Annotated in this window: 59 protein-coding genes (1 of these 59 only partly in view); 43 read left to right on the top strand and 16 right to left on the bottom strand. The window is 44.1% G+C overall.

Annotated elements, in window-relative coordinates; translation table 11 throughout:
• Positions 1 to 1173, top strand: partial view of an AAA family ATPase gene (locus ACESPQ_RS17340; RefSeq protein ID WP_002607177.1) — the 3' portion only. 759 nt of this gene lie to the left of the window's left edge; the window shows 1173 of its 1932 coding nt (coding positions 760-1932); its start codon lies beyond the left edge, outside the window; it ends in the stop codon at positions 1171 to 1173.
• A 361-nt stretch (positions 1174 to 1534) separates the two neighbouring features.
• Here the strand turns inward: ACESPQ_RS17340 and ACESPQ_RS17335 are convergent, their stop codons facing one another.
• Positions 1535 to 2623 (bottom strand): LacI family DNA-binding transcriptional regulator, encoded by a 1089-nt coding sequence (locus tag ACESPQ_RS17335; RefSeq protein ID WP_002607178.1) that lies wholly within the window; start codon positions 2621 to 2623, stop codon positions 1535 to 1537.
• A 310-nt stretch (positions 2624 to 2933) separates the two neighbouring features.
• On the opposite strand from ACESPQ_RS17335, the gene ACESPQ_RS17330 reads away from it, so the two are divergent.
• The 5 genes from ACESPQ_RS17330 (at position 2934) to ACESPQ_RS17310 (ending at position 8748) form a co-directional block, all read left to right on the top strand.
• The gene (locus ACESPQ_RS17330) at positions 2934 to 4379 is read left to right on the top strand and encodes an NAD(P)/FAD-dependent oxidoreductase (RefSeq protein WP_109771703.1); all 1446 of its coding nucleotides are present in this window, start codon (positions 2934 to 2936) and stop codon (positions 4377 to 4379) included.
• Positions 4376 to 5638: an NAD(P)/FAD-dependent oxidoreductase gene (locus ACESPQ_RS17325; protein WP_002607180.1), complete on the top strand. Its 1263-nt coding sequence runs from the start codon at positions 4376 to 4378 to the stop codon at positions 5636 to 5638. The genes ACESPQ_RS17330 and ACESPQ_RS17325 overlap by 4 nt, the downstream gene beginning before the upstream one ends.
• A gap of 3 nt (positions 5639 to 5641) precedes the next feature.
• Positions 5642 to 5992 (top strand): DUF1667 domain-containing protein, encoded by a 351-nt coding sequence (locus ACESPQ_RS17320; RefSeq protein WP_109771704.1) that lies wholly within the window; start codon positions 5642 to 5644, stop codon positions 5990 to 5992.
• A gap of 617 nt (positions 5993 to 6609) precedes the next feature.
• A complete protein-coding gene (mgtE, locus tag ACESPQ_RS17315; protein ID WP_044904718.1) occupies positions 6610 to 7950 on the top strand; it encodes a magnesium transporter in 1341 nt (446 codons plus the stop codon).
• 45 nt (positions 7951 to 7995) lie between these two features.
• Positions 7996 to 8748, top strand: coding sequence for an SDR family NAD(P)-dependent oxidoreductase (locus ACESPQ_RS17310; RefSeq protein ID WP_109771705.1), 753 nt, complete (start codon positions 7996 to 7998; stop codon positions 8746 to 8748).
• 78 nt (positions 8749 to 8826) lie between these two features.
• On the opposite strand, the gene mscL is transcribed toward ACESPQ_RS17310, so the two are convergent.
• The 4 genes from mscL to ACESPQ_RS17290 all read right to left on the bottom strand — a co-directional run bounded on the left by mscL (position 8827) and on the right by ACESPQ_RS17290 (position 11891).
• Positions 8827 to 9324, bottom strand: a complete 498-nt coding sequence (gene mscL, locus ACESPQ_RS17305; RefSeq protein ID WP_002607184.1) for a large conductance mechanosensitive channel protein MscL — start codon at positions 9322 to 9324, stop codon at positions 8827 to 8829.
• Positions 9325 to 9530: 206 nt separating this feature from the next.
• The gene (locus ACESPQ_RS17300; RefSeq protein ID WP_373144607.1) at positions 9531 to 10079 is read right to left on the bottom strand and encodes an RNA-guided endonuclease TnpB family protein; all 549 of its coding nucleotides are present in this window, start codon (positions 10077 to 10079) and stop codon (positions 9531 to 9533) included.
• The gene (gene tnpA / locus ACESPQ_RS17295; protein ID WP_373144606.1) at positions 10051 to 10470 is read right to left on the bottom strand and encodes an IS200/IS605 family transposase; all 420 of its coding nucleotides are present in this window, start codon (positions 10468 to 10470) and stop codon (positions 10051 to 10053) included. The genes ACESPQ_RS17300 and tnpA overlap by 29 nt, the downstream gene beginning before the upstream one ends.
• A gap of 131 nt (positions 10471 to 10601) precedes the next feature.
• The gene (locus tag ACESPQ_RS17290; protein WP_002607187.1) at positions 10602 to 11891 is read right to left on the bottom strand and encodes an aminopeptidase P family protein; all 1290 of its coding nucleotides are present in this window, start codon (positions 11889 to 11891) and stop codon (positions 10602 to 10604) included.
• A 460-nt stretch (positions 11892 to 12351) separates the two neighbouring features.
• On the opposite strand from ACESPQ_RS17290, the gene ACESPQ_RS17285 reads away from it, so the two are divergent.
• From ACESPQ_RS17285 to ACESPQ_RS17245, 9 genes are all read left to right on the top strand, one after another.
• A complete protein-coding gene (locus tag ACESPQ_RS17285) occupies positions 12352 to 13353 on the top strand; it encodes a sugar-binding transcriptional regulator (protein WP_002607189.1) in 1002 nt (333 codons plus the stop codon).
• Positions 13338 to 13796 carry a transcriptional regulator GutM gene (locus ACESPQ_RS17280; protein ID WP_008818415.1) on the top strand — a complete coding sequence of 153 codons (459 nt, stop codon included), beginning with the start codon at positions 13338 to 13340 and terminating at the stop codon, positions 13794 to 13796. Before ACESPQ_RS17285 ends, ACESPQ_RS17280 begins: the two co-directional genes overlap by 16 nt.
• A gap of 19 nt (positions 13797 to 13815) precedes the next feature.
• Positions 13816 to 14358 (top strand): PTS glucitol/sorbitol transporter subunit IIC, encoded by a 543-nt coding sequence (locus ACESPQ_RS17275; protein ID WP_002607191.1) that lies wholly within the window; start codon positions 13816 to 13818, stop codon positions 14356 to 14358.
• A gap of 3 nt (positions 14359 to 14361) precedes the next feature.
• Positions 14362 to 15360, top strand: a complete 999-nt coding sequence (locus ACESPQ_RS17270) for a PTS glucitol/sorbitol transporter subunit IIB (RefSeq protein WP_008818416.1) — start codon at positions 14362 to 14364, stop codon at positions 15358 to 15360.
• Positions 15361 to 15371: 11 nt separating this feature from the next.
• Positions 15372 to 15737, top strand: coding sequence for a PTS glucitol/sorbitol transporter subunit IIA (locus ACESPQ_RS17265; protein ID WP_008818417.1), 366 nt, complete (start codon positions 15372 to 15374; stop codon positions 15735 to 15737).
• Positions 15738 to 15867: 130 nt separating this feature from the next.
• Positions 15868 to 17160, top strand: coding sequence for an NAD(P)H-dependent oxidoreductase (locus ACESPQ_RS17260; RefSeq protein WP_002607194.1), 1293 nt, complete (start codon positions 15868 to 15870; stop codon positions 17158 to 17160).
• 411 nt (positions 17161 to 17571) lie between these two features.
• Positions 17572 to 18555 carry a sugar-binding transcriptional regulator gene (locus tag ACESPQ_RS17255; RefSeq protein ID WP_109770897.1) on the top strand — a complete coding sequence of 328 codons (984 nt, stop codon included), beginning with the start codon at positions 17572 to 17574 and terminating at the stop codon, positions 18553 to 18555.
• Between the two features lie 28 nt (positions 18556 to 18583).
• On the top strand, positions 18584 to 20116 hold the full coding sequence (locus ACESPQ_RS17250; RefSeq protein ID WP_109770898.1) for a PTS glucitol/sorbitol transporter subunit IIC: 1533 nt from the start codon (positions 18584 to 18586) through the stop codon (positions 20114 to 20116).
• A 15-nt stretch (positions 20117 to 20131) separates the two neighbouring features.
• The gene (locus ACESPQ_RS17245; RefSeq protein ID WP_009588700.1) at positions 20132 to 20500 is read left to right on the top strand and encodes a PTS glucitol/sorbitol transporter subunit IIA; all 369 of its coding nucleotides are present in this window, start codon (positions 20132 to 20134) and stop codon (positions 20498 to 20500) included.
• A gap of 264 nt (positions 20501 to 20764) precedes the next feature.
• Here ACESPQ_RS17245 and ACESPQ_RS17240 read toward each other — a convergent pair whose 3' ends face one another.
• The 8 genes from ACESPQ_RS17240 to ACESPQ_RS17205 form a co-directional block, all read right to left on the bottom strand.
• On the bottom strand, positions 20765 to 21481 hold the full coding sequence (locus tag ACESPQ_RS17240) for an MBL fold metallo-hydrolase (protein ID WP_002607198.1): 717 nt from the start codon (positions 21479 to 21481) through the stop codon (positions 20765 to 20767).
• 175 nt (positions 21482 to 21656) lie between these two features.
• Positions 21657 to 22331 carry a 2-C-methyl-D-erythritol 4-phosphate cytidylyltransferase gene (ispD, locus tag ACESPQ_RS17235; protein ID WP_002607199.1) on the bottom strand — a complete coding sequence of 225 codons (675 nt, stop codon included), beginning with the start codon at positions 22329 to 22331 and terminating at the stop codon, positions 21657 to 21659.
• 305 nt (positions 22332 to 22636) lie between these two features.
• Positions 22637 to 22891 carry a hypothetical protein gene (locus ACESPQ_RS17230; RefSeq protein WP_109770899.1) on the bottom strand — a complete coding sequence of 85 codons (255 nt, stop codon included), beginning with the start codon at positions 22889 to 22891 and terminating at the stop codon, positions 22637 to 22639.
• Positions 22892 to 23073: 182 nt separating this feature from the next.
• On the bottom strand, positions 23074 to 23430 hold the full coding sequence (locus ACESPQ_RS17225; RefSeq protein WP_109770900.1) for a hypothetical protein: 357 nt from the start codon (positions 23428 to 23430) through the stop codon (positions 23074 to 23076).
• An 8-nt stretch (positions 23431 to 23438) separates the two neighbouring features.
• A complete protein-coding gene (locus ACESPQ_RS17220) occupies positions 23439 to 24260 on the bottom strand; it encodes an ImmA/IrrE family metallo-endopeptidase (protein WP_373144605.1) in 822 nt (273 codons plus the stop codon).
• A complete protein-coding gene (locus ACESPQ_RS17215; RefSeq protein WP_109770902.1) occupies positions 24260 to 24637 on the bottom strand; it encodes a helix-turn-helix domain-containing protein in 378 nt (125 codons plus the stop codon). Before ACESPQ_RS17215 ends, ACESPQ_RS17220 begins: the two co-directional genes overlap by 1 nt.
• A gap of 599 nt (positions 24638 to 25236) precedes the next feature.
• Entirely contained in the window at positions 25237 to 26040 is an 804-nt protein-coding gene (locus ACESPQ_RS17210; RefSeq protein WP_002607202.1) for a DeoR/GlpR family DNA-binding transcription regulator, read from the bottom strand.
• A gap of 20 nt (positions 26041 to 26060) precedes the next feature.
• Positions 26061 to 26858, bottom strand: a complete 798-nt coding sequence (locus ACESPQ_RS17205) for a hypothetical protein (RefSeq protein ID WP_002607203.1) — start codon at positions 26856 to 26858, stop codon at positions 26061 to 26063.
• Positions 26859 to 27100: 242 nt separating this feature from the next.
• Between ACESPQ_RS17205 and ulaG the strand changes: the two genes are divergently transcribed.
• The 9 genes from ulaG (at position 27101) to ACESPQ_RS17160 (ending at position 35720) form a co-directional block, all read left to right on the top strand.
• A complete protein-coding gene (gene ulaG / locus ACESPQ_RS17200) occupies positions 27101 to 28159 on the top strand; it encodes an L-ascorbate 6-phosphate lactonase (protein ID WP_002607204.1) in 1059 nt (352 codons plus the stop codon).
• 12 nt (positions 28160 to 28171) lie between these two features.
• Positions 28172 to 28627, top strand: coding sequence for a PTS sugar transporter subunit IIA (locus tag ACESPQ_RS17195; protein WP_002607205.1), 456 nt, complete (start codon positions 28172 to 28174; stop codon positions 28625 to 28627).
• Between the two features lie 26 nt (positions 28628 to 28653).
• The gene (locus ACESPQ_RS17190; protein WP_002607206.1) at positions 28654 to 30126 is read left to right on the top strand and encodes a PTS ascorbate transporter subunit IIC; all 1473 of its coding nucleotides are present in this window, start codon (positions 28654 to 28656) and stop codon (positions 30124 to 30126) included.
• Positions 30127 to 30162: 36 nt separating this feature from the next.
• Positions 30163 to 30462, top strand: coding sequence for a PTS sugar transporter subunit IIB (locus tag ACESPQ_RS17185; RefSeq protein ID WP_002607207.1), 300 nt, complete (start codon positions 30163 to 30165; stop codon positions 30460 to 30462).
• 120 nt (positions 30463 to 30582) lie between these two features.
• On the top strand, positions 30583 to 31608 hold the full coding sequence (locus ACESPQ_RS17180; RefSeq protein WP_002607208.1) for a hypothetical protein: 1026 nt from the start codon (positions 30583 to 30585) through the stop codon (positions 31606 to 31608).
• 10 nt (positions 31609 to 31618) lie between these two features.
• Complete coding sequence (locus ACESPQ_RS17175) at positions 31619 to 32326, top strand: L-ribulose-5-phosphate 4-epimerase (RefSeq protein WP_373144604.1); 708 nt, start codon at positions 31619 to 31621, stop codon at positions 32324 to 32326.
• Positions 32323 to 33168: an L-ribulose-5-phosphate 3-epimerase gene (locus ACESPQ_RS17170; protein ID WP_373144603.1), complete on the top strand. Its 846-nt coding sequence runs from the start codon at positions 32323 to 32325 to the stop codon at positions 33166 to 33168. Before ACESPQ_RS17175 ends, ACESPQ_RS17170 begins: the two co-directional genes overlap by 4 nt.
• Positions 33165 to 33956, top strand: a complete 792-nt coding sequence (locus ACESPQ_RS17165) for an HAD family hydrolase (protein WP_373144602.1) — start codon at positions 33165 to 33167, stop codon at positions 33954 to 33956. The genes ACESPQ_RS17170 and ACESPQ_RS17165 overlap by 4 nt, the downstream gene beginning before the upstream one ends.
• 450 nt (positions 33957 to 34406) lie before the next feature.
• Complete coding sequence (locus ACESPQ_RS17160) at positions 34407 to 35720, top strand: DEAD/DEAH box helicase (RefSeq protein ID WP_373144601.1); 1314 nt, start codon at positions 34407 to 34409, stop codon at positions 35718 to 35720.
• A 53-nt stretch (positions 35721 to 35773) separates the two neighbouring features.
• Here ACESPQ_RS17160 and ACESPQ_RS17155 read toward each other — a convergent pair whose 3' ends face one another.
• Positions 35774 to 37096 carry an MATE family efflux transporter gene (locus ACESPQ_RS17155; protein WP_002607213.1) on the bottom strand — a complete coding sequence of 441 codons (1323 nt, stop codon included), beginning with the start codon at positions 37094 to 37096 and terminating at the stop codon, positions 35774 to 35776.
• A 313-nt stretch (positions 37097 to 37409) separates the two neighbouring features.
• On the opposite strand from ACESPQ_RS17155, the gene ACESPQ_RS17150 reads away from it, so the two are divergent.
• The gene (locus ACESPQ_RS17150) at positions 37410 to 38234 is read left to right on the top strand and encodes a hypothetical protein (protein ID WP_373144600.1); all 825 of its coding nucleotides are present in this window, start codon (positions 37410 to 37412) and stop codon (positions 38232 to 38234) included.
• 374 nt (positions 38235 to 38608) lie between these two features.
• On the opposite strand, the gene ACESPQ_RS17145 is transcribed toward ACESPQ_RS17150, so the two are convergent.
• Positions 38609 to 40522 carry a BglG family transcription antiterminator gene (locus ACESPQ_RS17145; protein WP_373144599.1) on the bottom strand — a complete coding sequence of 638 codons (1914 nt, stop codon included), beginning with the start codon at positions 40520 to 40522 and terminating at the stop codon, positions 38609 to 38611.
• 191 nt (positions 40523 to 40713) lie between these two features.
• Between ACESPQ_RS17145 and ACESPQ_RS17140 the strand changes: the two genes are divergently transcribed.
• The 18 genes from ACESPQ_RS17140 to ACESPQ_RS17055 all read left to right on the top strand — a co-directional run bounded on the left by ACESPQ_RS17140 (position 40714) and on the right by ACESPQ_RS17055 (position 56485).
• Positions 40714 to 41493: a threonine/serine ThrE exporter family protein gene (locus tag ACESPQ_RS17140; RefSeq protein WP_373144598.1), complete on the top strand. Its 780-nt coding sequence runs from the start codon at positions 40714 to 40716 to the stop codon at positions 41491 to 41493.
• Positions 41490 to 41936 (top strand): threonine/serine exporter family protein, encoded by a 447-nt coding sequence (locus tag ACESPQ_RS17135; RefSeq protein WP_257364268.1) that lies wholly within the window; start codon positions 41490 to 41492, stop codon positions 41934 to 41936. Before ACESPQ_RS17140 ends, ACESPQ_RS17135 begins: the two co-directional genes overlap by 4 nt.
• A 4-nt stretch (positions 41937 to 41940) precedes the next feature.
• Positions 41941 to 42372, top strand: a complete 432-nt coding sequence (locus ACESPQ_RS17130) for a PTS sugar transporter subunit IIA (RefSeq protein ID WP_373144597.1) — start codon at positions 41941 to 41943, stop codon at positions 42370 to 42372.
• A gap of 1 nt (position 42373) precedes the next feature.
• Complete coding sequence (locus ACESPQ_RS17125; RefSeq protein ID WP_373144596.1) at positions 42374 to 42862, top strand: PTS system mannose/fructose/N-acetylgalactosamine-transporter subunit IIB; 489 nt, start codon at positions 42374 to 42376, stop codon at positions 42860 to 42862.
• Between the two features lie 96 nt (positions 42863 to 42958).
• Positions 42959 to 43711, top strand: coding sequence for a PTS mannose/fructose/sorbose/N-acetylgalactosamine transporter subunit IIC (locus ACESPQ_RS17120; protein ID WP_257364265.1), 753 nt, complete (start codon positions 42959 to 42961; stop codon positions 43709 to 43711).
• A complete protein-coding gene (locus ACESPQ_RS17115; protein WP_373144595.1) occupies positions 43708 to 44535 on the top strand; it encodes a PTS system mannose/fructose/sorbose family transporter subunit IID in 828 nt (275 codons plus the stop codon). Before ACESPQ_RS17120 ends, ACESPQ_RS17115 begins: the two co-directional genes overlap by 4 nt.
• A 14-nt stretch (positions 44536 to 44549) precedes the next feature.
• A complete protein-coding gene (dat, locus tag ACESPQ_RS17110) occupies positions 44550 to 45410 on the top strand; it encodes a D-amino-acid transaminase (protein WP_373144594.1) in 861 nt (286 codons plus the stop codon).
• 64 nt (positions 45411 to 45474) lie between these two features.
• Positions 45475 to 46089 (top strand): bifunctional 4-hydroxy-2-oxoglutarate aldolase/2-dehydro-3-deoxy-phosphogluconate aldolase, encoded by a 615-nt coding sequence (locus ACESPQ_RS17105; RefSeq protein WP_373144593.1) that lies wholly within the window; start codon positions 45475 to 45477, stop codon positions 46087 to 46089.
• 14 nt (positions 46090 to 46103) lie between these two features.
• On the top strand, positions 46104 to 47222 hold the full coding sequence (locus ACESPQ_RS17100) for a DgaE family pyridoxal phosphate-dependent ammonia lyase (RefSeq protein WP_373144592.1): 1119 nt from the start codon (positions 46104 to 46106) through the stop codon (positions 47220 to 47222).
• Positions 47219 to 47959, top strand: a complete 741-nt coding sequence (locus ACESPQ_RS17095) for a 2-dehydro-3-deoxy-phosphogluconate aldolase (RefSeq protein WP_257364261.1) — start codon at positions 47219 to 47221, stop codon at positions 47957 to 47959. Before ACESPQ_RS17100 ends, ACESPQ_RS17095 begins: the two co-directional genes overlap by 4 nt.
• Positions 47960 to 48523: 564 nt before the next feature.
• Positions 48524 to 50422 (top strand): BglG family transcription antiterminator, encoded by a 1899-nt coding sequence (locus ACESPQ_RS17090; RefSeq protein WP_373144591.1) that lies wholly within the window; start codon positions 48524 to 48526, stop codon positions 50420 to 50422.
• Positions 50419 to 51462 carry an aminopeptidase gene (ypdE, locus tag ACESPQ_RS17085; protein ID WP_373144590.1) on the top strand — a complete coding sequence of 348 codons (1044 nt, stop codon included), beginning with the start codon at positions 50419 to 50421 and terminating at the stop codon, positions 51460 to 51462. Before ACESPQ_RS17090 ends, ypdE begins: the two co-directional genes overlap by 4 nt.
• A 15-nt stretch (positions 51463 to 51477) precedes the next feature.
• Positions 51478 to 51798: a PTS lactose/cellobiose transporter subunit IIA gene (locus ACESPQ_RS17080; RefSeq protein ID WP_118001759.1), complete on the top strand. Its 321-nt coding sequence runs from the start codon at positions 51478 to 51480 to the stop codon at positions 51796 to 51798.
• A 1-nt stretch (position 51799) separates the two neighbouring features.
• Positions 51800 to 52132 (top strand): PTS sugar transporter subunit IIB, encoded by a 333-nt coding sequence (locus tag ACESPQ_RS17075; protein WP_002607219.1) that lies wholly within the window; start codon positions 51800 to 51802, stop codon positions 52130 to 52132.
• A gap of 40 nt (positions 52133 to 52172) precedes the next feature.
• A complete protein-coding gene (locus ACESPQ_RS17070) occupies positions 52173 to 53498 on the top strand; it encodes a PTS sugar transporter subunit IIC (protein WP_009588697.1) in 1326 nt (441 codons plus the stop codon).
• 69 nt (positions 53499 to 53567) lie between these two features.
• Complete coding sequence (locus tag ACESPQ_RS17065; RefSeq protein WP_373144589.1) at positions 53568 to 54671, top strand: M24 family metallopeptidase; 1104 nt, start codon at positions 53568 to 53570, stop codon at positions 54669 to 54671.
• Positions 54661 to 55845, top strand: a complete 1185-nt coding sequence (locus tag ACESPQ_RS17060; RefSeq protein ID WP_373144588.1) for a MalY/PatB family protein — start codon at positions 54661 to 54663, stop codon at positions 55843 to 55845. The genes ACESPQ_RS17065 and ACESPQ_RS17060 overlap by 11 nt, the downstream gene beginning before the upstream one ends.
• A 4-nt stretch (positions 55846 to 55849) precedes the next feature.
• Complete coding sequence (locus tag ACESPQ_RS17055) at positions 55850 to 56485, top strand: RDD family protein (protein ID WP_008818446.1); 636 nt, start codon at positions 55850 to 55852, stop codon at positions 56483 to 56485.
• A gap of 154 nt (positions 56486 to 56639) precedes the next feature.
• Here the strand turns inward: ACESPQ_RS17055 and ACESPQ_RS17050 are convergent, their stop codons facing one another.
• Positions 56640 to 56858: a hypothetical protein gene (locus ACESPQ_RS17050; RefSeq protein WP_044905954.1), complete on the bottom strand. Its 219-nt coding sequence runs from the start codon at positions 56856 to 56858 to the stop codon at positions 56640 to 56642.
• Positions 56859 to 57671: the final 813 nt, after the last annotated feature.

Raw genomic sequence — 57671 nt, 5'->3', positions numbered from 1 at the left:
GTTATTTTATTTATTGATGAAATCCATCTGATGATCGGTGCCGGAAAATCCGAGGGTTCAATTGATGTTTCCAGTGTGCTGAAGCCGTATCTGGCAAGAGGTGTTATCAAATGTATCGGGGCAACCACCATCGAGGAATATGAAATGTATATTGAAAAGGATCGTGCGCTGGAGCGCCGCTTTCAGATCATTACCATACGGGAGCCGGATGTTGAGGACACCATTAAGATGCTAAAGGCAAAGAAGAAGGAATACGAGGATTTTCATAATGTAAAGATTCAGGAGAAGGTTCTGGAACAAATCGTGAAATACTGTGCATATTACATGCCGCAGAGGAAGTTTCCGGATAAGGCGATTGATGTGCTGGATCTGGCCTGTGTCGGTGCTAAACGGCAGAGTGAGCGCAGTGTCAGTGAGGACATGGTACGGGATGTCATAGAAAAGCTGACGGATATTCCGCTGGCTTCCCGTAACCGTCTGCAGGAGCTGAAAAAGCATCTGGAAACGACCATGGTTGCGCAAAAGGAGGTTATCCGCAAGCTGATGGGGCAGCTGGAGTGGATCGAACAGGGAATCATCAGTGAACGTCCCCTTGGTGTATGGCTCTTTCTGGGGAATCAGGGCGTTGGAAAAAAGACGCTGATTCATCAGTTTAACCGCCTGTATTTCAATCAGGAGGATATGGTGGAGCTGGATATGGCGGCATTGGAGCACAATCTGGATCATAACCTGTCCAAGCTGCGCAGAAATCCCTATACCATAGTGAATGTAACCAACCTGCATATGGCAAATGAAGCAATGCTGCAGTTTTTAAAGCAGGGCATTGAACGCGGTTATCTGGAGCGTGACATACAGAAAATTGATCTGCGCCACAGTATAATGATTATGAGCGGTGATTTTCCTTGTTCCAGTGTGAGTGCGCTGAAGTTTCAGGAAACTAGTGATCCGCTGCTGCAGGTGAAGCGCAGTCTTGGCGCTTCCTTTACGGCACTGTTTGACGAGGTATTTGTATTCCATGATCTGGAACAGAAGGATAAGGTTACTGTCATGAAAAATATACTGAAAAAATGGGAAAAGACGATGGAGGAAACTGCGATTCTGGAGGCAATCGAATCCAGCAGTACGCTGGATGAGGCCGCAAAAAAGCTAAAGAAAAAAATCGTAAAGGCCTGATGCCGTGCAAGGTTTCTAAACGGAAAAGCCTCTGTAGTCCTATAGAGGCACCCTTTGATACAGCAGCCTTTCCTATATAGCTTCTGCTTCTTTTCGGAAGCTGGAAGAGGAACAGAGGATTTTTATGTCTTTCATAGATGCCGTGCAGATTTTTGAAAGTAACAGGGCATAATAGAAATTGTTATGCTCTTTTTCATTTCTTTGTTCAATTAAAATCAACAAGCATCATGACTAAATAAAAAGGCGACAGACATCTGCTGTTATTAAGGCAGCTGTACAGTCGTCTTTTGCTGTATCTCATCTTATATTGTCTCCCTATTCATGATCATATCCAGTATTTCATATCACTTTTTTCACAGGTTCACCTGCTTCGGTTACGGCATTTGCCTGTCGATTTACGAATTATCAGCTCCGGTTCATATTCCAGCCGCAGGATATATTTATGTCCCCTGCTGCGGGTGTCCTTGTTATTTTTCTTATAGATCATGTCAACGGCTTCCTTCCCTTTGAGGATGGAGGCATGTTCAACGCTTGTTAGAGAAATATTTGGCATAGAGGAAAGATGGATGTTATCAAAGCCTGCGACAGAGTAATCCTGCGGTATCCGATATCCCTGCTGCGTGAGAGCGGCCATGACACCAAAGGCAGTCATATCATTGTTTCCTACAAAGGCAGTTGACGGTGTATGCTCCTTTAGTGCTTCCAGAGCCAGATCAAAGCCGGTCATATACTCGGAGGATTCCGATGGATATTGCCTGTAGGTGGCAATGGAAGGGGTTTTTACAAGAATATTATCCTGGCTCTGTCCATGCTCCTCAAATGCTGCTTTTAATCCTTCTAGACGATGCAGCCTGGATATTTCCTTTGCTTTGATGGGGGTGGATACAAAGGTGATGTGCGTATGCCCGAGTCCCACCAGATATTCTCCCATAAGATATCCGGTTTTTCTGCCATCCAGCTCAACGGAATCAAAGGTACAGCCTTCCGGTTTGTCACCGATGGATACAACGGGGATCTGCTTTGCCAGTGCATTGGCTTTGGTAATTCGCGTTGGAGGATACAGACAGATGGCTCCCGCCAGCTGCAGTCCTGCGAGCATATCAAAATAAAACTCTTCCTGTGCAGCATCCCGCATGGTCGTTACCGTGAAAACCGAATAGCCATACTCACCTGCCTGCTCCGTAATGGAATGCACCAGTGTGGCGTAATAGCCGTTTGATAACAGCGGAGTCAGAACAACGATGGTTTTATCCATCTTACTGGAGGCACTCAGCTGTTTTTTTACCGGCTTTTGATATCCCAGCTTTTTTGCGGCAGAAAGCACCAGCTCTCTGGTTTCATCAGAAAAGGATACATTCTGTTTGTTGCTGAGTATCATGGAAACACTGGATTGCGAAACACCTGTATATTCTGCAATATCGCGTGTTGTTACCTTATTTCTTTTTCCCATGGGACATCTCCTTTAAAAATTATGATTTATTTTGATTAACAGCAGATTAGTAATCAGATTATCAAATGATTACTAATATTATATATTTGATTAACAGGAAAAGCAAGCAGTCATGCACAGGAATTCAACCAGGGGGGACCAGTTACAGAGGGAGAAGAAAGAGGAGGGTGTTAATCAAAGCGCTGTGATTGATAAAAAAGCTGTAGAAAGCCTTTGTTTAAAGGGATACAGGGGTTTGACAGTCTGTGTTTTATGGAGTAAATTTAAGGTGGTTAAGGAAGTCTGAAAAGGCTTACAGGAGGTTGGTAGAATGTATGATGTAGCAATTATCGGAGCAGGAATTGCCGGCTGTTCTCTTGCATATGAGCTTGGGAAATATCAGATCAAGGCGGTACTGATCGAAAAGGAGAATGATGTATCGGTAGGGACGACAAAGGCGAACAGCGCCATCATTCACGGCGGCTATGATCCGCTGCCGGGTTCGAAGATGGCGAAATACAATGTCGCAGGAAATGCATATATCAAGGAGCTGTGCGGAAAGCTTGATATTCCATACAAACAGATTGGTGCACTGATTATGGCATTTTCCGAAGCGGATGAAAGCACGCTCGAAGAGCTGAAGAACCGTGGCATCCGGAACGGTGTAAAGGACATGGAAATCTGGGATAAGGAGCGTTTGCATAGGGAAGAACCTCATGTATCTCAGGAGGCGAGAGCTGCACTGTTTTCACCGAATGTCGGTATCGTCAGTCCATGGGAGCTGGCACTGGCACTGGCAGAAGTTGCGGTAGAAAACGGTGTTGAGGTAAAGCTGAACACGGAAGTAAAAAATATAGAGAAAACGGATACAGGGTATTCCATTGAAACCAATCAGGGTGTTATTGATGCGGTTTGCGTATGCAATGCGGCAGGTGTGTTTGCGGATGAGGTTAATGAAATGGTGAATGACGCCACCTTTAAGATAGAGCCGAATAAGGGAGAATACTATCTGCTGGACAAGAGTCAGGGAAATCTTGTCAGCCATGTCATCTTCCAGTGTCCAAATGAAAACGGAAAGGGTGTTCTGGTTGCCCCGACAGTGCATGGTAATCTGATTGTCGGACCGGATTCACAGCCAACCTCCAGGGAGGATGTATCCACAACCGCGGAGGGCTTAAGCTATGTGCGTAATACCGCATTGAAGTCCATTCCGGATATCAATTTCCGTGAATCCATTCGTAACTTTGCAGGTGTTCGTGCAAGAACGAAGGAGGACGATTTCTTTGTATATGAAGATCCCGAAAACCGTCTGTTCTACAATATCGCAGGGATGGCATCTCCGGGCTTATCATCTGCCCCTGCCATTGCGCTGGACGTTATTGAAATGATGAAGGAATCCGGTCTGCCTCTGACAAAAAAGGAAGCATGCATGGATACGAGAAGTGTTGTGCGGTTCCGTGAAATGAATCATGAGGAGCGCACGGCGCTGATCAAGGAGCATCCGGAGTATGGAAAAATCATCTGCCGCTGTGAAACAGTGACAGAGGGAGAAATCATTGATTCCGTGCATCGTCCGATTCCGGCTGTATCCATTGATGCTGTAAAACGCCGCTGCAATGCGGGGATGGGACGCTGTCAGGGTGGCTTCTGCGGCCCTCGTGTTCAGGAAATTATCGCAAGAGAGCTGAAAAAGAATTTGAAGGATGTACCGCTGGATCGGGAAGGTATGATTCTGATTACAGGGGAAACAAAAGCAACTGGAGGTGAACAGGAATGAAATATGATGTTATCGTTGTCGGCGGAGGGCCGGCAGGTCTGGCATCTGCGCTGGAAGCCTGGAAGCAGGGGGCAAAGCATATTCTGATACTGGAGCGTGATCAGGAGCTGGGCGGTATATTGAATCAGTGTATTCACAACGGGTTCGGTCTGCATCACTTCAAAGAAGAGCTGACCGGGCCGGAATATGCAGGAAAATTTATCGAAATGCTGAAGGATACCAATGTCGAGGTGCTGCTGGATACCATGGTGCTGGATATTGATGAGGAAAACCGCTGCATTCATGCAATGAATAAAAAGCAGGGCTATATGCAGCTGGAGGGAAAGGCAATCGTGCTGAATATGGGATGCCGCGAGCGTACCAGGGGAGCCATTGCGATTCCCGGAGATCGCCCAGCCGGTGTCTTTACTGCAGGAGCAGCACAGCGTTATGTAAATATTGAAGGGTATATGGTTGGAAAACGGGTATTGATTCTCGGTTCCGGTGATATCGGTTTGATCATGGCGCGCCGTATGAGTCTGGAGGGTGCGAAGGTGGTCGGCTGTGTGGAGCTGTGTCCGTATTCCAACGGTTTGAACAGAAATATTGTGCAGTGTCTGAACGATTATGATATCCCGCTGTATCTCTCTCATACCATTACAGATATTCAGGGAGATAAACGCGTGGAGCGTGTCATTGTTCAGGAGGTTGATGAAAAGCGGCAGCCAATTCCCGGAACAGAGATCACCTTCGATGTGGATACTGTCCTGTTATCAGTCGGTCTGATTCCGGAAAATGAGCTATCCAGAGCTGCCGGACTGCAGATGGATCCGAGAACAAACGGTCCTGTGGTCTATGAGAATATGGAAACCAGTGCAAAGGGTATTTTCGCAAGCGGAAATGTTGTGCATGTGCATGATCTTGTGGACTTTGTGACAGCGGAGAGTGAGCGTGCCGGAAGAAGTGCCGCAATCTATGCGATGCAGGGAAATCCGAAAGCCGGAAGATGTATTGAAGTGAAGAACGGGAACGCGGTGAATTACACAGTGCCGCAGAAAATCCGTATGAATAACGTGGATAAGTTTGTGGAAGTGATGTTCCGAGTGAATAATGTATATAAGGATATGGAAATCTGTGTCATGAGCGGGGATCAGAAGCTGGCAGGATTCAAACGCGAGCATATGGCTCCGGGTGAAATGGAAAAAATCGTTATACCGAAAATGCTGCTGGAGAAGGCAGGCGATGAAGTGATCATCCGTGTGGAAAAGGCAGGTGCATAGGATATGAAAAATTTAATATGTATCGTATGTCCGAAGGGATGTCATCTGTGTGTTGATGATGAAAACGGATATACCGTTACCGGCAACAGCTGTCCAAGAGGGGCGGAGTATGGGAAAACAGAACTGATTGATCCAAGACGCATTATCACATCAACAGTGCGCATTACTGCAAAAACGGCAAGACGAGTTCCGGTGAAAACCGAGAAGAGCATCCCGAAGGGCAGGATTATGGATGTCATGAAGGCACTGGAACGCATCGATGTCAAGGCACCGGTATCTGCGGGAGATGTTGTCTTAAAGGATGTCGCAGGTCTCGGTGTAAACATTGTTGCGACAAAATCGGTGGAGCAATAAATAAAGCAAAGTATAGGATACAAAACAGACATATAGCTGTTTCAGCGGATGTGGAAAGACGGTCGGCGGTTACCCGTATTGGAATAGCTTGAACCGTTATAAATGAGAAGATCAGAGTCTATTGCAGCGAACAATAGAAGCAGATCTTCTTTTTTTCATATTTATAGATTAGAAACAGGCGGGATTTACAAGGAGCTGCATGGCTTTGGTCCCCTTACAGGAAAGGAAGTGCAGGTTTTCTATACCCGATATTCTTTGTATAATGAAACCCAGTGGAAGCGTATAATTCAAACATAAAATAATGCCAGTGCCCCAAGGATATGGAAGCGCAATACGATGCATAATGTGGAGTAGGCATCATAATTTATATCTTGTATTTACTTTCCCTCCTATGATGGAAACACTGAACAAAGGATAGTTTAAAATCTATTCGCTGCCTTCTGCAGCATATACAGAGACCCTTGTTTTCTGGTATAATGAAGCTGCAAAGAAAAAGAAAGCGTGGTGGTTATGAATGAGTCCCAAGCCCGAGGGTATACAGATACTAGATACAGGGGATGATCACTTGCCGCCATCGTGCAGATGATAATTCTCCCATTTTAGAAAAGGAGAACAGAATGAAACGAACGATAACAGAAGAAAACCTGCTGGATCTGCTGCTGCATGGAACAGCACAGGATCTGCAGGATACGATTGATACCATACACCCGGCGGATATTCTCGATCTGCTGCACAAGCATAAGGAGCATGCACAAAGTATATTAAACCGTCTGCCGGATGATATTCTTGCGGATATCGTCGAGGAAGAGGACGATGAAGACAAGTATGAGCTGTTAAAGCGCTTCTCTGACAGCAAGCAGCGTCATATACTGGATGAAATGAGCAGTGATGAAATCACCGATTTGATGGGAGAGCTGGAGGAAGACGAGCAGGCTGACATTCTGAAGAAGATGGATTCTGAGGATCAGGAGGATGTCCGTAAGCTGATGAGCTTTGATGCTGAAAGTGCCGGTGGTATCATGACAACCGAATTTATTCGTATATTCGCAAAGAATACTGTAAAGGATACCCTGCAGTTTTTACAGAAGAATACCGATGAAGAAACGACCTATTATTTATATGTCGTCGATAGGGAGGATGTGTTAAAAGGAGTTGTGTCACTGCGCGATATTGTAACATCATCGTTTGATACACCAATCATGGATATCGTGAATCCCAATGTAAAGACGGTGTTGTACAGTGATGACCAGGAGGAGGTTGCCCATCGATTTGAAAAATACGGCTTTATTCTGATGCCGGTTGTAGATGAGCAGCAGCATATGCTGGGAGTCATTGAGTTTGACGATATCATTGATGTTATTCAGGAAGAAAATACCGAGGATATCCATCATCTGGGTGGTGTCAATAAGGAGGAACGGGTGGACTCCAGTGTAAGGGAATCCTTTTCCAGCCGCATTCCATGGCTGATTGTAAATCTTTTTACTGCAGTTCTTGCGGCAGCCGTTGTCAATATGTTTGAGGCGACGATTGCACAGGCGGTTGCACTTGCGACGGTCATGCCGATTGTAACTGGAATGGGTGGCAATGCGGGAACACAGACATTAACCATTGTTGTACGCGGTCTTTCCCTCGGTGAGCTGACAAAGGAAAATGCCGTCGTGATTCTGCTGAAGGAGATCGGTGTCGGTATATTAAGCGGTATCGTCATAGGTATTGTCGTGGCATTCGGGGCAATGCTGATGGAAAGCAATCCAATCTTCGGACTTGTCACCGGGGCAGCTATGTTTCTGAATATGATTCTGGCAAATCTGGCAGGATACTTTATACCGGTCATACTGGAAAAGCTGCATGTGGATCCGGCTCTTGCCAGTGGTGTGTTTGTTACTACAGTTACGGATGTCATGGGGTTTTTCATGTTTCTGGGACTGGCCACATTAGTGCTTCCGTATATAATATAGCGAATGATGCACAATATGAGTAGATAATTGGAAAGGAGTTTTAGAATGAAGGCGTTGATTACAGGTGCCAGCAGCGGAATCGGGCGTGATATGGCAAGGGTTCTGGCTGCTATGGATATTGATTTGATTCTGGTCGCAAGGAGAGGGGATCGGCTTCGTGAATTAAAGAGGGAGCTTGCCGTTTCCGTTGATATCGTCATACTGGATGTTTCTGTGAAAGAAAACTGTCTTGCACTGTATCAGCGCTTCCGTAATGATTCTGTCGATATACTGATCAATAATGCAGGCTTCGGTGATTTTGGTGAATTTACACAGACGGATTTGGATAAGGAGCTGAATATGATCTCTACCAATATTCAGGCAGTGCATATACTTAGTAAACTGTTTCTGCGGGATTTTGTTAAAAAGGACCGTGGTTATATCCTGAATGTCGCATCCAGCGCGGCGTTTCTGCCGGGACCTTTGATGGCTACCTATTATGCGACAAAAGCATATGTTGAGCGTCTGACACTGGCTATGCATAAGGAGCTTCAGAAAAGAAACAGCCATGCTTCTGTCGGTGTTCTCTGTCCGGGACCTGTACAGACTGAGTTTGACCGTGTCGCAAATGTCAGGTTTATGATGAAGGGAAAGACAAGCATGGATGTCGCCAGCTATGCAATCCGCGGCATGTTTAAGGAGAAGGCAGTCATGATACCGGGAATTCTGATGAAGGGAAGCTATCTGCTGTGCAAATGTCTTCCGCTGTCTGTGCAGATGGAGGCATCCTATCATATACAGCATCGGAAAAACAGGTAGACGAATGCTTGCATTTCCAAGTAAATCTTATAATTTAGAAAAACAGGAATCATTGAGGATTCCTGTTTTTAGTAAGGGTTATCGCTTTTTAATGGATGTTGTTTTATTATCCTTGTTTGTATCCAGCGAAGATGTACAATGCGGACAGCGAACTGCCTCAGCAGAAATCTCGCTTTTGCAATACGGACACACCTTTGTAGCTGCTGCAGCATCTTCCATATCCTGCGGCTTCTTGACCTTTCTTGAGAGTGAATTCATCATCTTCACCATCATGAAGATAATAAACGCCATGATGATGAAGTTGATCACCTCGGTGAGAAAGGTTCCGTAATTCAGTGTCGCAGCCTTGGCAGCTACTGCATCCTGCAATGTATTATAATGATTCCCGTCCAGTGCAATAAACCAGTTGGTAAAATCGATACCGCCGGTACATAATGTAATAACCGGCATAATAACATCATTGACCAGAGATGCTATGATTTTTTGAAATGCACCGCCGATAATAACACCGACTGCCAGATCAAGCACATTTCCCCGCATAATAAATTCTTTAAACTCATTGATAATATGTTTCATATACACTCCTGCACAGTTTCCATAGCAACTGTCTTTTTCTATTTTCTAAGCTTGTGACGTACTCTCACCACATATGCTATGACTAGCATAGAAGTGGGAGCTTCTTGTTCGATAGAACCAATGTCCTAAGCATAAGCAAGCTATCCCCGCTCGTCCAGCGGTTCTTTGTAATCCTTATTTTCTAACCTCTATGTAATCGTATACCTTCATAACACATGTACTACTTCTTTACTTTCTACTTTATTTTCATATTCAAACAGACATGTCGCAATATAACGGTCCTGCTGTTTGCTTATCGTCACTGCTTTTAATATCCCCTGTGGTATGCGATGCATATGGATCCTTACATCACCTGCCTTTGGTAAACGTAGATAGGTCGTTTGGTTTTGTATCGTACTAAACAATCGGATATTTCCGTTGACCATATTTGTCGTGTAACTTTGTTTCGCCTGATGCTTTGATTTCCATTTGGGAAAACCGATATCTGTTTCTTTGAAGAACTTTTTGAAAGCAGCTTCTAAATGTAGTTGAGCGTTTGCTAAGGCCAAAGAATCTACTTCCTTGAGAAATGGATGATCCTTCTTATAGGATGCAGGTGTCGTTTGCTTCATTTTCTTAGTTTCTTCATAATATTTGATTTTGTCATCTAACATATGATTATACAGAAAACGGACACAACCAAATGTTTTGGTAAAGAAAATCTCTTGCTTCTTGTTTGGATAGATTCTAAACTGATACCCTTTTCTTGACACCATTCTTCTCACCTTGACTTTCGATATAAGCTTTGATGATGTCGGTGGTGACACCTCCTGTACTGATCAAACAGAAGCTCTGACTCCAAAATGCTTCTTTCCAAAGCTTTTCACGAATTTCAGGAAACTCCTTCTTCAATAAACGTGAACTGGCACTCTTATACGCATTGATGAATTTCGTAAGACAAGAGTTAAGGTGAGCAGAGAACAGGATATGAATATGATCGACATCATGATTCCATTCTTGAAGAGAGATGTTATAGGATCTGGCAATATGAAGAAAGATATCTTTTGCACGATCACTGATGACATCATCGAACACACGACGCCGATATTTGGTTGTCATGATCAAATGATAACGGAGAGCAAATACTGAATGAGCATTACTTTTCACTCAACAGTCATAAAAAGTATGAGCAAAATCCTTTCTCAAATGTTTTTGCTTTTTTTGAATCTAAGAATTTTAATCGTGTTTATCCTGTGTGAGGGATAAAGGAAAATGGCTGCATTCATCACACCATCTGCTTATCGTCGCAAGATGGGGGACTTCTGCCTGTTATTTGTTAAATGGATGTTGTTTTCCTGCATATATGCTTCGATTTCATCCGGATCCTTGATAATGGAGGAAGAAAGATTTATACAGCCATCCTCAGTAACCAGTACATTGTCCTCGATGCGGATGCCGATTCCTTCATCCTCCAGATATAAGCCTGGTTCAATCGTAAACACATTGCCGGGACGCAGCTTATAGCCGCTCAAAGACACATCATGTGTTTCCAGCCCCAGCATATGAGATACTCCGTGCCAGTAATAATCCTCCACCCGCTTACCGCGTTTCAACAAGCCAAGCGGCTTCAGTCTTTCTTCATAAAAGTGAATCAGCTCCTGATTCAGCTCCTTCAGTGTAATGCCCGGATGTACGAGTGACATAATGGTCTGATTGGCTTCAAGAACAATATTGTAGATTTCTTTCTGTCGCTTTGTAAAGGAACCGCTTGCCGGAAAGGTTCTTGTGATATCGGCATTCATATAATGACAGCTCGCACCCAGATCACACAGCAGCAGGCTGTTCTTTTTTATTTTCTGATTGTTTTCATCATAATGCAGCACAGTGGCATTTCTTCCACTGGCAATAATGGATGGAAAGGAATGTGAGCAGCCGTTTGTTTTCAATACAAAATCAAACCATGCCTCCACCTGGTTTTCCATCATACCGCTGCATACATGATCCATCATGGCTAGAATTCCCTGCCGTGTTACTTCAATCGCCTGCTTCAATTCATCAATTTCTGTATCTTCCTTAATTAAACGCAGACTGCTTATTCTGGAGGCTGCATTATGCAGGGTTACATAGGGATATTGCCGCAGCAGCTCTCTTGTGAAACGATGCGCTTCACTGTCCGCCTGATAGGCTTCCTGCCGTGTGAAATCCGCATAGATATCAACACGGGATTCATGGTCGAAGAACCGTGATATCTGTAGACCGAGCATATCCATTGCTTCCTCAAGCCAGAAGATTTCTTCAATCTCACTGATATCGGCGGCTTCCTCCGGCAAAAGCTTTCCACCGACCCATTTTGCCTGTTCCTCGTCATAATGCTCCAGAAACAGCTGTTCCTTTATTTTGCCCTGTGTGCGGATAATTGCCAGAATCATGTTCTCCTTATCCAGACCGCTCAGGTAATAGAAGCTTCTGTCCACACTGAACGGATACTTTTCATCGCCTACCTTATATGGGGCTTTGCCGCTGAAGAACAATGCAATGGAGTTTTCCGGTAACAGAGTAGCCAGTGCATGCCGTCGTTGCTTATACATGTTATCAATCCTCTTTTCTACTATGTATTGTACCACGAAAATACAGTTCCAGTAAAACGTATGGTTACATGCTGTTTATGGCAGCAGAAAGCTTATACATTTGTACAGACGAGCTGAGTGCTATCCTTTACAGCGAATAAAAAGATGTGAAAAAAAAGCTTATTTATCAGCGTTTTATAGGTTTAATGAAAAATAATAATGAATTTATGTACACAAATGAACAGTAAAAAGTCATGCTAAGGAGTCTCAGTTTTGTGAAAACCCAGTATTTATCATTGTTTTTTAACATTGTGAAATTTCTGTCATTACATCAATATTTCAATACAGAACAATTGCTTAAGATAAATTGTTACAAAATTGAACTTATACATATGTTCAGTATTTATGCATTGACCTCAATAAAACGCTGTGGTAATCTTAAGACAGACAAAGGAACCGCTTACAGAAAGGAGGCGCAGGAATGAAAAAAATAGTTGATGATAACAGGCTGATATATAAATGCTGTTATCTCTATTACATGGATGGACTCGGACAAAAGGAGATTTGTGATCAGCTTGGGATTTCACGGGCAACAGTATCCAGACTGCTCAAGGCGGGTAAGGAAAACGGTGTGGTAAGAATCGAATTGGATAATCCCGACAGTATTCTATATGGAGAACTGGAACGGAAAATTGAACAGCAGCTGGGCTTGAAGGAAGTCCTCATTGTGGATGAAATGGAGCTGGAGAGTAAAGCGGATCATATGCAGCGGGTATATGAGGAAGCACTTGCCTATCTGGCACGCATTTTCCACAACAAGGATTACATCGGGGTTTCGATGGGAAAGACGCTGTATCATCTAGCCAATGGAAAAATCAATGTGGAGGAGGTTGATTGTACCTTTGTTCCCGTTGTCGGTGGTGTCGGTACGCAGCTGCAATCGGATGAGGGATATCATTCCAACGAAATAGCAAATGCGTTCGCAAAGAAATTTCATGGCAGTGCTGTTCAGTTCTTCGCTCCGGCAATGTTCAATGATACACAGATCATGGAGGGGTTTTTGAAGGAACGTCCTGTGCAGGAGGTAACGGCTTTGTTTAAAAAACTGAAAACCGTTATCATGGGTATCGGCTCCTGCAGCTTAAAAGATTCCACTCTGGTCAAATGCGGGTATATCAGTAAAGCTGACTATGAGCAATTTAAACAGCACGGAGCTGTCGGAGATGTTCTCCTGAAATTTCTGGATAAAAACGGAAACAGTGAACCCTTCCATGAATTCAATGACCGGGTCATGGGGTTATCCGATGAGGGACTTATGAATATTGAAAACCGTATCGGAATTGCGGTTGGAGAAGAAAAAAGTAAAGCGATTCTCGGCGTGATCCGCGCGAAGAAAATCAATATTCTAATTACCGATATCAGCTGTGTAAAAGAGCTGCTTTCCCTTATGGAAGAGGAGGAATCGTCATGTCAAACGATCTGATGCTGATCTTTCTGATTGCCATATCCCTGTTTGTTATGCAGGCAGTGGGCGGCGTATTTCAGATCAAAAACTACAAAGCTGCCATACGGCGGGTTCATAAAAAAGGAAATGTGGGAATCGGACAGAAAAAAGGACGGTTCTTCAACGGCAACATCGTGATGATCGCCTGTGATAATAATCATATCATCACAGCATGTGAGGTCATGGATGGCAAAACCTTTCTGGCAAAGTTTCACCCGGTGAATACCTTGCTTGGAAAAACAATCAACGGGGTATCAATCGATAAGTTTCTGGAACAGTTTCGCTCCATGGATCCGAAAAAACAGAAACAGTATCGAGGATATATACAGGCATTGGAAGCGCTGGAGCTACGCTTTCAAAATGCAGCAGGCGCACAGGAGATGGACACGGCCGAACATCTGTCATGTGCTGTCATGGATTGATACAAGGAGGAAGTGACGTATGGACTTTATATCTGATTTTGCACAAGGATTCATGGCGCTGTTTCAGGCAGGAGGAGAAACCTTCGTAGGTTGGGTTACCGGAATTATTCCCATGGTAATCTGTCTGATGACAGCCATAAACTCCATCATTAAGCTGATAGGAGAAAAACGAGTTGAAAATTTCACAAAAAAACTGACGAGATTCACAATTGCGCGTTACACACTGGTACCGGTGCTGGCAGTACTGTTTCTGGGAAATCCGATGTGTTATACCTTCGGACGTTTCGTGGAAGAAAAGTACAAGCCTGCGTATTATGATTCCTGTGTAAGCTTTCTACATCCTGTAACCGGCTTGTTCCCGCATGCGAACCCGGGTGAACTGTTTGTATATATGGGAATCGCAGCAGGTATTACCAAACTGAATCTGCCATTAGGGGATTTGGCAGTTCGCTACTTTATCGTCGGTGTGATTGTCATTCTGATCAGAGGGGTACTGACAGAAAAAATCTATTTCAGACTTACTTCTAAATTTACAAAAGAGAAAGAGAATGCGGAGGAATAGGCTATGTACAGAAAGGTAAAAATCACAAAAGGAAGCAGCGGCTGGGGCGGACCACTGGTGCTGGAACCAAATGAAACCTGTAATAAGGTCTTATGTGTGACCGGTGGCGGTATTCATCCTGTGGCAGCCAAGATAGCGGAAATGACAGGAGCCGAAACAGTCGACGGCTTTAAGACAACCGTTCCGGATGAGCAGGTACTGGTTGCTGTAGTGGATTGCGGGGGAACAGCACGCTGTGGCGTATATCCGAAAAAACGGATCAACACTGTCAACCTTGTACCGGTTGGGGCAGTGGGACCTCTGGCACAGTATATTACAGAGGATATTTATGTCTCGGACGTAAAGGAAGATACTATTGCATTTACGGATGAAGAAGTAAAGGTTGAAAAAGCAGTGGAAGAAACGAAGGAACCGGGAGCACCGAAAACGAAGGCACAGGCGAGAAAAGAGCTGGCTGAAGCAAATCAGGGGAAAAAGCCGGGGATCATTACCCGCATCGGTATCGGTGTGGGACAGGTGGTAAACAAATTCTTTGCCGCCGGACGTGAATCCATCGAAATGGTTATCAAAAACGTATTGCCGTTTATGGCATTTACATCCACGATACTTGGTATCATTCAGGTAAGCGGCCTGGGGAATATCATCGCAAATACGATTTCTCCATTATGCTCCACCATGCCGGGAATGATTGTGATCTCCCTGATCTGCGGTCTGCCATTCCTGTCACCGATTTTAGGACCGGGAGCGGTTATCGCTCAGGTGGTCGGAACCCTGCTTGGTGCGGAAATCGGTTTGGGAAATATACCTGCGCAGTATGCATTGCCGGCATTATTTGCTATCAATGCACAGGTTGGCGGCGATTTTGTACCGGTAGGCTTGTCCCTTGGTGAAGCGGAACCGGAAACGATTGAATTCGGTGTGCCGGCAGTCTTATATTCCCGTGTTATCACCGGACCTCTGGCTGTTATTATCGCATTCGTATTCAGCATTGGCATGTATTAAAAGGAGGCGTTATGAAATATAAGGCAACGATTACCGGACTAGGGGAATGTGCACTGGATTTTCTGGATGAATGCTGTAATTTCATTATCATCTTTAATGAGGATGCACCGCCGGAGCTGGCAGATATCTCAGTTTTGCATACGAAAAGTGAAGTTAAGGAGGATCCGAAAAAAGGGGATACCGTTCGGATCTGCGGTGTGGAATATACAATCGCCGATGTTGGCTGGGAGGCTTTAAATACCTTAAAGGAGCTTGGTCACTGTACGCTGTCCTTCAAGGGTCTGGATACAGTGGAACGCCCGGGTATTATTGAACTGATTGGAGAGCCGATCAAGGCAGAACAGCTGCTTGTCGGTGGAACAATAGAGATTGAATGATGAAATTGTAAAGGATTCGATGGATTGAATAAAGCAGAAGAACAGGAATTACGCAATCAATTATTTAAGGATAGAAGTAAGAAAATAACAGGATCTAATAGATAGATGAGAAAAAAGGAGGAAAACTGTTATGTTAAACATGAACAAAAAACTGGAACAAAGAGAAAAAGAAGGGAAAATTATCAAATGCGGTATCGTTGGTGCCGGTCAGATGGGCCGCGGTATGGTTACACAGATGGTGCTGATGAAGGGAATCACACCGGCTGTAGTATCTGATATCGACTTAAAGCTTGCTGTTCACGCATTCAAATATGCAGGGGTAAAGGATGAGGATATTGTTCGCACCAATGAGGTTGCGGAAGCTGATAAGGCAATGGATGAAGGGAAATATGTCGCAACTACAAATTCCAATCTGATTTCCCAGTGCCGCCCGGTAGAGGTCGCAATTGATGCGACAGGAGTTCCTGATGTAGGGGCTAAGGTCGCAACCAATGCAATTAACAATAAAAAGCATGTCGTCATGCTGAACGTGGAAACGGATGTAGTCATCGGACCTCTGCTTGATAAAATGGCAAAGGACAACGGCGTTATTTATACCGGAAGTGCAGGAGATGAACCTGGTGCTGTAATGGAACTGTATGATTTTGCGACGGCAATGGGCCTGGAAGTTAAGGTTATGGGAAAAGGAAAGAATAACCGCATTGATAAAAACTGCAATCCGGATACGGTTCTGGAAGAGGCTACAAGAAGAAAGATGTCACCAAAGATGCTGTGCGCCTTTAAGGATGGTACAAAAACAATGGTGGAAATGACAGCGATGTCAAATGCGACCGGTCTGGTTCCGGATGTAATTGGCGGGCATGGTATTGCAAGTGATGTAAAGAGCCTGAATGAAACCTATAAGCTGAAAGAGGATGGCGGTATTCTGAAGCAGCATGGTGTTGTGGAATATGTGAACGGAATTGCACCTGGTGTTTTTGTAACAGTTGCGACGGATAATGAAGAAATCGCATACCAGATGCAGTATCATTCCATGGGACCTGGACCATTATGGACACTGTATCGTCCATACCACCTGTGCAATCTGGAAACTCCGTTAACAGCTGCCAAGGTTGTTATTGACGGGGAGCCTACCATCGTTCCGAAAAACGGTCTGGTTTCCGAATGTATTACTGTTGCGAAAATTGATTTGAAGGCGGGACAGACAATTGATGGTATCGGCGGGTATACCACCTATGGTTCCATCTGCAAGCATGAAGAGGCAAAGGAAAAAGGCTATGTGCCCTATGGTCTGGTCAATCATAAGGCAGTCATGAAGCGTGATGTAAAGAAGGGTGAACTGATCACATATGACGATATCGAGCTTGACACAACAACACTGATCTATAAGCTGCGTCAGGAACAGGATAAAATCTTCGGATAATTGTAGTATCTCACTGCTGATTTCTGCCTGGCATACAAATATCTGATTTTGCAGGCGATTTATAACAACACATCCTCATGTACGGAATGTCCGTGAGAAATAAATATAAGATTGTAGCTAAGCGGTAGTTCTGCTGTTTCTACAATCTTTTTTTGTTTACTGGTAGGCTTCCTGCATAACAAGGGGAAAGAAACCGGTAGTTATTTTCAAGAAGGAAAAAGCTCTCAGACAGTTGTGGAAGCAGGTAAGATCAGGTCCTATCATACCGGTCATGGACATCTGTTTTTTCTTGGAAGCTGCTAGGAACAGCACTTATTATCGCACTTGTTCAGATAAGAACATTGACGTCAATACATGATTGTGATACTCTTTTATTACGAAAGAAAACGTTTACAGAAAAGAGGAGCCTATGTGAAGAAAATCGTTGATGATGCCCGTCTGATTTATAAGTGCTGTTATCTGTATTATGTAGATGGCATGGGGCAAAGGGAGATTTGTGATGCAGTAGGAATTTCCCGTGCGACTGTTTCCCGCCTGTTGCGTGCCGGGAAGGAAACAGGTGTTGTGAAAATCGAATTGGAAAATCCGGATAGTGTTTTATACGGAGAGCTGGAGCGTAAAGTGGAGCAGCTGCTGGGATTGAAGGAAGTGCTTATCGTAGATGAGTTGGAGCTGGAAAGCAAGGCGGATCATCTGCAGCATGTATATGAAGAGGCACTGATGTATTTGTCCCGTATTATCAATAAAGGGGATACCATTGGTGTATCCATGGGAAAAACGCTGAGCAGTATCGTAAATGTAAAGAAAAGCGTAGATGAGGTGGATTGTACCTTTGTCCCGGTTGTAGGAGGAGTCGGTTCCCCTTATCAGATAGAGGAGGGGTACCATTCCAATGATATCGCGAAGGGCTTCGCCATGAAGTTTCATGGTAAGGCAATGCAGTTTTTTGCCCCGGCAATGTTTGATGATCCTAAGGTTATGCAGGGATTTTTGAAGGAGAAACCGGTTAGAGAAGTGGTATCGGTATTCAAAAAACTGAAGACTGTAATCATGGGAATCGGGACTACAACGGCAAAGGAACCGACACTTGTGAAATGCGGATATCTGACAAAAGAGGATTATGAGGAATTCAAACAGCAGGGGGCTGTTGGTGATATTCTTTTAAAGTATGTGGATGCAAACGGAAACAGCGATGCGTTTCGCTCTTTTAATGAACGTGTGATGGGGATGTCGGATGAAAAGCTGTTGAACGTGAAAAACCGCGTCGGGATAGCGGTTGGTGCAGATAAGGGGGAGGCAGTGTTAGGCGTTATACGCGCCAAAAAGGTGAACATTCTGCTTACGGATATCAGTTGTATACGAAGCATGATGTCCCTGCTGGGCGAAGATATATGATTGCAATTGTGTTGAAAGGGGTATGGGAATGGATGCGTTTACCGATTTGACACAGGGGTTTTTGTCCATGTTTGAAACCGGGGGAGAAATTCTTTTGGGCTGGATGACAATGATTCTTCCAATGGTTGTCTGTTTAATGGCGGCGGTGAGTGCGGTTGTGAAGCTGATTGGAGAAAGCCGTGTAGAAAGGATTACCAAATTTTTGACCCGCTGGCGCATTGCACGTTATACGCTTTTACCGCTGATGGCAATCTTATTTCTTGGAAATCCGCTCTGCTTCACATTTGGAAAATTTCTGGATGAGAAGTATAAGACAGCATACTATGATGCCTGTGTAAGCTTTCTGCATCCGGTTACGGGATTGTTTCCTCATGCGAATGCTGCAGAGCTGTTTGTTTATATGGGAATCGCTTCGGGAATAACGCAACAGAAATTGTCGCTGTCCGCATTGGCAACCCGCTATTTTATGGCAGGACTTGTCATCATGGTACTGCGTGGTATCATAACGGAGCAGATATCCGTTTATTTGAATCAGAAAAAGGAAGGGCAGAAGCCAACGGAGGAAGCGGTTGCGGAGGAAAAAAAGGATGCCTTGAAACAGCAGCCGGCAGTGCGTGTTACAAAAGGAAGCGCAGGATGGGGTGGACCGCTTCTTTTACAGGCAGATAAAAGGAAGCATGTCATTTTATGTGTAAGTGGAGGAGGCATCCATCCGATTGCGCAAAGGCTGGCAGAGGCATGTCAGTGTGATGTAATTGACGGATTTGCCGCAAGCTGTCCGGATGAGGAGATTCTGGCGGCTGTGATTGATTGCGGTGGAACGGCACGCTGTGGTATATATCCCAAAAAGGGAATCCCTACCGTCAATGTGCTTCCTACGGGACAAAGCGGTCCGCTGGCACGTTTTATGAAGGAAGACAATTATGTTTCTGATGTAGGTGAGGCGAACATAGAAATCCTCAACAAAGATACAGCCCCCACTACCGATCCGATGCAGGAACCGGAGTCGAAGATTTCTGCACAGCCGGCTTCTCATAAAAATGCGCTTCTTCGTGTTGGCATGGGAATGAGCCGTGTTATCAGTACGTGCTATGCGGCAGGGAAAGAAACCATTGAAATGGTGCTGCGCAATATCCTTCCGTTTATGGCATTTACAGCAACCCTGCTGGGTATGATTCAGGTGAGTGGTCTTGGCAATTTTATCGCAAATTCCATTGCACCCCTTTGTGCAACCCTTCCGGGAATGCTTCTGATTTCTCTGATCTGCTCCCTGCCGGTGGTATCTCCCATCCTGGGACCCGGTGCTGTCATTGCTCAGGTTGTGGGAGCGCTGCTGGGAACGCAGATTGCCCTTGGAAATATACCGGCGCAATATGCATTACCTGCATTGTTTGCTATTAATGCACAGGTTGGCTGTGACTTCATACCGGTTGGATTATCGTTATGTCAGGCGAAAGCGGAAACGGTTGAGGCAGGTGTACCCGCCGTATTATACAGCCGTATGATCAGCGGACCTCTTGCTGTTTTTATAGCTTATTTCTTCAGTATCGGGATGTATTAGGAAAAGGAGCGAGTGATGATGAAATATGATACCAGAATTAGCGGATGGGGAGAATGTGCGCTTGAATTTTTAAATGAGGATTGCAATTTTCTGATCATTTTTAATGAAACGGCACCACAGGAGCTGGCGGATATCTCTGTATTGCATACCGTTGCCATGCTGCAGGAAGAACCCTGTGTCGGAGATACCGTGCAGATTTGTGATGTATCCTATACGATTACGGCAATTGGCTTTGAAGCACTGCATACATTAAAAGAGCTTGGACATTGCTGTTTATCCTTTTCCGGAAGTACACAGGCACTGCGTCCGGGGAATATAGAGCTGAAAGGACCTGTATTCACAGAGAATCACCTCTACAAAGGCGGACGGCTTCAAATCCTGTAAAAGATCATATTGAATTTCAAAGAGAGCGTGAACAACCGGCATATATTCAGGCTCTTTTTCCATATGGGTTCGGACAAGGATATCAAATAGTCTGACAGCATTTGAGAAAACTCCTCATAGTAAAGAATACTTCGTATATACGGATTCAATTATGCTATTAACTGTATGATATGTGAGACTTTCACTGAACAGCATATAAAGAATACGAATGAAAGGCTGCTTCTTTCTGTTAAGTAGGAAACCATGATGGGCAGGATGTTAAATTTACTGTTTTAGAGCATTCAGATTCATCGAGTGAATCCCCTGTGTTTCTTCTGAATCAAACTGCATGGCTTCATTGCCTAAAAGCGCATGAATATATGCCAGCGTATCCCGCACATCGGCTTTTGTCAGCTGTAAGGTATGTCCTGCATAAAAGTGTGTTACAGGTAAGGTTAAGAAATATTCCAGTGACTGCCTATACTCTGAAAGATAAGATCCTTCTATTTGAATCAACGGCTTTTCCAGTGTATCTCCAACAAACAAAGCATTCAGCGTTTGATCATAGACACTGATTCCATCCAGGGTGTGTCCGGGTGTATAAAGCAGCTGAAGACCGTCTGCTATCTGTAACTGTTTTCCATCAAAGCAGTAATTTGGTAAAATCAGCGTTTGTGTTCCTTGAAAACATTTCTTCTGTTCCTGCAGTTCTCTTATACCATGGCGCTGTATCATGGTTTTACAGAGCTGATGAGCATAGATCGGACAATGAGAAAAGCTGTAATTTCCCCATATATGATCAAAATGATAATGGGTGTTGATCACAACAAAATTCTTTCTCGGGTAATCTGCCTTTATGATTTCCATATATGTGGCACCGCAGAAGGTATCGATGATATAGACCCTATCATCTCTTTGAAGAGCATATACATAGGTTTTATAGGGGTTTAGTTCCATAAATTCATAGGCATACAGTGATGGATGTATCATATGTTTTCTCATATACGGTGCCTCCTGTTTCTTTCGTACCATCTTTTTTTCATGTGGCATTGTTTTCTTGTATTTAAACTGGTATGTGATCATTTCACAGTGCTGCGATCAGTAAGCAGGCAGAATACTAGCTGTTTGAAAAAAGAAGCCATTCTATGGTTTATAGAATAAGACTTCTCATGTTTCTTTATGTATTTTGTTCCTCATGAAGCAGATGAATCTGTTTCAAATCACGCTGTGTGGTCACCTTGATATTGTCATAGCTTCCTTCTACAACCTTTATTTTTGTATCTGAGAACAATTCTGCAAGCATAGCATCATCACTTGCGACAATCTCCGGATGCTTTTTTGCCTCTTCATGACAGTTTTTGATCAGCTCCGTGCGAAATGCTTGCGGTGTCTGCGCACTCATATAATTGGAACGCTCCGGAGTGTGAACGACATAACCGTCTCTCACTTCCTTAATGGTATCGATCAGCGGTACCATCAGTAATGCGGCATCCTCTGTTTTCAGTGCAGCCTTTAAAGCTTCCAGATGCTTCGCAGTTAGGAACGGACGTACGCCGTCGTGAATCATGACAAACTCTGTTTCTACTTCCTGCAGACCGAGATATCCGCTTTCCTGTCTGGTTGCCCCGCCAGGTACATAAACGATCTTCTCACTTTGAATAATCTTTTCAAATTCCTCCTGTTCATGTGGAGAGATCGACATGATGATTTTCGCACAGTCCGCATCTTCCAGAAACGGTTTCAGAGTCTGTGTGATGATGGGAGCATTTCCGATTTTGTAAAATACCTTGTTATAGGTCAGGCCGGTCCTCGTACCTTTTCCGGCCGCAACAATAATTACACTATAGTTCATGGCAACATCATATCATATATGGAGAAAAAGTAAATATAAGTCAATGGAGAAAACAGAGAAAACAGACCAGCAGAGAAAGCGCAGGGTACTTATGTGTACGAATGTTAGACTGTTCTCTATCCAATAAGGGTTTCTTATTTTTTTGAATACTGTTACAGAACATACCCATTTGGTAAATTCTCTTTAGCTTCCTACATCCAGCGATATGATCTAATATAGATAAATCGATGTATCGTATTTTTTTCCTTGTATAACAAATATAAAACACCATCTTGGCTAAATGACCAAAATGGTATTACGTTACGCTATTTTCTTTTGAAAAAACCATCTTTTTGTAAATCAAGCTCGTCCTCATACAACATATCGAAAATATCTTGACCAGGAACACGTTCTAACTGATATCCACTTTCGCTATATATTTGAAAACATTTTTGATTTCTATGCAAAGCCAACCACGAATCAAAAAATACTTGTGCATATTCCTTACTCATATGCAAATAGTTTTTTGCCAGATAAAATGAAGCTAATGCACTAACACAGTCAATGCTTTGGTTTGACATTACGGAACGTGCTTTGCGGTCGTCAGAACAGAAAATATACAACTCTTCTATACTTAATACTTCTAATATTTGTGCAGTAGAATAAAGTTTAATTTCGCCTAAATTATTATCTCGATCAACTTCTTCATCACATTTTTCTAAAATTGATAATAAATCATCTATAGTCCATTTTGACCAAAAATCTATTTGATATTCTTTAAGAGTGCCATAATGTTTATCATAGTACTTTGATGAAAATGTAGTACAGCTTTTTTGAGTATATTCAAAAAGTATATAAATGCCATTTGCCCGAAATTATCAATTAAAATACTGAGCAAATCACGATCTGTATAAACACGAATACTATCATTTGCATCTATCCAATTTGCAATTGATGGGTCATGGTTATTTATCTCTTTAATGGTTTGAACATGACATGCATAATGAAAGGAATCAATACAGATAATCCTTTGAATAAAACGGTCTGAATCATCTATCTTTGTGGCGTAAAGTTTTGAAATAAAATCAGTGTCCAGTAACACGCATCGATTCTTACTCATTGCCTGACTCACTTTCTTGAAAACCACTCTCTTATATCTTTGAGTGTACGTTCGTCTTCTACGATACGAGAATCTGACAATCGATCTGCTTCCTTATTTTGTTTTAAACGATTTTCAACAACTCCCAGATCAATTTCATCGAATGTTCTTTTTTTCCATCGCTCTCCAACATTTTGAGATTGCATGGAAAATTCTATTCTTTCAATGGTCCCTTCTTTTAAAAGTTGATTTGCATTTTTTTCACTAATAATATTTTCTTCAAAAAGCCGCAATACAATTGCTTTATATGAAACAGCAAAAATATCCATTAGTTTCACAACAGAATCAAGATCTAATTTACTTTTATCAATTCCATAAATCTCTATCTGTTCTAGTAATTGTAAATCAGGTACAAGAAGCAACCCTGCAAAAGCATTAGCTTCCTTATCTTCTCTTGTTGCTGTATCATCATCCATATTTTCTGATCTTAATAATGAACCATTATTGGATAGTGAATCATCTTGATCAGAAATATAGCGCCAAACATGATATAGCTCATGAGCAGTAGCAAAAATCTGTTTCGAAATTGGCAACCATGAATTTAATACTGTGAAAAGTTTCCCTTCTCGAATGCAGGTAAATGCACAAAAATCATCATCTTGTATTGGCAAACGAAAAAGTTCTAAATGTTTGTCATTTTTTGAAACATAATTTTTCAACACAATATAGATATCATCTTGAATGATATTACTGCCGTTGTAGAGTATATTTAATGTCTTTGCTTCTTCTTTCAATTTTTGAAATCGCTTTACATTTTGTTTGTAAAGGCTGTTTGCTAGAATTTGATTCATTATAGGCTGCTCTTCTCTTTCATACCAACCATTCCACTTTCATATATACGAGAATGGAACAGATACATATCAATAAGTTTGTCAGCCATTTCAATTCCTTTTTTTGCTTCTTTCGTCTTGACTTGTCCCATAAATGCACGAACAACATTTGTTTCAACAGGTTTCTCTGGCAATGCTACAAGCCTATCCATTGAAATATTGCAAAAACCAGCAATCATTTTAAGGTCCATTGCATTGACTGTACGAGATCCTGCAAGTATGTTGCTGACAGTCTGCTTTGAGTAACCAAGAGCATCTGCTAGCTCATATTGTTTCTTTTCTGCTTTTTTTAGTGCTTCTCTAATATTTTTTGCAATCATCATATTCGTATCTGCCATATGAAAACCTCCTCTATCTTTCATCTATATTATAGGCAATTCCGAGGTGTTTGGTCAACGAAATATGAATTTATTTAATAATATTTAATATAAAAATCAATATTTTGTATACTTTCATAAAGCTTTTGTAGGAAACAACTTACTCAATTCATGATGATACAAACCTCTGACACTTAGCTATTTTCTTTTACTTCCTTTAATTTCATGATACATCTTTTCATGAATAATATTTAAATTAAGAATAGATAATTCCTTATCAAAGTAGCGTGTATGTAATGTTAAATATATATCGGAAGTTGCATCAAAATCCTACGTAAAAATAATAGCCATGATTCTTTAGCCACCTGAAAAGAACAACATAAACGCCAATACATCACTCACTTTCGAATATTTTACTTCTTATATTATTAAACATTTACTTCCGGTATTGCTGCTGTTTTACTTCAGAGGATACTTTGAAGTAACATCCTACGAACAGGTTTGTTACCTAAGTGCTGCATAGAACCTCCACATCACGCATACATACTCATACAAACAACAATAAGCCCCATTTACGGGACTTATGTGAGTATATAAGTGTAAGTAAGCAAAGAAATATGTTATCGCTTTGTGAAACTGTCCGCAATATGGGTTAACGGATCCAGTGTGACCGTTTTTACGCCTGCCTCCTGAATTGCCAGAAGTTCTTCCTCAGGCGCAAGATGATCAGTGATCAGATAATCGAATGACTGAATCATTCCGCTGATGAAACTGTGGTTGGTTCCGATTTTTGTATGGTCAGCCAGAATAAAGGTCTCACCGATACAGCGGGTGATCATCACCTCATTGATAGCAACCTCCTGCAAAATAGCGGTAGTCATGCCGCTTGCCACACTGAATCCGCTGCAGCCGAGAAAGGCTTTTGTTGCCGATACCTTGTTCAGATTATTCAATGCAAAATCACCGACCATGCTTTCTTTCGGAATGCGCAGCTCACCACCGCTCAGACAGATGCTGACCATGGGATCATGGTCCATGAAAATTGCTTTGCCGTTGTTGGTAATAACGGTGACACGCTTGTTTTTAATATACTTCAGCACAAGCAGTGCAGTTGAGCTTGTATTGATAAATATCGTATCACCGTCCTGTACATACTGTGCGGCATATTTTGCGATGGCATGCTTGTACTGTTCGTTAGATAGCTGTGGGTCATCGTTTTCCACAAAATGCTGAATCAGCTTGGCACCGCCGTAATAGCGCTCCACTGCCCCCATTTCCTCCCAGAACTGCAGATCACGCCGTATGGTCAGCGGTGATACCTGCAGCTCCTCTGCCAGATCCTCGACCGCAGCCTTTCCCTGACTCTGAATCTTCTGCATGATTTTATTGCGTCGTGCATCCACGACTGCCTTATTCATTTTCATATTGTATCCCCTGTTTCATTTCATAAACGATGGAAGCAGGCACCTGCCTCCCTGCTGCTGGACAGCTGTTTCCCTGTTTCCATAGCCTTTGTAAACATTATAACTGCATTTTCCTTATCATTCAATTCTTTGTAAACTTTTCCAAATTCCGTATAATACTGCGCCATTTCCCGATTGTTCATATATCTGGTATCAATCTGCTTGAACTTTGCCAGACTTTTCTTATAATCCTTCATACAGGAGAGATACACGGCCTCGATAAACTCCCAGTTATACAGAGGAGAGACCTTGCTGCCCTTGATTTTGGTATCCTTCAGCTTCATAACCTCCGGATACCAGTGCTTTACCTTTGTTCGGTTTCCCAGCTTATAATAGGAATAAAAATAGGTATAATTGCGAATCAGCAGATAATCAAGGGAGGAGCGAAAGGTTTTCTCATTGCTTTCCAACAGCTCGATGCAGGTCTGTGGTTTTCCAATATCCTGATAATACAGAGTATCAAAGATCAGCTGCGTTGTCCGGTAGCTTTTCATGAAATCCCGCTTTTTCAATATGTTATAATAGTGTTTAGCAAGACCTGCGTCACAATCCATATTCAGTGCCGTAATCATTTTCTGATATAGAATCCGCAGATATTCCGCCCAGAGTGCTACCCCCATAAAGATGATCAGAAGCAGACCATAGCATAGCTTGCCTTCCGGGCTTGGTTCCTGAAGCAGCTTATACAAGGTATATATTGTGAAGAATGCATAGATGGCAATGGTGATGATACGGCGTGTTGTTTCACTGAACGTGAGTCTTGATAATCCTTTTTTCATATGTCTGCACCTCTTTTACAAATACATTATATGTTCTTTATGAATGGTTGTCAATCATATAATTCATAAAACAATTCATTTATTCATGGTTATATGAATTGTAATCGCACACATCTTTCAAATTATTCATATATTTTATGAACTGTTCATTTAAAACTATTGCCAATTGTTCATGAAATGTTTATCATATGGGTGTACAAAAACAAGCGGCGCGCGCAATTAAGAAACTGGAGGAATATGCAATGAGTCAAGTAGATGAAATTACCAGAGAATCCTGGATTCTGGGAGCTTTTCCGGAATGGGGAACCTGGCTGAATGAGGAAATTGATCAGGAGGTCGTAGAAAAAGGTACCTTCGCCATGTGGTGGATCGGCTGTACCGGCTTATGGATCAAGACAGAGAACAATACCAACATTTCCATTGATTTATGGTTTGGTAATGGAAAGCGTACAAAGAAAAACAAAGAGATGGCGAAATTCCATCAGATGCGCAATATGACCGGAGGGAGAATGACACAGCCGAATCTGCGTGCTGCGCCAATCGTATATGATCCCTTCGCTGTAACACAGGTGGATGCTGTATTATCCACTCATTATCATAACGATCATATCGATCCGTTCTATGCAGCAGCTGTCTTGAAGAACTGTGATGCTGCCGTACCGTTTATCGGTCCGCAAAAGAGTGTGGAAAAATGGCTGAGCTATGGCGTACCGAAAGAGCGCTGTCAGGTTGTAAAGCCGGGGGATGTGGTGAAAATCAAGGACACACAGATCATTGTTGTGGACAGCTTTGATCGTACATGTCTTGTTACCAATGATGAGGATGTACGCGGTAAGTGTCCAACCGATATGGATGAAAAAGCTGTCAACTATATTATAAAGACACCAGCCGGAAGTGTTTATCACAGCGGAGATTCTCATTACTCCACCTATTATGCAAAGCACGGCAAGGACTACGATATTGATGTTGCATTAGGCTCCTATGGGGAAAATCCGGCAGGGAATCAGGATAAAATGACAAGCGTGGATATCCTGCGTATGGCGGAAGCACTGAACTGCAAGGTCGTTATTCCATTCCATTACGATGTATGGACAAACTTCAAGGCAGACCCGCAGGAAATCAATATGCTGTATGAATACAAAAAGGATGTTCTGGATTATAAATTCCATCCGTTTATCTGGGATGTCGGTGGAAAATATGTGTGGCCGACAGATCAGAACAAGCGCCAGTTCCATTACCGCAGAGGCTTTGAGGACTGCTTTACGGATGAACCGAATGTTCCGTTCCGTTCCATATTATAGGAGGTAAAGCGCATGCTGAAGGAAATCATTGAGAAAGGCTACTTTTCCTTTGAACAGCACTTTGATGACTGGCAGGAGGCAATCCGTGCCGGTTATCGTACGCTGCTGGAAGCGGGAGTTGTAGAAGATATCTATGTGCAGGCAGTTATTGACTGTGTAAATAAATACGGTCCCTATATCGTTATTGTACCGGATATCGCCATGCCGCATTCCACAGAAGGGGCAAAGGGGTGCCATGGCACTGCCATCTCCTTTATGAAGGTGGAAGAGCCTGTGGATTTTGATAAACAGGACCCTGACAAAAAAGCAAGACTGTTTTTCTCCCTGGCCGCTGTCGATCATGAGCAGCACCTGCATAATATTCAGGAGCTCATGGATGCCTTGATGAACGAGGAGCTCGTCAATGCATTACTGGAAGCGCATACAGTTGAGGAACTGCAGCAGGCAGCACAAACATACGAAGCATAAACCAATATAAAGAGAGGGAAAACTTTATGGACTTTTTAATGAGTATCTGGAGTTTCTTCGCAACAAATATTCTGACACAGCCGGCGTATTTCATCGGGCTCATGGTTCTGGTCGGATATCTGCTGCTTAAGAAACCGTTATATGAAGCATTCGCAGGCTTTATCAAGGCAACCGTCGGGTATATGATTCTGGCTGTCGGATCCGGTGGACTGGTCAATAACTTCCGCCCGATTCTGGTCGGATTGAAGGACCGCTTCAATCTGGATGCGATGGTCATTGACCCGTATTTCGGACAAAATGCAGTTACAGCAGGGCTTGGGGAACGCTTTGGCAGAACCTTTTCACAGGTCATGCTGTTGCTGTTGATTGCGTTTATCATGAATTTACTGCTTGTTCGTTTAAAGAAATGGACAAAAATGCGTGCCGTATTCACGACAGGACATGTACAGATGCAGCAGGCTTCCACCGCTTTCTGGCTGATTCTGTTCTGCTTTCCTACACTGGGAGATACACCGATTCTGATCCTCATGGGTCTGATTCTGGGCCTGTACTGGGCAGTCGGCTCCAATCTTACCGTTGAAATCACGCAGGAGCTTACCGAGGGCGGAGGCTTTGCCATCGCTCACCAGCAGATGTTCGGTATTGCAATCTTTGCGAAGCTGGCAGATAAGCTGAAGGGGAAATCCACCAAGCGTCTGGATGATCTGAAATTCCCGGGCTTCCTGTCCATCTTCAATGAAAATATGGTGGCAACCTCCATTTTGATGTTCCTGTTCTTCGGAGCGATCCTGCTCGTGCTTGGCAAGGATTATCTGGTCAGCATGGAGTTCATGAAGGCCGCTGATAATTTCTTCTTCTACATTATGACTACGGCATTGAACTTCGCTGTCTATCTGGCAATCCTGCAGCTTGGTGTACGTACCTTTGTTACCGAGCTGACAAATTCCTTCCAGGGTATTTCCAACACCTTCCTGCCTGGTGCAGTTCCGGGCATCGACTGTGCAGCGGTATTCGGCTTTGGAAGCGCCAATGCAGTTACGGTCGGCTTCTTGATGGGAGCGCTTGGTCAGTTCCTTGCCATCATGATTCTGCTGCTGATGAAGAGTCCGACACTGGTTATCGCAGGGTTTGTACCGGTCTTCTTCGACAATGCGGTAATCGCAATCTATGCGGATAACCGAGGCGGTATCAAAGCAGCTATGCTGTTCCCGTTTATCTCCGGTCTGATTCAGGTATTTGGCTCAGCTCTGATTGCCGGAGGTGTCGGTCTTGCGGCATATGGTGGTTATCTTGGAATGTTTGACTGGGCAACCGTATGGCCGTTATTCACCGTCATCATGAAATTCCTCGGATACTTCGGTGTCGCGATCGTTGTATTGATTCTGCTTGCAATTCCACAGCTTCAATATCGCAAGCATCCGGATACGTACTTCCTGATTACAGAGGATTATGATGAATATCTGGAAAAAATGAAAGAAAAAGAAGCGCAAAAGGCGTAAAATAGAAGTGACATAATCAATAAAGGAGAGATGACAATGGCTGGAAAACTGAAACTGCTGGTCTGCTGTGGAAATGGTGCAGGCACAAGTATGATGATCAAATTAAACGTTGAAAAGGTAACGAAGAAGATGGGGCTGGGTATCCAGGAAATCCGTCACTGTGCGGTATCCGAAGGAAAATCTGCCGCAGGCCAGTATGATATCGTTCTGTGCTCCAAAAACTTTGTAAGCATGTTTGCGGATGCGGAAAAACGTGGCACAAAAATTGTCGGACTGAAAAATGTAATGTCCGCAAAAGAGATTGAAGAAGGGCTGGCAGCCGCTATAAATAAGTAAAAAAGAATAAGCTGCCCAGTGCAGCTTTTCTTATACGCAAAATTCGTGAATTTAACGAAAAATCTATAAAATTAACGATAAAACGTACTATATGAACATACAGAAATGAGGGCTTTGACTATGAAAATTACAAAGAAAAAACTGGATGAAATCCGGCGCTGTTACTGTGCCGCCAGCATCCATATGAACCATGAGAATCACATTATCTATGCCAGTGAGGATCCGGATGTGATGTGTGAAATGTTTTCGGGAAAGAGCTTTGAGCATAAGGAGACGATCTGGAAAAAGGCCGGGGGCTGCATGTCCATTATTCCGATTCCCAATCATGAGGGAGAGTTTCTGGCAGTGCAGGAATTTTACCTCAAGGTATCCCCATCTCTCTCCAAAATCGTGTGGGGGAAATATACAGAGGGCGGCTTTGTTATAAAGGATGTATTACAGCTGCCGTATATTCACCGCTTTGATATCTATCATAAAAACGGAGTGAATTATTTTATCGGTGCCACCATAGCGACTGCAAAGCAGAACAAAGAGGACTGGAGTGTTCCCGGACGCATCTATGTCGGTGAGCTTCCTGAGGATTTGAACGAGGGTATACAGATTGAGGTCCTGATGGATGGGCTGTATCGCAATCACGGCTATTATCGGGATGCACAGCATACCTGCGGGTATTTCGGAAGTGACCAGGGAATCGTTAAGGTCGCACCGCCTGCGCACAGAGGCGGACAGTGGCAGGTGGAATACGTGCTGAGCGGTACCATTGGTGAGATTGCTGTGCTGGATATTGATGGAGACGGGGAGCAGGAGATTATGACGATTGAGCCGTTCCATGGAACAGAGATCCATATTTATAAGAAGCTGGAGGGAAGCTATCAGCGGGTATATACGTATGAGAATGAGATTGACTTTGCCCATACGCTGGTGGGAGGCACCCTGCGTGGCGTACCGACTTTTCTAGCAGGTGTGCGTCGAAGGGATGCGGAGCTGTTCTATGTGCAGTATAAGGACGGCGCCTTTGTGACGAAGGAAATCGATCGTGGCGTGGGTCCGGCAAATCTGTGTCTGGTTAATGAAGAGGACCGCGATCTGATCGTTGCCGCCAATCATACGGCGAATGAGGCAGCGGTCTATATCGTAGAGGACTAGGAGGTATACGATGCTGGAAGAACTGAAAAAGAAGGTGCTGGAGGCAAATCTACTGCTTCCTAAGTATGGACTGATTACCTTTACATGGGGAAATGTATCTGGGATCGACAGGGAACACGGAATCGTCGCCATCAAGCCGAGCGGTGTGGAGTATGACGACATGAGTGCTGAGGATATCGTTTTATGTGATTTGGAAGGAAATGTGGTGGAGGGAAAGCTGAAGCCAAGCAGTGATCTGATGACACATCTGGAGTTTTATAAGAACTTCCCGAATATCGGAGGAGCCGTGCATACACATTCCCGCTGGGCTACGGCATTTGCACAGGCAGGAAAAGCAATCCCTGCGCTGGGAACGACTCAGGCGGATTATTTCTATGGAGATATCCCCTGTACAAGGCAAATGAGTGAGGCGGAAATCCATGGGGAATATGAGCTGGAAACCGGACATGTAATCGTGGAAACCTTCAAGCAGAAAGGGATTGATCCCAACAGTATGCCGGGGGTGCTGGTACACAGTCATGGACCGTTCAGCTGGGGAAGGGATCCGTTTGAGGCAGTGCACAATGCCGTTGTGATGGAGGAGTGCGCCGCTATGGCATTTGTGAGTGTGATGCTGCAAAATGGGAGTGCACAGCCGATGCAGCAGGTATTGCTGGATAAGCACTTCAAGCGCAAGCATGGTCCCAATGCCTACTATGGACAGGGGAGCTCCTCATGAGAGCATATGAGCTGGGACAATATGAGAAATCCATGCCAAACACCCTGTCATGGAAGGAAAAGCTGCAGCTGTGCAGAGAATTCGGCTTTGATTATCTTGAAATGAGTGTCGATGAGAGCGACGAAAAGCTTGCACGGCTGCAATATACCAGGGAAGAACGCGGGGCTATTGTGCGGGCCATGGAGGAAACCGGTGTGCGGATCCATTCCATGTGTCTGAGTGGACACCGTAAGTATCCTCTGGGGCACCCGGATGAGCATATACAAAAAAAGGCTCTTCAAATCATGGAGGCTGCATTACAGCTGGCAGATGATCTGGGAATCCGTATCATACAGCTGGCAGGCTATGATGTATATTATGAAGTGGGCAGCGAACAGACAAAGCAGAATTTCATCCGCAATCTGCGACATTGTGTGGAACTGGCAGCGAAAAAGGGAATCCTGCTGGGCTTTGAGACGATGGAAACACCGTTTATGGATACGGTGGAAAAAAGCATGCACTATGTTCAAGAGGCTGCTTCTCCCTATCTGGGCGTATATCCGGATATGGGAAATCTGAAAAATGCGAGTCTGCTTTACGGGAAGAATGTAAACGAAGATATCCGGACGGGAAAGGGTCATATTGTGGCGGCACATTTAAAGGAAACTATTCCCGGTCATTATCGTGAAATACCGTTTGGCAGTGGTCATACGGAGTTTGTGGAAAACATAAGAGAGCTGAAGCAGCAGGGTGTACGGATGTTTGTAGGGGAATTCTGGTACACAGGAAATTCCGACTGGCAAAAGGTATGCACACATGCCTCTGCCTTCCTGCGTGATAAGCTGGATCAGGTTTTTGTATGAGCAGCTTTGCGGATATCCGGCTTGTTGTTGCCGATCTCGACGGTACGCTGCTGGATGATGAAAAGCAGCTGGATGCCGGAATCGTTGACGTGATAAAGGAATTAGCGAAACGCGAAATCATGTTCACACTGGCAAGCGGGCGCAATATTCATATTATGAAGCCATATCTGAAGGAGCTGTCTCTGCAGCTTCCCTTTATCGCAAATAACGGAGCGAATATGTTTCAGGGGGATGCCTGTATATATGAGAAAAGCATGGAATCCGTAGAGCTGGCATTTGCTTTCCAGCATCTGCAGCAACAGGATATTCCATGTATTGCTTACACAAACGATGTTGTTTTTACAACCTCACTACAGGATGCGCGGCTGCAATTTTTTCTGAACCGGCTGCGTGGAAAAACAATGGTGAAACAGGCAGGCAATGATTGGGATATGCTGGAGCATGCCATCTTCAAGGTGGTTATGGTCGCAAAGAATGCGAATGTGATGGAGCCTGTTCTGCATACGATCAATGCACATTGTGAAAGCCTGCATGCTGTACGCAGTGAGGATGATGTATACACGATCACACATGTGGATGCGACAAAGGGAAAGACGCTGGAACGACTGATGGAGCTGCTGCATGTACAGCCGAAGCAGACGATGGTGTTTGGTGATAACTTCAATGATGCGACTATGTTTTCCACAGCCGGAATCAGTGTTTGTATGGAAAATGGTCAGTCAGAGGTAAAGGAAATGGCGGATTATATCGCAAAGGCGAATCGGAGCAGGGAGTCAGCCGGTTTTTGAAGGAATATGTGTTAAGGTAGGGCAGTATTAAATCTGATATGTTTAAAAAGGTTCACAGGTTATAAAGTCAACGTGTGAATCTTTTTGTGTCTTATATACTTGTGAAGGATCTGGTTAGTAGTTGAAAAAACTGATTTTGGCGATATGAGTATAGCCCTGTAACGATAATTCTACGTGCATGGTCGACAACAAAATAGATATCATCATAACTTGATATTTTGATTTTAATTTGTATGTCTTTCCTTATAGTCTTAATTTTGGGATAGATTGTTTTTCAAAATTGTTTACCGTGCAGACATGTTTCTATGTGAATCTTTGTGAAATTTCAAAAAAATCTTCTGTTCTGCAACAAAGTGTGTTATGATGAGGTTGCTTAAATTCAAGGCTAACGCGATACTTAGGGATGAACAATAAGTATCGCTTTTTCATGCCTGATAGAAAGAAGAGAACATGAAATTTCAAACATTACATATAACAGAGCCTATTTTAAAGGCTGTTAAAGAACAGGGATATGTTGATCCCACACCAATTCAGGAACAGGCAATACCCTACGCTTTGCAGGGTCGTGACATTCTCGGCTGTGCACAGACCGGTACCGGAAAAACAGCAGCATTTTCCATTCCGACAATTCAATTGTTAAAGAAGCATTATAAACAAAGCATCCGCTCCCTAATCGTAACACCGACCAGAGAGCTTGCCATACAGATTCAGGAAAACATCACAGCGTATGCCCATTATACAACAATACGCAGTGCCGTCATCTTTGGTGGTGTACCGCAGAAGCCGCAGGAACGTATTTTGAAGGCCGGAGTGGATATTCTGGTCGCAACACCCGGTCGATTGAATGATCTGATTCAACAGGGCATAATTGACATCAGCCATATTGAAATCTTCATACTGGATGAAGCAGACCGTATGCTGGATATGGGATTTCTTCCGGATGTAAAGCGGATTATCGCAAAGCTGCCCAAAAGGAAGCAGACATTGTTTTTCAGTGCCACCATGCCTTCAGAAATCCGTAAACTTGCCCAGTCCTTACTGCATGAGCCTGTCAGCATTGAGGTGACGCCGGCATCAACTACAGTGGAAAAGATCGATCAGAGCCTGTATTATGTGGACAAAGCAAACAAAAAACGCCTGCTGTTAAAGCTTTTACAGAAGAACCGCGTACAAAATGCACTTGTATTCACAAGGACGAAAAGCAATGCAAACCGTCTGGCAAAGTATCTGAATGAAAACGGTGTAACAACCGGTGTGATTCATGGAAATAAATCTCAGAATGCGCGTCAGCAGGCATTGTTGCATTTCAAGGAAGGAAAAAGCCGGGTACTTGTTGCTACAGACATCGCCGCAAGAGGAATCGATGTTCAGGAGCTGAGTCATGTATTTAACTTTGATATCCCCAATGAGGCTGAAGTATATGTACATCGCATCGGACGTACCGGCAGAGCCGGCAGACAGGGCTGTGCCATTGCATTCTCTGACTGCAATGAAGCAGAGTATGTAAAGAACATCGAAAAGCTGATTCGTATGCACATACCGGTTGTGGAGGATCGCGAGTTTCCAATGCGTAATCTGGAGCCTGCGGCATCTGCACAGTCGCAGAATAGAAGAAGGCAGAAACCCGCAGCGAAGCCTTCCGTATCCAATCGAAGCGAGAACTGCAGTGCTGCAGTGAAGCACCAAACATCGGCAGCTGCACCAAAGCGGAACAACCGCAGACGCAGACCGCAGTCACAAAAGCAGCCGGCACATACAGCATAAATATAGTAAAAAGCCATCGAATATTCTGGTTCATCGATGGTTTTTATCTGTCTTTAAGAATCATAGCGTGTCATCCATTTTCCCTTACGATAATACAGGAACAGCCATAGGGCACTGGCAATCCAGGTCAGCGGCCATCCCATAAAGACGACACCGATATCATGAAACAACGGTACACTGGTTAGAATCCATGCCATACGCAGCCCGCACCAGCATGTGACCATAACGATCATAGGCACTGTCGTGATGCCTGCGCCACGAATGATACCGTTAAAGGCATGGGATATTGCCAGGAAGATATAGCCCGGTGCGAGTACATGCATCATATACAGTCCATAATTAATCACTGTCGGATCACTGGAGAAAATCGCAAGAACGTTAGGACCTAACATCAGCAGCAGGGCAGAAATGCAGACAATCGTTAGGACACTCATGAGAATGCCGGTCTTTGCACCCTGCTTTACCCGGTCATATTTTTTAGCCCCCATATTCTGTCCGGTAAACGTGGTCAGTGCCATGGAATAGCTCATAACCGGAAGTATGGCAAAGCCGTCGATCTTGGTGTAGGAGCCGCAGCCTGCCATTGCCAGAGAACCGAAGGCGTTGATGTTGCTTTGCACGATAACATTGGAAAAGGAAACGATGGCATTCTGCAAACCGCTGGGAAGTCCCAGTCGGACAATTTCATAAAGCATATGCTTGTGAAAGCGGATATGCTTCAGCTTTACCTGGTATTCTTCTTTGGTACGCATAAGCAGAAGCATGGTTAATACAGCACTGATGGTCTGTGCAATCAGCGTGGCCCATCCGACTCCAGCAATTCCCATGTGAAAGACGATGACGAACAGCATATCCAGAATAATGTTGGTGACGGAAGACACGATCAGAAAGTACAGCGGATTTCTGGAATCACCCACTGCCCGCAGGATACCGCTTCCCATGTTGTAAACCATCACAGATAAAATGCCCAGAAAATAAATACGCAGATACAGCACGGAGCTTTCCATGACATCACTTGGTGTTCCTACCCATTGCAGTACATAAGGAGAAATAAGTACGCCAATCAGCGTCATGACAAGACCTGCCGCAAAGGTCAGTGCCAGCGAGGTATGCACGGCGATGTGCAGCTCTTCTTTTTTTCTTGCCCCGAAATAGCGGGAGATGATGACGCCGGCCCCAACCGCAAGTCCCATGAAAAAGCTGACAAGTAAATTGATGACAGGCGCACTGGAGCCTACAGCCGCAAGTGCCTGTGCCCCGATATAATTCCCCACAACAACGGAATCCACTGCATTATACAGCTGCTGAAACAGATTTCCCAGCAGCAGTGGTATGGAAAACAGCAGAATTTCCTTCCAGATGACTCCCTCAGTCATCAAACCTCTTTTTATTGACTTCTCTTTATTCATTCTACTACCCCTTTGATATTTGTATCTTATTATACGCCTGTTTGGTTCAGAGGTAAATGTTAAAAAAATGAAAAGGATTGGATGTTCAAAGCTGGGACAAACAGGATTGTACAAAAAGATATTCCCCGGGAAATGGATACATAACCCATGAAAGTATACTTTTCCATAATTTTTCATAGAAAAAACATTGTAATTTTACGGTGTATTTGTTATCGTATAAATGCTCACGCAATCGGATTCATATGATATACTATAATAGGACAGGAAAGAGGTCATAATCATGGAAAATAATGAAATACTGGACCTGCTGGAACAGGAATACCTGCAGGAATACAGGAAAATACAAAATCGACTTCTTAAAAAAATAAGAGAGAGCAGCTATCTGAATGTGGAGCTGCATGACATTGCGAATCAGCTGTATACTGCCCAGCTGCGAAGCCTGCAGCCGCAGGATATTTACAATGGGGATGAAACAGCCTTTATCAATGGGATTGTGCGCAATGTACCGGAGCCGCTGTTGTTGAAAAACAAAAAAAGCAAGGCCGGAAACCGTGCGGTGATTAGTATACTGGTGGCTGTAATCATTATGATCAGCTTTTATGCAATCAGTCGCAGTGTGGCAATCGACGATCAGCGTAAGGCAATGGGCTATCTGCAGGAATCCAGCAATTATCGTACGATACAGCAGGAAATAAAAGAAGAGGTTGTGTATACCTTTCAGCTGAAGGATGTGTCCTCCAACGAGGGACAGAAGGTTTATGAGAGTGAAGGAAATACGATCTATCTTTCTGATGTGGAGGAAGAAACCGATGCCTATCTTATCTATTTTGAGGCAAGTGGGGAATTCAGCACACAGGGCGGAAGTATTGTCTCTGTTGTTTCCCATGACATAGAGAAAAAGCATAAGGCTTATGAGCTCGAGGGTAGTGTAAATGTTATCCTTGACAGCGGTATGCAGGAGCTTCCATGGATGTATCTGAGCGTCAATAAAACAAAGAATAAGGATGAATACGGCTTCCGCCTGGATAAATCACTGGTGGAGGGAAAGGGCAGTGTTAAACTGCACTTAAAGGACCTCATCAAGACAACATGGATACACAAATAGTGTGTCTTTTGTTTTGGCGTAGAAAATTAAACGGGATATTTGATTTTGAGTATAAAAAAACTCATTTATGATTTTATATGGCGGTGTAAGGCACGTACATTTTAGCGCCTAGACAGCATAAGGCTTCAGAAACGGTATTTCTGTTCAGTATAGCAGAAACAAAATAATATAGATAAGGCAGGGAAGGGCAAACTGAGTAAATCTTTAACTGCATAACTCAATTTATTATCATAAAGCTTTTTGCTAAACTTATACACAATTATAAAGCCTCCTCTGCTTAATTTATGTACTATTATAAAGCTTTCTTTATAAAAATTCATACGATATCATAAAGCTTTTTATAAAGCACATTCAGTGCTCTATGTCTTTGTACATCAAAATAAATCTTTGTATACCTGATAAATCACAGATATCAGGTTATCGTATGTTGGCATCTGCACTATCTTCTGCAGTGCTTCTTTATTGGAAATCAGGAAAGAAAGATAGTACCAAAGCTTATACGCTGTCGGATTGTCTTTTTCAATAGAAACAAGAAACACAAGATTTACCTGATCGCTTTCCCACTGAATGCTTTCTTCAAGAATAGCCACCGCTATAAATGTTACACTGCTGATCAGCGTTTCCGGATGCGGTATAGCCAAATGATTGCCGAAATAGGAGGATGCAATTGTTTCATGCAGCATGATGGAGGTATATAGATATTCATCCGCAATTCCCTTTTTTCGGGCTTTTTCAAATAAAGCATCAATGACCTCCTGTTTGCTGGAAGGATGTCCGCGGTAAAACAAGGCTTCATCAAATTTATCAAGAATGTCCTTGATACTGCTAAATCCACGCAAAGCGAGTTCAATTTTTTTATAATCCAGTTCTGTCAAAAAATAGTCAATGAGAATCATTTGCGGATGCTCGGCAGCGATATCCTGTTCTGTTGTGATGACCGCATTATAGGCGTCCGGATCAATCTGTTTCATAAATGCCTTGGAGACCACTGCTATTTCTTTTATGTTATGAAACCATTGCAGAATTTTCTGCTGAATCAATATGGTTTCACTTTTTTTCTGCGAGCTGATCAGGAGAATACTTTTCGCATCTATAGTATCCACCGTGTCATCCAGACTGCGTGAGAAATGCAGCGCTATATAGGATATTTCATCATCAGAAAGCTTTTCTCTGTATTCCGGCAGAATCGTATTGGAAAATGTGCATGCCAGATCAAAGGCAAAGGCGAAATTCTGTTTGATATTATAGGTCATGATATTCTTCTGCAGCATTCCGGTTTTTAATCTGGATAAAAGAGGAATGATATGCAGACCGAGCGATATACGCAGATTCAGATCATTGCTCAAATCAATATGATAATTCTTTTTGATTCGCATGAGGCCGGTGTAAATCATATCATTTATTTCATCCGATATGTATTCATTTCCATCATATTCCCTTTTCCCATGCAGATTCAGAGCAAGCAGTATGACCTCCTGCTCATTATAAGGAATATGGAAATGTCGGACGCACACATCCATGATTGCCTTTGCCATTTCATATACATGCCGGTAGGTATCGTCAAGCTTCAGTTCTTTTGTATCCACAAATGCGGAATTGCGAATCCTTTCCACTGCGGTAGCTATATGGATGATGAGATTCTGCAATGCGATATCAGATACCCGATAATGAGAATCCATCATGATCTGCATCAGTATTTCCTTAATCTCATTCATCAGTGTATAGTTCTGATCCTTGCCATTCTGCGATACAAAAATCTGGTCACCCTTGAAAGTCAGATTCTCCTTGATAAGACAGCGCCGCTTATCTATTTCTGAGCCCTCGATACGCAGACCGTGATAGGGTTTGCTGACAAGACGCAGATTATACTGCTTCAACGTTTCTTTTACCACAGCTAAATCTGCCGAAATCCGCGAACGGCTGATAAACATTTCATCCGCAAAATCGGTGCTTTTTTTAAATCCATTGCCGTTTAAAAGCGTGGAGAGAACATAATGAACACGCGAGGACGGCTCATCGAAGAAATAACTCTGATGATAGGTTCTCGCCAATTCATCAATATAAGCGGCGCTGGCCGTTGCATCCAGAATGTGAAGATAGCAGCCCTTGGAGCTGATTGCACACAGCTCCATTCCTTTCGAACGAATGGTATCTCGTATGATCTGGATGTCATTTTGTATGGTTCTCATACTGACACCATACTTCTCAGATATGACTTTCAGCTTAATAATTTCTTCTTTTGAAGAGTAGTAATCCATTAGAATTTCTGTTTGTCTGCTGGTCAGCATATACGTACTCCTCCTTCTTTTATATGTATTATAGTAACACAGGAGATAGAAAAACTGCTTCTTCTAGTTTGCATAAAACAACATGAAAATTCTGGAAACGACTTGGTTTTGCGTCAATCTTCACGCAAGAACAGAGGACCACGTTTTTTCCATTGTTTCGTATAATGAGAGTGTGAAAACGAGGTGACAGAATGCATAGGACAATCGGCTGCAGCAGGGAAAACGACTTTGATATTACGGCAAAGACCGCCCTGCTTGCAGGCGTGATGCTGAGCGAAGCGAATGCGGAAGCCAGGCGGGTGGAAGAGACAATACGGTATATGATGGGGGAAAATCTATATGAGGTACAGGTGCTGGCTCATGCCGCAGATATCCTCGCAACGTGGAAGGATGCAGACGGAAACAGGCATATGGAGATGGAACGAGTATATCACCATCGCTATGATTTAGGCTGCATTGATGAAGTCAATCGTATTTCAAGAGCTGTTGTTGAAAACAGAATCCCGGCAACACTTGCGTATGAGCTTATGCTGCACAGAAGCAGAATACCGCCTGATGCATACCGGCAGCGCTTGGGAATCCTGCTGCTGGGACCGGCGTTCGCTATGGTATTTGAAGGGAGCATGTCCGACATTATGCTCACACTGGGCATCAGTACCGGATATACGCTGTTCTGGGAATTGCACAGAAGATTACAGGAAAACGAGCTGTTTCATTTTCTGATATCCTCAGCACTGATCAGTATCTTCGTTTCCTTAATTTCCGAATATCTTCCAGTTCATGGAGACATTATCATGATTTCATCCATTATGCCTATGGTGCCGGGTATCGGTATCACAACAGCATTTATGGATATTCTCAATCAGGACTATATGAGCGGACTTGCCAAGCTTATGGAAGCTCTTATGCAGGCCTTGAGCATTGCGTCGGGAATCGGGTTCGGCATACTGCTGAAGGGCTTATCAGGATGATGGAAAGCGTAATCGGAGCATTCCTTACAAGCGTAGCATATGCATTCGTGCTGCAAGTTCCGCGTGATAAAATTGTAGCAGCAGCCATCAACGGTGCCGCTGCATGGTTGCTGTACAGGACACTTTTCCCACACTGCTCACTCCTGTTTTCTGTTTATGCTGCAGGAATTAGTATGGCGGCTGGTGCACATATGCTTGCCCGCATTCGGAAAACACCGGTTCTGGTAATTCTGATACCAAGCTTTATCCCTTTTGTACCAGGCGGAGATATTTATAAATGCATCTATTATCTGCTGATGGATCAAACCGCTTTATCTGCACATCATCTGGGGAATACCATCGCCATTTCCGGAATGATCGCTTTGGGAAACATCAGCGTCGAAACATTTTACCAGCTGCTAAAAAAGATGCAGACGGCTGGTGATGAAGGAAGAAAGGAATAGTTGAATGGAAAAAATATTATTGCTGACACACGGCGGCTGGGGTGCGTCATTGAAGAAAAGTATTGAAATGATTATCGGACCTGTCGATTTTGTAGAAGAGATAGCTCTGTATCCCAAAGATCTGCTGAACGAATTTCAGGAGCGGATTCAAAGCTTTATCACGCAGCAGCATCAGGCTGCACAACAGAGGGAAGAACAGCTGCATCTGTTGATTATGACGGATTTATTCGGTGGTACACCAACTAATGCGGCTGCTGTTATCGCGAATACTTCAACAGAAAATATCCATGTGGTCACCGGATTAAACAGTGCACTGCTGCTGGAAGCCTGCACACAGATTTTGAATCAGGCAACTGTGGATGTTGCGGTATTGATTGAAAATAGTCAGAACTCCATTTTCAATGTGATGGAGAAAATATACAGAAAGGGTGACTAATATGACAAAAGTAGTTTTATGCAGAGTAGACAGCCGTCTGATTCACGGGCAGGTGATGACCAAATGGATTCAGCAGTCACAGGCAGATCATATCGTTATCGTCAGTGATTCCGTTTCCAAAGATTCATTTCTGCTGGATATTTATAAGATGTCAGCTCCTCCGGGAATCAATATTGACTGCTACAGTGAAGAACAGGCTGCAAAGCTGTGGAAGGAAGAAGCTATGAAGGGGAGCATCCTGCTTCTGCTGCCGGACTTAAAGACACTGCATCGATCATACGACAATGGTATCTGCGTGAACAAAATACAGGTAGGCGGACTTGGCGGCGGACCGGATCGCAAGGTAGTGTATCAGAATATCACACTTGATAAAGAGGATGCGGAAATTCTGCATGAGCTGCATGAAAAAGGCGTGGAGATTATCTTTCAGACAATTCCTGAGGATAGTTCGATGTCCTTTCAAGAGGCATATAATCGTTTCCAAAAATAAGGAGAAAGGAGGGAATATACGGATACGATATCTGATAATAGGTTTATAAACAGAAAAAGAAAGGAGTTTTGAACAAGGGAGTTCAAAGTAAATGAAATGGAAAATTTAATTCTTGCATTATGCATGGGGTGCTATTACTGGTTCTGCAGACTGCGCTTTGGGTATACGTTTTCCAGTATGCTGCTGCAGCCGGTTGTTGTGGGGGTCTTTGTTGGTGTATTGAGCGGACAAATGGAACGGGCTATGGTGATCGGCGGTGCTCTGCAGCTTGTATATTTGGGAGTTACATCCACGCCGGGAGGAAATGTACCAAACGATCCTGCGCTTGCCGCATGTATTTCTATACCGATAGGAGTCTTGTCAGGTATGAGTCCTGAGGTCGCAATTTCACTGGCAGTACCATTCGGTGTGATTGGTGCATTTGTCGATCAGCTGAGGAGAACGACAAATACCTTCTGGGTACATAAGGCTGATAAATATGCAGAGCAGGGAAATGAAAAGGGAATCTTTACATGTGCATATATCCTGCCTTCTGCGATGGGATTCATCATCCGTTTCCCAATCGTTTTCATCATTGTTTATTTCGGTGTTGATTTCGCTCAGCAGCTGCTTGAAATCATACCGAACTGGCTGCTGCATGCCTTTGAAATTATGGGAGGTATACTTCCGGCTCTGGGATTTGCCATTACACTTACGGTCATTGGAAAGAAACAGCTGATTCCGTTTTTCATCGTAGGGTTCTTCATGGTGAAGTATTTTGAACTGGATGTTATGGCGGTTGCTGTGTTTGCGATTGCGGCGGCTCTGCTGCTGAATCTGTTCCTATTCAGAAAGGAGGAAATATCATGAGTGGAGAAGTTAGCAACGAACGTCATTTGAGTAAAAAGGATATCGTCAGATGTACAAATCGTTTGTATATCGGTGCAGAAATGTCCAATTCCTATGAGCGACTGCAAGCCCTTGTTTTCTGTGCTTCCATGGCTCCGGCACTGAAGAAGCTTTACCCTGACAAGGAGGAGTACATTCAGGCATTGAAACGTCATCTTGTATTTTACAACACAGATTCTATTCCTGGCGGCGTCATTCTCGGAATCATATTGGGAATGGAGGAACAAAAAGCAAATGGTGAGGAGCTGACCGCCGATGCGATTACCAGCTTGAAAACCGGTCTGATGGGGCCTGTTGCGGCAATCGGTGATACCATCATCTGGGCAGCCTATATGCCGATTTTGATTGCTTTGTTTCTGCCCTTTGCTAATCAGGGCAATCCGATTGGCGGAATCCTTCCGCTTATCATTTATCCGCTGACAACCTATCTTCTGATGCGCTATTTGGCGACGAAGGGATATCAGGTAGGACGTGAATCCGTTTTAAAAATACTTCGCAATGGCTCAATGAGTGCAGTCATATTCTGTGCCAATGTCATTGGTCTAATGATGATGGGAGCACTGAGTGCCAGCTATGTCACCATCTCTACACCGTTTAAATTAACAGCAAGCGGATCGGAATTTGTATTCCAGGAATTTCTGGATATGGTACTGCCCGGAATCCTTCCGCTGACGGCTGTATTCCTGATTTATTGGTATATGACAAAGAAGGGGCCGAATTTCAATTGTATACTGCTGGTAGTTGTCATCATATCGGTGATTGGTTCCATCACCGGCATACTGTAAGAAGGAGGATTGCAATGAACTATTTATGGAAAGGCAGCATCGTTGATGAACAGGATGTGAATATCCGATTCAATGACAGGGGATATCAGTTTGGGGATGGAATCTATGAATTTGTACGCGTATACAATGGAAAGCTCTTCGCTTTGGAGGAACATCTCGATCGTTTTGAAAATTCTGCAAGACTACTGGAAATGAACCTGAACTATTCGCGTGATGAGATACGTCAGTTCTTCTATGATCTGGTTGAGGCAAACAAGCTTGACAGCGGGAATGTCTATATTCAGTTTACACGGGGAGATAACGCGCCTAGAAATCATAACTATCTGCCTTATGATCAGCAGATATCGGTTGTTTCCGGGTGTACGGCGAGCTATTCGCGTGATGCTGATAAAATCGAAAACGGTGTAAAAGCCATTCTGTATCCGGATAAAAGATGGATGCTGTGTCATGCCAAATCGCTGAATCTGCTTCCCAACTGCATGGCGATTGCAGAAGCAAAGCGCCATGGTGCAGATAAAGCCATTTTATACCGGGACGGCTATATCACTGAGGAGCGGGCAGGGAATGTCATGATCGTAAAAAACGGGGAAATCTTTACCCGTCCGGACGGACCGGAAATTCTTCCGGGGATCACAAAGCTGATCGCCTTGGATATTTGTCGGGAACTGCATCTTCCATTTGAAGAAAAGGCATTCACTGTTGCGGATCTACTGCAGGCGGATGAAGTCATCGTAACCGATTCAAAAACAGAGCTGTGTCCTGTTATACAGGTTAACGATACCCTTATCGGACAGGGAACACGGGGTTCTATCTGTGCAAGGCTTGATGAGGAATATAAGAAACGGATTATTCGTCAGTGTGGAAAGGTAACCTGATGAAAAAAAAGACAAGAGGTCTGTACCTTTTGTCTTTCCTTTAAGGAGCAGGAGGGAGGACTCTATGAAAAAAGAAGAAGTATTGCAGGTGCTGAAGAAGCGAAGATTGCTGCCACTGGTTACGATTACAAGAGAACAGGATATCCTGCCGATTGCGAAAGCACTGATGGAAGGCAATCTCCCCATTGTGGAGGTGGCTTACCGTTCGTCACTTGCGTCAAAAGCGATTGAGGAAATGTCAAAGCTTCCGGGTATGATAGCAGGTGCCGGGACCGTTACAACGAGAAAACAGGCAGAGGAGGCTGTCGCATGCGGTGCGCAGTTCCTGGTTACGCCAGGACTCTGCGAAGAGGTGGTACGTTATGCACAGGAGCAGGATATTCTTGTTTGTCCGGGTGTCGTATCTCCTTCTGAGGTCATGAAGGCCAGATCATGGGGAGTGTTCAATCTTAAATTCTTTCCCGCTGAAAACTATGGCGGCACTGGAACATTAAAAGCCCTGCACGGTCCCTTTGCGGATTGCACATTTGTTCCTACGGGAGGTATTGACCAGCACAATTACATGGATTATTTGAAGCTGGAGTATGTTTGTGCGGTAGGCGGCAGCTTCATAACCCCGTCCAGTTATATAAAAGCAGGTGACTGGAAAGGGCTGAGCGGATATATCCGTTCTTTATAATAGGGAGATAGATTGTGGATATATATAAGGAACTGGGAATTACCAGTGTCATTAATGCATCTGGCAGAATGACAAAATTAGGGGTGTCGTGTATAAGCGATGAGGTGAAACAGGCAATGGATGCAGCCGCTTCCCATTATGTGGTCATGGACGAATTGATGGAGGCGGCAGGAAGGAAGCTTGCGCATTATATCGGCTGTGAGGATGTATGTGTTACTTCTTCCGCTTCCAGTGGTATCGCACTTGCAATCGCATCGCTGATTTGTGGAAATGATCTGCAAAGCGTACAGCAGTTTCATAAAACCGTTCTGCGGACTGATAAAAGAGAAGTAGTCCTTCTGAAAGGGCATAACGTGGATTTTGGAGCGCCGATTGATCTTATGATACATACAGGTGGTGGAATCGCAGTGGAAACAGGCTATGCGAACGCATCCTGTCTGGAGGATATCCGGCATGCTGTCAATGCACAGACACTCGCAATCCTTTATGTAAAAAGTCACCACTGTGTACAGAAAAACATGGTGGATGCGGCACAGGTCATTGCACTTGCGAAACAGCTTCAACTTCCATGTATTATTGATGCAGCGGCGGAGGAGGAGCTTTCACGATATATCCGGCTGGGAGCTGATTTTGTTTGCTATTCCGGAGCGAAGGCGATTTCCGGGCCGACATCCGGCTTCGTAGCTTGCCGTAAAAAAGCGGATGCGAGCGCTATGCGTCTTCAGTATCGAGGAATAGGGCGCGTTATGAAGGTTGGAAAAGAACATATCGCAGGTCTTGTGAAAGCTGTGGAGCTATATACAGAGAACGGGGGATATCGTCCTGTTATCAACAGAGAGGAGCTTCAATCTTTCTGTGATCATGTCGCTGAAATTCCAGGTCTCAAAGCAGCTTTGATTCACGATGAGGCAGGCCGGGATATCATCCGCTGTCGTATACAGGTACTGGATGAATACGGTTGTAGTGCAGCAGAGCTTGCTTCCTATATGAAAACATGCGAAACACCTGTTTATACAAGGGATTATCGTGTTCTGGAAGGCTTCCTGGATATTGATCCGCGCCCATTGAACAATTCGATGGAGCTGCAGACAATATGGCAAGTACTCCATACAGGAAAGGGGCATGTACTATGAGTATCCCTTATGTTCATGATACCGTCTGCCTGAATGTTCTTGCATTCAGTCTTGAAAACGCACGCAGCATTTATGAGGCTGCAGAAGGACACGTACTGGCAGGAGTGCTGTCCTCTTCCTATCCGGATGTACAAACAGCGCTGACGGATATGCGGCAGTATCATCAGGCTTTGAACGGCTGTCTTTCTGTCGGTCTTGGCGGCGGGAATCCTATGCAATGGAAGGCTGTTTGTGATATTGCAAGGGATTTAAAAACAGCCCATTACAATCAGATTTTTCCCATGACAGGATGTCAGCGGTTCTGTGTGGGAAATGATGAAGCACATATCAATGCGCTGGTATCGCCGAGTGGAACTCCCGGCTATGTGAAGGTTTCGACAGGACCACTCAGCCAATATGGAACAGATGCCGTCATTCCGGTCGATACAGCAATTCTGATGATTAAGGAAATGGGAGGGAATGCATTAAAATTCTTCCCGATGAATGGCCTTTCCTGCAGGGATGAACTCCAGGCAGCTGCTGAAGCATGCGCAGCCCATGATTTTGTCATGGAGCCGACAGGAGGTATCGACCTGCAGAATTATGAGGAAATACTGACACTGATCTTAAACTGCGGGGTAAAGCATGTGATACCGCATATCTATTCTTCCATCATTGATACTGTAAGCAAAGAAACCAGGATTGAAGATGTAGCGAGGCTGTATGCCGTCACGAAGAAGGTATTACAGGCTGCATAGCCTGCAATTTACGACGATGATGTACTGAAAAACAGTACATCTTTTTTTGGCGAAAAAGTAAACCACCAGTCCCACTTAACATTGTCAACTAGTGGTGATGATTTGCATCTTGTTCATAAAATGTGATCACATATAGTCAATAAAAAGAAAGGTTCAGCTGCCCTGTTCCTGCTCTGTGAATCCTTTTGCCTGTTCCTCACCCTCTGCTATAGACTTATAAAGAATGCATCTGTAATTGGTGCCAATACGTCAACATACTGTCCTCTTTATAGGTGCCTCTTTACTGTGACCTGTTTTTCGCTATTACGGAAGTGCGTTGCTGCACATAAAAACCTTTTCGCGGTATAACGCTTCATACTTCAAAGGTAACAGTTTTCCTAATCTGCATAGATATCCTGTTTACCTGTGGTACTATTGTTCTTGTATCTTTTACATCCGTTATCATAGCAGCACTTTACGATTTTATTTGCACATTCAGGCGTAATTGTTAATCTGTTCTTAATGTGAAAGCAATCTTATAATGTGGATGTAAGCGATACCGAAAACAAGAAAGGAGAATCCTGTATGAGATTATATTCCATAATGAAAGACTTTCTGACAATGAAGGAATACCTGCCCATGGAATATTTCATGAAGCGATATGATGTATCCAGAAGAACGATACAGAATGACCTGTCATATCTGATACAGATTTCTTCAAGAAACGGGTATCAGCTGCACATGCGCAGGGGGAACGGATATCTGCTTGAAGTAATCAATGGCCGTCTGCTGGATGAATTCATGAAATCACTCGAGCATGAAACAATGTTTGATATGAAGGACCGTGTCAAGAACATGATGGCGTATCTGACATTGCAGGAAAGCTATGTTTCCATGGATCGTATGGCAGAGCAGTTTCAAATCAGCCGCACCTCAGTAAAAAAGGATTTGCAGGAAGTGGAAAAGCAGCTGCAGGTCCATCAGTTGCAGCTGGAAAAGAAAAGTCATTACGGCATCCGCATCCGTGGAGATACACAGCATATCAGAAAGCTGATGTGCGAGCTGTATTTTGATGGGAATAGCTTTATCACACAGGAGCTGGAAAAGGAGGAGGCTTCCTTTAGCCGGATTCATGAGGTACTGGTACACAGCATTGAGCGGGAGCATCTCAATATCAATTATAACGAATTGAAAAATGTTATGGTATGGCTGAAGGTCACGCTGTATCTGGCACAGATTCAAAAAGAGAAACGATATCATCCAGACGAGGGTAAGGATGCATGTGAACGGGTCGGGGCACAGGTCATACAGACCGTCGAAGGCTTATTCACCTATGGCATATCGAAAAAGACCTGTCAGCAGTTTCTTGAGGTGCTGCGGATCAATATCCGGCAGATGGTGCCCGCCAGCTCCTTCAGTGTAAGTCTGCGTGCCGATATCGATCAGTTCCTGCAGGAATGCGATGAGGTATATGGCACAGAATTCAGTGAGGATGAGGTGTTTAAAACTTCACTGCTTACCCATGTATCCCTATTGATCGACCGGCTGCATCAGAAAATATCGTATAAGAATAATCTGATCAGTGAAATTTGTATTCGCTATCCGATGATCTTCAACATTGCCATTCGCTTTGCGGATATGCTGAAAGAGAAATACGATGTGGAAGCGACACACGATGAGGTCGGCTTTGTTGCGACACATTTTGCGGCGCACATGGAAAAGGAACGGGAGCTGCGTATCCGGCGGTTTAACCGCATCGGTGTTGTCTGCTCCACCGGCGGGGGCAGTGCATACCTGATCAAGCTGCAGATAGAATCGCTGTTTGTCAAGGCAGAGGTGGAAACCTTCAGCTTTCTTCAGCTGGAGGAGCTGGCAGCGTTTCAGCCGGATCTGATTTTTACCATCGTCCCTTTAAACCGGGAGTTCAGTGCTCCGATCATCTATATCAAGGAGCTGCTGGATGATCAGGATCTGATACGTATCCGGCAGGTGCTGCAGTTTGATAACTGTGATTCCCTGAGCATAGCCGATGTGGATTCCTATATGTATTCTCTGTTCAGCCGTGATTTCTTTCAGATCAGTGAGGAAACGGACTATCTGCATCTGCTGAAGCAGATGGCGGACCAGCTGGAAACCTGCGGCTATGGAGGTGCGCATTATGCGGATTATGTCATGGAACGCGAGTCCTATATGAGCACCGTCTACGCACATGGTGTTGCTATTCCGCATCCGATTCAGATCCTCGCGGAAAAGAATATGATATCGGTCTGCATTTTGCATAAGCCGCTGCTGCATGAGGGCAAAGAGGTGCGTATTATCTTTATGATATCGCTGACAAGAAGCAGCTATGAGATGCACAAGGATATCACCCGGAAGCTGTATCAGCTCATGAAGGACGAAAAGCGTCTAGAGCGGGTGTTAAGCAGTCGGACACTGGAGGAGCTGTTGATTGTTATGAAGGAACTGGATGGAGGAAGTATATGAAAGAAGAGCTACTGGTACGCCTGTCCAATGCGGATGCGGTTGCTTCCAAAGAGGGGGAGGTACGTGCCATATTAAAGGAGGAATTGTCCGCATACAGTGATGAAATCACGTACGATACGCTGGGCAGCATTTCCTTTCACAAAAAGGGGACAGCTGAAAAACCGCTGAAAATCATGTTTTGCGCCCATATGGATGAGGTCGGCTTTCTTGTGCGGCATATATCGGATATCGGCTTTGTGTATCTGATTGCGCTGGGCGGCGTCCAGCAGAAAAGCATGGAAATGCAGAAGGTCAGAATTACGACGGCTAGCGGAACAAAGGTATCCGGTATTCTGAACATCACAACGGATGAGAATCACTATGTCAGGGAGCTGTATGTGGATCTTGGCTGTGACGCTCGGGAGGAGGTCGCGGCACTTGGTGTGGAAATCGGCAATATGGTCTGCTTTGACAGCAATGCGCATCCGTTCAATCAGGATCATGTATATGCCGGCAAGGCGATGGATGATCGAAGCGGCTGCTATGTGCTGGCACAGGCGATGAAACGACTTCATGAGCTGTCATTGGAAAATGAAATCATCCTGTGTGCAACCAGCAGTGAAGAGGTTGGTGTGCGCGGAGGGAAAACAGCAGTATATAAGGAAGAACCCGATCTTGTATTCGCACTCGATGTGGCGAATCATCCGGAGCTGTCGAGAAACTATACCAACCACCGCAGGCTGGGAAAGGGCTGCATGCTGGTGCATTACGATAAAACACTGGCACCGAATGAAAAGCTGCTGGCGTTTGTCAAAGAGATTGCACAGATACATGATATCCCTTATCAGTGTGATATGTTCAGCGGTGGAGGCACCGACGCCGGCAATGCCGGAATCAGCCGCAGTGGCACACTTGCTATGGTCATCGGAATACCGCTTCGCTACTGCCACGGCTCCTGGAGTCTGGTGGATACACGGGATCTGGAGCATACGATAGAGCTGGTTGTACAGCTGGCGAAAGCATTAACGAAAGAGAGAATGGAAGCATTTACCGCATATTAACGAGGAGGAGACGAAATGAATCAGTTGGAACAGGAAATCGTAGGCATGATTTCTGCTGCCGGAGATAGTAAGGCGAAAGCATTTGAGGCTTTGAAAATGGTAAAGGAAAGCCGTTACGATGAGGCACGCGAGCTGCTTGCCCAGGCGAGAAAGATAGATCTGGAGGCACACAAAATCCAGACAAAGCTCATCACTGCAGAAATGAGTGACAGTGATGAGAAACCGGAAATCGGGTTGTTGATGGTTCATGCGCAGGACCATTATATGACTTCTCAATTAGCGAGAGATCTGATTGAGGAAATGATAAATGTATTTGAGGCAAAGGAGGGTAACTAACATGAAAATCGTATTGTGCTGTGCAGGAGGCTTCTCCACAACCATGCTGATGGACAGCATGAAGAAAACTGTGAAGGACAGTGCCAAGCTGAATATCGATGATTTCCAATTCACTGCTATACCGGTAGATTTACTGCAGAGTGAAGTGGAAGGCATGGATGTGCTTGTCATCGGACCGCAGATTGCACACAAAATCGACTACATCAAGCCGATCATCGATCCGTACCATATTCCTTATGTTATCGTAGACAAGGATACGTATGGAAAAATGGATGGAGCCACGGTTATGAAAATGGCATTGATCGCAAGAAAAAAAGCAGATATGCAGAAATAATTCTGAGGGGAATTATAAAAAAGAAAGCGAGAGTGGAAACATGTTTGATAAATTTGAGGCATTTATGAATAAATATCTGACTCCGATCGCCAATAAGATGGATAAACAGGTGCATCTGAGCGCAATCAAGAAAGCAATGGTAGCGATGACACCGCTACTGATTATCGGAAGCTTCTGTCTGATTCCGGAAGCAATTCCGAATATGATCGGAACTGAGAATCCAATATCGCAGTGGATCACTGCAAATCTGGACATCATTTATATTCCGTTCAATGTCGGAATGAGTCTGATGTCCTTGTATGTGACGGCTATTATCGCCTACCATTTGGCAAATTCCTATAAGCTGGATGTTCCCGGCTGTATGAGTATGGGAATTATCGCCTTCCTAATGATGGCAGTTGAATATACGGAGGACGGTGGGATATCCGGAACCTATCTGGGTACCAAGGGGCTGTTTGCCGCTATGTTTGCGACCATTATTGCGGTAGAGCTGTATCGCTGGTGTATTAAAAAGCATTTTACCATCAAAATGCCGGAGTCCGTACCTGATTTTGTATCACGTTCCTTTGAAATGATTCCGATTTCTGTTATCGTTATCGGATTCTTCCTGATTATCCGCGTCGTATGTGTGAACGTATTTGAAACCATACCGCCGATGATCTTCACCAATCTTCTGGCACCGCTGGTAGGCTCCATGGATAACCCGCTGGCATTCACCTTCCTGCAGATGATGAGCTGTCTGCTGTTCTTCTTCGGTATTCACCCGTCTGTACTCAGTCCGATCACCAGCCCGATCTCCACACAGTTTCTGGCTGACAATATCGCCAACTACAAGGCACATCTGCCGCTGGAGCATTTCTATACCGGTGGTGCGATCTCTGCTTTCGCAAACTTCACAGGAACCGGTGTCACCTTCGGTCTGGTATTCTGGTGCATCTTCTCAAAGGCGGCGGCACAGAAGAAAATCGGCCGTGTTGCCCTGATACCTGCATTGTTCGGAATCAATGAACCGATACTGTTTGGAGCGCCAATCGTATTGAACCCGCTGTTCTTTATTCCTTATGTCATCGGAGGGGCAATTCTTGGAACCTTCCCGCACTGGCTGATGGATATGGGACTGCTGGATATGCCGGTCTTCAATCCGCCGTATGTCGGTGTCTTCCTGGAGGGCTATCTGGTCAATCTGGACTGGAGAACCATCGTCGTTAATGCCATACAGATGCTGGGATCCATCGCTCTGTGGTATCCGTTCTTCAAGCTGTACGAGAAGCGTGAGCTGGAGAATGAAAAGGCTGTGGAAGCACAGAAAAGTGCCATCTCCGCAGAGGATGAAGCATTGCTGAACGATCTGGATCTGGATTTCTAAAGACAGCAGTATGGTAAGGCAGGCGCAGGTCTGCCTTATTTATCAAATAGAGGAAAGGGGTGCTGTGCAATGGCGAAGCGCTTAGGAAAGCTGCAAGCATTTCTGCGGGAGCAGAAGCTGGATGCATTGCTGATCAAAAGTAAAACAATGAAAAAGTATATGGACACACTGACTGGAAGCGGCTGTCAGATTCTGCTTATGAGGGATCAGGGATACCTGATTGTCGATGGACGTTATCTGGTAGAGGCAAACGAGCGGGAGCATGACTTACAGATTGTCCAGCATATGCCGCATACCGGTGGAAACGGATATCTTGGCGTTGTTGAAGAGCTGCTGCACAAGCATGCCTGTACAAGCATGGGGGTGGAGAGCTCGCAGCAACTGGTGAAGGAATACTGGCGCATGGAGGCTCTCGGTGTCGATATCCGTTTGCTGGATGAGGAAATTCATATGCTTCGCATCTGCAAGGATGAAGAGGAACAGCGTCTTATGCAGGAGGCAGTGGATATTACGGATGATATTTATCAAAGAGTCATCCATCATCTGCATATCGGTATGAGTGAATATGAAATATCTGCACTGCTGCAGTATTATGCAATATCTGCCGGAGCTGCACAGATGTCCTTTGAAACAATCGTAGGAACAGGAGAGCGCAGTGCCCTGCCGCACGGACGTCCGACAGGAAGGAAAATCCGTGCGCATGAGCCGATTCTTATGGACTTCGGTATTCAGTATAAAAACTATCAGTCTGATATGACCAGAGTCTGCTTTATCGGGAAGCCGCAGCCGAAAATTGCAAGCATCTACCATATTGTACTGGAGGCACAGCTCGCAGGTATCCGTGCAATGAAGCAGGGGGCAGTGGCAAAGCAGGTAGACAACGCCGCAAGGTCTGTCATTACCCGTGAGGGATACGGAGATTATTTTACACACGGTCTGGGGCATGGTCTTGGAATCGGCGACGGCTGTGAATATCCAATTTTGAATGAAACAGGCTCTGTCATTCTGCAGGAAGGCATGATGATGTCCTGCGAACCCGGAATCTATCTGCCCGGCATTGGTGGAATCCGTATAGAGGATGATGTGGTAATCAGAAACGGTATCGGTACAGTGATGAATAAGACAAGCAAGGAGCTTTTGATTCTGAAGGAGGATGCAGCACATGAAGTATGATTTTAATGAAGTAATCGAGCGCAGGGGCACCTATTGTACACAGTGGGATTATATCGAAGACCGCTTTGGAGAAAAAGACCTGCTTCCGTTTTCTATTTCCGATACGGACTTCCGGATTCCCAAGCCGATCAGCGACACGATTCAAAAGGTGGCACAGCACGAAATATACGGCTATACCAGATGGAATCATCACGATTTTAAGGGGAGTATTACCGGATACTTTCAACGGCGCTTTCAATGCCGCATGGAAGAAGACTGGATTTTATACAGTCCCAGTGTCATGTATTCCGTCTCTCTTCTGATCCGGCTGTTATCCAAACCAAAGGATCGTATTCTGAGCTTAAATCCCATGTATGATTCCTTCTTCACAGTTATTGAGGATCAGGATCGCATTCTCATCAGTCATGATCTGGTACATGGAAAGCATGATTTTGAAATTGACTTTGACAAATTTGAAGAGGATATAAAAGGTTGTTCTATATTCCTGTTATGTTCTCCGCACAATCCAACCGGACGTCTGTGGAGTCCAGCGGAGCTGCAAACAATGGTATCGATCTGTAAGTCGCATGGAACGGCCATCATATCGGATGAAATTCATATGGATATGCAGCTGAGAGGAAGGCATACGCCGATTCTGGAGTATATTGAGGAATATGACAGATTGTTTCTGGTCAGCTCGTGCAGTAAGACCTTGAATGTTCCCGGCTTGATCGGCTCCTATGCGGTGATTCCGGATGCAATGGTACGGGATGAATTTCTGTATCAGACAAGAAAGCGCGACTTTCTGAATTCCGCAAGTATTTTCGGGATGCATGCGACCATGGTCGGCTATACGGAATGTGACGATTACGTCGATCAGCTGTGCGATTATATCCGCGGAAATATGGAGCTGGTGGAACAGTTTGTGAAGGAGCATTTCCCGGATATGCGCTTTGCTATGCCGCAGGCGACATATCTTGCATGGATTGATGTCAGAGCTGTACCGTTTTCAAGTGAGGAGCTGCAGGAAGCCCTGGTGCATATCGGTAAGGTCGCTATCATGAAGGGAGAAACCTACGGCAGTAATGGAAAGGGCTATCTGCGTATGAATTGCGGTTGTCCAAGAGCCAAGCTTCTGGAGGGACTGCAGCGTATGAAGAAGGCAGTGGATGCCCTGTATGAAGAAAAGAGGTAGGAAAATGCAGCTGAATATGACAGGTTTATATACAAAGCTATATGCGATTACCGATCATACGCCGTGTGATGTTGATACACCGAAACGCTTTGGTGCATATATCCTTGACTGGGTGGTCGGCGGTATTTTTACCGGACTGCCTGCCGTTCTTTTATATAGCGGATTAACGAAAAAGCAGGATATGTTTGGCGGCTTGTATGTTTTTGAATCACTTGGTTATGCGCGCAGCTGGGCCTTTCTTGCCGGGGCACTCTGCATTTTGTTTGCGCTGTTTTATTATGTATATGTTCCATGGCGTATCTGGCCGGGGCAGACACTTGGAAAACGTGTTGCCGGTTACCGCATGGAAAAAACGAATGGTACAGCAGTGGATTTGATTACCCTGTTAAAACGGCAGGTTATCGGCGGCTTCCTGCTGGAGGGTGCAGCATTTGTCGCATCAAACTATATCCGGCAGCTGGTGACCCTGTCACTGAGCTATTATGTAGATTATTACTGGCAGATAGCAGGGATGATTCTTACAGCGTTATCCCTTATTCTTGTAATGAAAACAGACTCGCATCGCGCACTGCATGATTATCTTGCGAAAACCAGAGTGACTTGTGTTGAAAAACAGAAGAATGAGCATTCTTCTATTTGATAAATAAGGAACATGTGACAACGTGTAACATAAGCCAGGGCGAACAGTATTAGAAACAGGAACTAAGCTGTATGAAAAAGGAAAGCATGATTCTGTAATTCATCAGAAGTGCTTTCCTTTCTTGTGCTGTAAAGTGAGGCTACAGGCTATCTGCTTATCCACATGTCACATTGTAGAAGATGCCGCCAAGCTCCGGCAGCTGCTTCAATTCGTCTTTTACCTTTCTCAGAATAATTTTCTCATCCTCATCAGATGCACAGTCGAAAACCATCTGCAGTCCCTTCTTACCCTGATAGGTAAGTGGTAAATCCATGGACAGGACTGCCTGTTTAATTTCTTCACACTTCGTAACTGATCCAATCAGCAGTTTCATCGAATCCCTTCTTTCTTTTCTTTAGTATAACACTCAGAACCGGTATGTAACGGGACGTTATTTTCATATTGGGATGCAAATAAAAGCTCAAAGTAGATACAGAATAAAACAGGTAAATAGTGTAACTGTATCGTATTGAAAATATCAGCTGTTACATAACAAAAGTATTTCTTGTGTGAGGAATTCTTATAATTGAAATCAATGAAAAAACTTTACATTATACGATTATCTAATTTTTATATAGGTTATTTTTAAGGAAATGATGTAAAATTTAGGAATTCGATCATAAAAATCCGTATGTAATAGTGAAGGTGTCAGTATGGGTATGAGGTTCTGTGTGCTGAAGAAAGGGGGCGTACATACGGATCAGATTATAGCGTACCTGATGTTTCTGACGCTGATCTATCTCATCGAACGGCAGAGCCACAGGTAACAACGCTATGTAACTGATCTCATTTTTGCGGCAGTCCTTATCCTGCATGTAGAAATCACACACCCCTTTTGTCTCAGACCTCCAAAAAAAAAGAGAGTGTACGGCTCCAACTGTCCACTCTCTTTTCCAGTCCTTACAGACCTTTTGTCTCAGTACTTAAAGTATAAACATTATATGGTATGAAGTCAATACATTTTACATTGATGTGTTGAATTGATGTGTTCACTTCCTTCTTATCCCGCTAATCAAAACGTGATTCTATCAGAAATATCGCCATGAATACATTCCTATATATAAGGATAACCACAGCGTGTTATCGATCTGCCAACTGTTTGCTCAAATAAAACAACAGCAGCTCTCTGCCATCTGGAAAAAGTCAA

This window comes from Clostridium sp. HGF2 (assembly GCF_964240115.1).
Classification (GTDB): Bacteria; Bacillota_I; Bacilli_A; order Erysipelotrichales; family Erysipelotrichaceae; genus Clostridium_AQ; species Clostridium_AQ innocuum.
This window is presented reverse-complemented; position numbering and strand designations above follow the sequence as displayed.

Bases quoted from the DNA above. Each gene is read 5' to 3' on its own strand.
- ACESPQ_RS17275 (WP_002607191.1), top strand. From the start codon at position 13,816: ATGGACTTTATATCTGATTTTGCACAAGGATTCATGGCGCTGTTTCAG.
- mscL (WP_002607184.1), bottom strand. From the start codon at position 9,324: ATGAAACATATTATCAATGAGTTTAAAGAATTTATTATGCGGGGAAAT.
- ACESPQ_RS17095 (WP_257364261.1), top strand. From the start codon at position 47,219: ATGAGTATCCCTTATGTTCATGATACCGTCTGCCTGAATGTTCTTGCA.
- ACESPQ_RS17135 (WP_257364268.1), top strand. From the start codon at position 41,490: ATGATGGAAAGCGTAATCGGAGCATTCCTTACAAGCGTAGCATATGCA.
- ACESPQ_RS17055 (WP_008818446.1), top strand. From the start codon at position 55,850: ATGCAGCTGAATATGACAGGTTTATATACAAAGCTATATGCGATTACC.
- ACESPQ_RS17180 (WP_002607208.1), top strand. From the start codon at position 30,583: ATGAAAATTACAAAGAAAAAACTGGATGAAATCCGGCGCTGTTACTGT.
- ACESPQ_RS17320 (WP_109771704.1), top strand. From the start codon at position 5,642: ATGAAAAATTTAATATGTATCGTATGTCCGAAGGGATGTCATCTGTGT.
- ACESPQ_RS17065 (WP_373144589.1), top strand. From the start codon at position 53,568: ATGGCGAAGCGCTTAGGAAAGCTGCAAGCATTTCTGCGGGAGCAGAAG.
- ACESPQ_RS17250 (WP_109770898.1), top strand. From the start codon at position 18,584: ATGGATGCGTTTACCGATTTGACACAGGGGTTTTTGTCCATGTTTGAA.
- ACESPQ_RS17075 (WP_002607219.1), top strand. From the start codon at position 51,800: ATGAAAATCGTATTGTGCTGTGCAGGAGGCTTCTCCACAACCATGCTG.
- ACESPQ_RS17130 (WP_373144597.1), top strand. From the start codon at position 41,941: ATGGAAAAAATATTATTGCTGACACACGGCGGCTGGGGTGCGTCATTG.
- ACESPQ_RS17310 (WP_109771705.1), top strand. From the start codon at position 7,996: ATGAAGGCGTTGATTACAGGTGCCAGCAGCGGAATCGGGCGTGATATG.
- ACESPQ_RS17080 (WP_118001759.1), top strand. From the start codon at position 51,478: ATGAATCAGTTGGAACAGGAAATCGTAGGCATGATTTCTGCTGCCGGA.
- ACESPQ_RS17330 (WP_109771703.1), top strand. From the start codon at position 2,934: ATGTATGATGTAGCAATTATCGGAGCAGGAATTGCCGGCTGTTCTCTT.
- ACESPQ_RS17185 (WP_002607207.1), top strand. From the start codon at position 30,163: ATGGCTGGAAAACTGAAACTGCTGGTCTGCTGTGGAAATGGTGCAGGC.
- ACESPQ_RS17120 (WP_257364265.1), top strand. From the start codon at position 42,959: ATGGAAAATTTAATTCTTGCATTATGCATGGGGTGCTATTACTGGTTC.
- ACESPQ_RS17205 (WP_002607203.1), bottom strand. From the start codon at position 26,858: ATGAAAAAAGGATTATCAAGACTCACGTTCAGTGAAACAACACGCCGT.
- ACESPQ_RS17070 (WP_009588697.1), top strand. From the start codon at position 52,173: ATGTTTGATAAATTTGAGGCATTTATGAATAAATATCTGACTCCGATC.
- ACESPQ_RS17300 (WP_373144607.1), bottom strand. From the start codon at position 10,079: ATGGTGTCAAGAAAAGGGTATCAGTTTAGAATCTATCCAAACAAGAAG.
- ulaG (WP_002607204.1), top strand. From the start codon at position 27,101: ATGAGTCAAGTAGATGAAATTACCAGAGAATCCTGGATTCTGGGAGCT.
- ACESPQ_RS17210 (WP_002607202.1), bottom strand. From the start codon at position 26,040: ATGAAAATGAATAAGGCAGTCGTGGATGCACGACGCAATAAAATCATG.
- ACESPQ_RS17220 (WP_373144605.1), bottom strand. From the start codon at position 24,260: ATGAATCAAATTCTAGCAAACAGCCTTTACAAACAAAATGTAAAGCGA.
- ACESPQ_RS17170 (WP_373144603.1), top strand. From the start codon at position 32,323: ATGAGAGCATATGAGCTGGGACAATATGAGAAATCCATGCCAAACACC.
- ACESPQ_RS17290 (WP_002607187.1), bottom strand. From the start codon at position 11,891: ATGTATAAGCAACGACGGCATGCACTGGCTACTCTGTTACCGGAAAAC.
- ypdE (WP_373144590.1), top strand. From the start codon at position 50,419: ATGAAAGAAGAGCTACTGGTACGCCTGTCCAATGCGGATGCGGTTGCT.
- ACESPQ_RS17145 (WP_373144599.1), bottom strand. From the start codon at position 40,522: ATGCTGACCAGCAGACAAACAGAAATTCTAATGGATTACTACTCTTCA.
- ACESPQ_RS17150 (WP_373144600.1), top strand. From the start codon at position 37,410: ATGGAAAATAATGAAATACTGGACCTGCTGGAACAGGAATACCTGCAG.
- ACESPQ_RS17125 (WP_373144596.1), top strand. From the start codon at position 42,374: ATGACAAAAGTAGTTTTATGCAGAGTAGACAGCCGTCTGATTCACGGG.
- ACESPQ_RS17260 (WP_002607194.1), top strand. From the start codon at position 15,868: ATGTTAAACATGAACAAAAAACTGGAACAAAGAGAAAAAGAAGGGAAA.
- ACESPQ_RS17090 (WP_373144591.1), top strand. From the start codon at position 48,524: ATGAGATTATATTCCATAATGAAAGACTTTCTGACAATGAAGGAATAC.
- ACESPQ_RS17285 (WP_002607189.1), top strand. From the start codon at position 12,352: ATGAAAAAAATAGTTGATGATAACAGGCTGATATATAAATGCTGTTAT.
- ACESPQ_RS17190 (WP_002607206.1), top strand. From the start codon at position 28,654: ATGGACTTTTTAATGAGTATCTGGAGTTTCTTCGCAACAAATATTCTG.
- ACESPQ_RS17160 (WP_373144601.1), top strand. From the start codon at position 34,407: ATGAAATTTCAAACATTACATATAACAGAGCCTATTTTAAAGGCTGTT.
- ACESPQ_RS17175 (WP_373144604.1), top strand. From the start codon at position 31,619: ATGCTGGAAGAACTGAAAAAGAAGGTGCTGGAGGCAAATCTACTGCTT.
- ACESPQ_RS17050 (WP_044905954.1), bottom strand. From the start codon at position 56,858: ATGAAACTGCTGATTGGATCAGTTACGAAGTGTGAAGAAATTAAACAG.
- ACESPQ_RS17265 (WP_008818417.1), top strand. From the start codon at position 15,372: ATGAAATATAAGGCAACGATTACCGGACTAGGGGAATGTGCACTGGAT.
- ACESPQ_RS17115 (WP_373144595.1), top strand. From the start codon at position 43,708: ATGAGTGGAGAAGTTAGCAACGAACGTCATTTGAGTAAAAAGGATATC.
- ACESPQ_RS17195 (WP_002607205.1), top strand. From the start codon at position 28,172: ATGCTGAAGGAAATCATTGAGAAAGGCTACTTTTCCTTTGAACAGCAC.
- ACESPQ_RS17140 (WP_373144598.1), top strand. From the start codon at position 40,714: ATGCATAGGACAATCGGCTGCAGCAGGGAAAACGACTTTGATATTACG.
- ACESPQ_RS17245 (WP_009588700.1), top strand. From the start codon at position 20,132: ATGATGAAATATGATACCAGAATTAGCGGATGGGGAGAATGTGCGCTT.
- ACESPQ_RS17280 (WP_008818415.1), top strand. From the start codon at position 13,338: ATGTCAAACGATCTGATGCTGATCTTTCTGATTGCCATATCCCTGTTT.
- ACESPQ_RS17230 (WP_109770899.1), bottom strand. From the start codon at position 22,891: ATGTCAAACCAAAGCATTGACTGTGTTAGTGCATTAGCTTCATTTTAT.
- ACESPQ_RS17155 (WP_002607213.1), bottom strand. From the start codon at position 37,096: ATGACTGAGGGAGTCATCTGGAAGGAAATTCTGCTGTTTTCCATACCA.
- mgtE (WP_044904718.1), top strand. From the start codon at position 6,610: ATGAAACGAACGATAACAGAAGAAAACCTGCTGGATCTGCTGCTGCAT.
- ACESPQ_RS17060 (WP_373144588.1), top strand. From the start codon at position 54,661: ATGAAGTATGATTTTAATGAAGTAATCGAGCGCAGGGGCACCTATTGT.
- ACESPQ_RS17240 (WP_002607198.1), bottom strand. From the start codon at position 21,481: ATGAGAAAACATATGATACATCCATCACTGTATGCCTATGAATTTATG.
- ACESPQ_RS17335 (WP_002607178.1), bottom strand. From the start codon at position 2,623: ATGGGAAAAAGAAATAAGGTAACAACACGCGATATTGCAGAATATACA.
- ACESPQ_RS17105 (WP_373144593.1), top strand. From the start codon at position 45,475: ATGAAAAAAGAAGAAGTATTGCAGGTGCTGAAGAAGCGAAGATTGCTG.
- dat (WP_373144594.1), top strand. From the start codon at position 44,550: ATGAACTATTTATGGAAAGGCAGCATCGTTGATGAACAGGATGTGAAT.
- ACESPQ_RS17270 (WP_008818416.1), top strand. From the start codon at position 14,362: ATGTACAGAAAGGTAAAAATCACAAAAGGAAGCAGCGGCTGGGGCGGA.
- ACESPQ_RS17215 (WP_109770902.1), bottom strand. From the start codon at position 24,637: ATGGCAGATACGAATATGATGATTGCAAAAAATATTAGAGAAGCACTA.
- ACESPQ_RS17165 (WP_373144602.1), top strand. From the start codon at position 33,165: ATGAGCAGCTTTGCGGATATCCGGCTTGTTGTTGCCGATCTCGACGGT.
- ACESPQ_RS17225 (WP_109770900.1), bottom strand. From the start codon at position 23,430: ATGAGTAAGAATCGATGCGTGTTACTGGACACTGATTTTATTTCAAAA.
- ispD (WP_002607199.1), bottom strand. From the start codon at position 22,331: ATGAACTATAGTGTAATTATTGTTGCGGCCGGAAAAGGTACGAGGACC.
- ACESPQ_RS17325 (WP_002607180.1), top strand. From the start codon at position 4,376: ATGAAATATGATGTTATCGTTGTCGGCGGAGGGCCGGCAGGTCTGGCA.